Source organism: Aliivibrio sifiae, from assembly GCF_002954715.1.
Lineage (GTDB): Bacteria > Pseudomonadota > Gammaproteobacteria > Enterobacterales > Vibrionaceae > Aliivibrio > Aliivibrio sifiae.
This window is the reverse complement of sequence record NZ_MSCP01000001.1, coordinates 589,388-632,230: the sequence shown is the minus strand read 5'-3', so window position 1 is coordinate 632,230 and position 42,843 is coordinate 589,388. Positions and strand designations below refer to the sequence as shown.

The window sequence follows — 42,843 nt, the reverse complement described above, 5'->3', positions numbered from 1 at the left end:
CTTTTAGTTGATAGGTGTAGCATTCAAATCCCTATCCCTCCACCACATTCAAAGCCCTAGCAGAAATGCTGGGGCTTTTTTGTATCTGCTGATTACTTCTGCTTTGCAATCCATTGTTTCACAAAATCAATAACGTATTTTTGATTAGTCACCGCTGTCTCAGGGTCAAAATCTTGGTTATGCAAATCCGTGTTCGATAAAATTCGAATACCAATGAATGGAACTTTATATGCCTCAGCCACTAGAGCTGCTGATGAACTTTCCATTTCTTCTGCCGCCGTTTGATATGTTTTGTGCAACCAATTAATTCTAGCCACCTCTCGGTTCCACTCATCGGCAGTACCAATCACGCCTTTCACTACTTTTCCTTTCCCTGGATGTTTTACATTTTCATAGGCAAAATCAACAAGATCTGGTGCTGAATAAAACGCATCGTGCTCAATCAATTTATTATCTTCTCTTAAACGCATAGTTACTGTGAAGTTTTTCCATTTCTCAGGCTGAATGCCCTCTTCCTCTTTAGAAAACTCAGAGCGGTTCGCTCCCATATTGAAACTTTTCGTTGCTAATACGATATCACCACGATAAAGCTCAGGATCATGCCCTCCTGAAGTCCCTTGGTTAACTATCATTTCTGGAGAGAATTTTTCAATCGCTAGTGTTGTTGATGCGGACGCATTTGCGATGCCGACTTCTGTTCTAGATACAACCACTGGGTAATTATCTATCGTGCCTTTCCAAAACGTCCAAGAACCAAAAGTAACTGCTCGTGCATCTTTTAACTGCTCCACCATATAATTCACTTCAATATCCATCGCCCCTTGTAAGACAATTGGCTTTGCTGATGCTGATGCTGAAAATGAGAAAAGCACAAATAAACTCGTAAATAAATAGCGAAGGTATGACATGTATATATCCTAATTAGCATTTTTATGATTAAAAATTTTGGCGGATAATACAGGAATAACCCCTAAAAGCAAACGTTTGCTTTACCTATTTACTCTTTTGTAAAGGTTTTAAGCATCCACACGTCACACCCATTATGCTCTGTTCCTTCAATTGGTTTCGCTAATCGTTTAAATCCAAGCTCTTCATATAAATGTATTGCTGATTTCATACTTGAAAGCGTATCTAAATAACATTGATGAAAACCTATTTTATCGGCAAATGCTAAAATTTTTCCAGCGATAGTTTTACCAAAACCTCTGCCTCGAGCTTCAGGTAATAAAAATAGTTTACGTAATTCACATATTGTTTCACTACCATTAAATGGGGCTAAGCCACAGCCTCCCACAACTCTGCCATTAAGTAATAAAATGAGATATTTGCTTCTTTCCTCTGGATTATAATGACGGCTCATTTCTAATACTTCATCGTCAGCTGGGCCAAATCCCTCTCCAACAGCACCAAATTCAACACCAACATTTTTAATGATGTAGCAAATATCATTATCATGTTCACTAGTAATATCAACAATGCGATATTCCATATCTAAACCCTCCCTTTTTGAACTCACTTTATTATAGAAAAATAGTAATACCTGATTGAGCGTATCACCACAAAGTCACGATTAAGGTGTAATCTAGCTCACACTGACATAAAAAAAGCGAGTAACTTAGGTCACTCGCTTCTTATCAAACAAATTGAATAAGTTAAATCACGCCTAACTCACGCAGACGCTCCATTAGGTAACTGTCTGCGGTGTGGCGCTCAGACAGCACTACTTCTGGCTTTGGGTGTAAAAATAAAGGCAATGAGATACGAGATTTCGTTTTATCTGCACCTTCTGGATTAATTACTCGGTGTGTAGTTGATGGATAGTAACCACCTGATGCTTCTTGCAACATATCACCAATATTAATGATTAAATTACCAAAATCACATGGGACATCTAACCAATCACCTTTCTTACTCTTTACTTGTAGACCTGGTTCATTAGCAGCAGGAAGTACCGTTAATAAATTAATATCTTCATGTGCTCCAGCTCGAATCGCACCAAGCTCTTCATCGCCTTCTAATGGCGGGTAATGCAATACACGAAGCAATGTTTTATCACTGTTTTCAACCATGCTAGAAAGCGATTGAGAGTACAATGCTGAAACATCTTCCGGTGAGTATTTTTCAACCCAAGACAATAACTCAGCGGCAAGTACATTCGCGTTATCGTAATACTCTTGAATTTGAGTCTTCAATTGAGCAGGACATTGACCTGTTGGGTAATAATGGTAGTACTCTTTGATGTCTTTTTTAGTGTGTCCTTTCGCAACTTCTGATACAGAAGCAGGAAAAAAACCATCTTGAGTTTCTACATTAAACTGAAAGTTTTCTTTTTCATCACTATTAAAGAATTCATACCAATTATCATAGATGCTTTGTACAAGCTCTTGTTGAATTGGGTGATTTTTCAATACACCAAAGCCTGTCTCACGCAGTGATTTAACAAACAGCTCGGCTGCATTCTCAGCAGTGTAATCAATTGCTTCTAATTTCATAATTATTATCTTATTGTTGGCTGACTGGGTTTTATAATGTGTTTCTTATAATGAGCAGGTAAATTGTATTAAGATGGACACAGAGCCTCAAGCGTTAATGTCTAAAAATAGGCAACAACTCGTTTACAGATGGAAACACAACTATTCCGTGCAACAACACTAAAGATAACAAAAAGAAAATACATGGAGGGATATTACCCAGCTATCGATTGACAATAGCGGGTAATGTTTTAAATTTTGATGGTATGACGTTATCTTGGTAGCGGTTCTAAAATCCCATTTCTAACTAAACCACGACGAACGTTTTTACACAACTTTGCAAAACTTTCGATCTCTGAAAAATTAGGGGTTTCTCCACGCTGAACGTAAGACTCCCAATACAACAACTCACCTTCCACCAACTCAATCAACTTACGTGGACAGCCTACACACGTATCACCACATATTTGAGCTTCAGGCGCATCAAATGGAAAATCCGCTTTCACCAATTCAATGATGTTAAGCATCGCAGTTTTACGATCAGGTTTTTGTGTTTTTGCTTTGTTAGTCATCAGTTTCTGTGCGGGTGATTGGTGATATGGTCACACTGAGCACATACATTAAATTCAATATTTAACAATGGGTTAGTCCTCTATTATAAATTAAGTATCGCAACAGTGACTACATCTCAATAATTAGTGTTTTGGCATCATATAAGATGCCTCATTTGAGAATTATATACCAAGAACTTAAACGAAGCTAACTCGACAACTTGTCAACCGTTTCTAGGGCGCATCTAACACGGTCAGATTCTTTTTATCTCTTGTTAAACAATCTATATCAATACGTACAATTTGCTCCTTTCACATACTTAATTCAAATTATAAGTTTAAGCTAATAATAACGTAGAAACTAAAGGTTATGTTGATGTCAGCCTCATATGCATGATGTAGAAAAACCAACGTCGATGTTGTTTTTTTAAGCGTAAAAGATATCATTGATTACTCAAACTAAATTTTTCACAAAAGCGAATAAAAATCAGCCAATTTCTATGCGGGCCTACCGATTAATTGGGATTCTAGATTTCATGAAAAGATATAAATAACATATTTGTCTAAGCAAATGTAAAGTTTCAAAACAAAAATAATAATTCGTAGGGTAATAATGAAAATATATATTTTAACGACTGGTAACAAAGACCGAATGTCAATGATGGAAAGACAATTAAATAGTCTTAATTTAAAGTTTGAATTTATTTATTCTGAATCGATAGATAATTTAAAAATAGAAAATTTAACTTACGGCGACAGACAATTGTCTTTTAAATCGAGAAAGCTTTCTACTGGACAATTTGGGGCTTGGAAAGCTCATACATCAGCGTGGAGTCGAGTTGTTGACGATTTAGAACCTGCAATAATTATTGAAGATAATGCTCTCATACATCAAGGTATAATGTTAGATGCTATAAGATGTGAAACAATTAAACTCGGAATGGTTTCATTTTCTGAAACGGGTTGGCGTGAAAGTTCTACTGAATCATTCATAAAAACACATGGATTTTTTCCGCTATATATTTATGGAATAACGCCATATTTTGCGGATATGCTACTATCTAGAGCTAGTAAAACAGGCTATTCAATGCAAATAGATACTTGGATTACCAAACGTCTATTATCTGGAATTTCACCATTTTGTAGTAATACTGTTATTGGTTCTAGAATGCCGAGAAAATCCATTGTGACAATAGCGCAAAAAGATTTACCAAAAAAAACAAAAAGCATTAAATACAAAATAATAAGAATGTTAAATAAGAGAAAGTATAAGCTTTAATTTTTCATAAAAACGAGCTAAATTAAGTCCTTATAATCAAGGACTTTTTATTCTTAATTCCTTTGGATTTTATATTCATGCATAAATAAATGCTCTATTTAATAACAAAATGAAGTCATACCGATTAAGGTAAAAGATACCCATTTTAAATTACCATTATTGTTGCCAATACTTACACCTCAAGCGTGGCTTGTTCATCCCTCTTCAACCGCTTAGGACACGATAAATTTCATCACTTAATTGATATATACGATGTTTTTATTGTCTACTAATGTGCTATTAACCCATGAATAATAAGTAAATCTCTCCTTTGTATTAGCCTAGCTTAGTATCAACACCTTTACATTTTAAAGGTAGTAAAAGTCAGCCTTGCCACTGGTGGTCAATTTTTAGAAATAGCTAACCTAAAAGACTCACAGCTCAGTAAATACAAAATTACGCATACAAAGACGAAGAGAGGAAAACCGCACAGTACCGATTGATGAGGCGCTTTATGAAGATATTTATAAGAAAAATGCTGTAACTAACTACCCCCTATTCCACCTATAAAAATGTCGCCATTTTTAGTGGCGACAAAATGGCGACAGACATTCATAATATATAATATAAATTGAGGGTTATTCATTGAACAGGAAAACATAACCCTCTAAAAAGCCTTGATTTACTTAGTTTCTATGAGGGTGATTTGTAATATGATCTTCCCAATTTTTCACGTCAATTGCATAAACAACCTTATTTCTTACGCTTTCACCAGCCGCATGCATTGCTGATTTCGAGCCAGTAATCAATGGGTGCCACTCAGGAATGTTTTTACCTTCCGCCAATAGACGATATGCACAAGTGACAGGTAACCAGTTAAATTCTGCGATGTTTTCACGACTTAGTTTTAAGCAATTTTCACCAGAAGTAAAACGCTTAGGATAATCTTTACATGAACAAGTTCTGCTGTTTAGCCAGCTACACGCAACATTGGTGTAGTAAACTTCATCTGTATCTTCATCCATTAATTTGTGTAAACAGCACTTCCCACAGCCGTCACAAAGAGATTCCCACTCTTGTTCTGTCATTTCTTCTAATTTTTTTTGTTGCCAAAATTGCTCAGTCATTGCTTTACACTCGTTATGGGAAGAGGCGGTTTTATACCCATCTTGCGCTAAAAGTGCAAGCGGTTTACCTATCACCTAATAAGAATCAGGAGTTCTTTTGACCTGAAAGGGGAAGAGTGCTATTTTGCGCATCCTTTAATTGATGCAATGAGATGATGTATGGAATGTAGATTATATTGCGGTGCTTGCTGCATAGCCCCAAGTATTACTTCATTTATTCCGGGAATGCCTGATGGAAAACCTGCAGGTGTACGTTGTGTGCAATTAAATGATGAGAACTTGTGTAAACTGTTTGGTAAGGCAGAACGCCCAAAGGTATGCCATCAATTTAAAGCTTGCCCTGATGTATGTGGTTCAACACCTGAACAAGCTATTCAAACCATCACTGAACTAGAGTCAATGACGCTCTAACTTCTGTACGTAGAAGTTACGATAAAACGCGAACTACGTTTTGTACTTGCTCTGAAATTTCAGTACCGTGACTTGTTAAGTAGCCACCGTCCTCTTGTGTTACCAAACCTTTCTCGAAAAGACGCTTCATTGCTTTGATTGCTTCGGGTGCTGCGTCTGAATGAACTTTTAAACCCGCTTGAGTGCTTTCTAGTGGAAATTGCTTGAGAAGGTTCATTTCTTCAACGATGTCTTTATTAAATGGCATAATTTTATCTCTCTTATTTTGTTAACTGGATTCAGCATAGACTGTCTTTAACAGATTAAAACAGAGCTAGATCACACCTATAAAAAATCCCCATAGGATTACTCTCTATGAGGATATTTTTTAATCAAATTATCAATAATTTTAAGCGTTAAGCTTGAATACCAATAATCAACCATGGTGCATCTGGTTGTGTAAGATCACGCTCTAAGTGCCAGATATCGGTAATTGCTTCTTCAATACCTTCAACTGAATCACGGTAACGACCTGAGAATTGCAAGCTTAGTTGGGCACGACTTGCATCATGATCAGCACGAACCACTTCTGCATCAACAAACATTACGTCAGTATGTTGCTCACCTTCAAGGTTTGCGCGCTCTTGAACTAAATCATTGTAAAGGCTGATTGATACATATTCTTGAATCGTTTCAAGTTGGTTATGATTCCAAGCGCCTTGTAAAATACGGTAATGCTCACGAGAACCATTAATGAAACCTTGTAGATCAAAACCCGGCGGGTAATTATGCGGAACTTCATCAGCTTTAGGAACACCAAAGCCACCTGTCGCTTGTGGTTGCGCTTGTTCGCCTTGGAAGTACTGTTGGTTATCACGGAAGCTTGGTTGCTCATTGTTAGATGCTTGTGGACCAGCATACGCGGTCCCTTGCCTCTGATTGATGCTGCTCGCTTTTGATGCCATAAACATACGAAAAAGCTTAAACAGAACAAATGCAACACCCGCCATAATGATAATATCCATAAATTGGATACCTTCAAAGCCACCGCCACCAAAGATTGATGCTAAAAGACCACCAACAAGAAGACCGCCAAGTAATCCACCCATTAAGCCTTTTTTACTTGATGCACCTTTAGCTGTATCTTGTTTACCAATCGTATTTGTATTTTGTTGTTTTTGCTTTGGCGCAGGTGCTGTTTTAAAGCTCTTGCCAAATGATTTACCACCACCAAATTTCTTTGCTTCTGCGTGAGGAGCAGAAAGAACAAAAACAAACATTAGGGCAGCAATAGATAAAAGACGTTTCATTGTCTATTCCTTTACTATATTAAAATAATTTGACCTGATAATAGCCTGCCTCGCTTCATATTGGGAGCATTAAAATACACGAGTATGTTTCAGAGTGTTAAAAATCCTCTATTTTATTCTCAACATTGTGCTTTGTGCCCTAATTGATAAAACTCTTACTTGAAGAATTGACAGATACATTTAAAATTAAGAACATTGTTCATAATTATCTAATTAGGTTTATATGGCTCGCAGAAACGACCATACCCACCACGAAATACGCCACATGGCCTTAGAGAATGTAAAGGTATTTCTTGGTGAGCATAGTCATCACGAACTTAGCTTAAGAAAACTAGCAAAAAGCATTGGCTACGTACCGAGTACACTAGTTAATATTTTTGGTAGTTATAACTTATTGCTGCTGCGCGCTATTGCTCAAACTTTAGATGAGATTATGTTGCAGGTTAATCAAGGGTTAGAAAACAGTGCCACGCCAGAAGAAGCACTAAAAGCCATTGCCTATTGTTATTATGACTTTGCCCAGCAACACCCTAATCGTTGGCGTTTAGTGTTTCAACATAATATGAATGGTGAGGCCTTACCTGATTGGCAAGAAAATCGTATTAACCAAATGATGGGAGTGCTTGAAGAGATCATTAAGACCATTAATCCAACTAAGGCTCAAAGTAACATAGAGCAAAGCAGTCGTGTTATTTGGGCTAGTGTTCATGGAATTACGTTATTAAGTTTAGACGATCTGTTATTTTCATCAACACCTATCGATGGTCATCTGCTCATTGATAATCTACTATTGAACTATATTAACCAATGGAAGCAACACTAGCTTTGTAATTAAAGGGATTTTTCATGGCGAAGCAAGCCAAGCTCTTAACTCAACGTCGATTTCTACCTTACTTCTTGACCCAATCTTTAGGCGCATTTAACGACAACATCTATAAGAATACGCTGCTATTGTTTGTCGCTTTTGCCAGTGTAGATAGTTTACCCATCTCTTCTAATTTATTTATTAACCTTGCTGCTGGTTTATTTATTCTCCCTTTCTTTCTTTTTTCAGCACCTGCTGGGATCCTTGCTGATAAATATGAAAAATCAGCGTTTATTAGAAAAGTAAAGATCGCTGAAATCATCATTATGCTGTTTGGCGCACTTGCTTTTATTCTTAAAGATTACACTTTACTACTAATTCTATTATTTTTAATGGGTACCCAATCGGCTTTTTTTGGCCCTGTTAAATACGCCCTTCTTCCTCAACAATTAAAAGATGAAGAACTCGTTTCTGGTAATGCTTTAGTGGAGACTGGTACTTTTCTCGCTATTTTATTCGGTACTATTGCCGCAGGATTTATCGCCTCACAAGAGCATTCAGAATACATCGCAGCAGGTGCTGTTGTTCTATTTGCTATATTAGGGTATCTCGCTAGCCGTTCAATCCCTTATGCAGAAGCTGTTGCTCCAGATTTACGTTTTAAATGGCAACCGATTAAGCAAACAAAACAGACTTTTCGTATCGCAAAAAAAGACCCTGCAGTTTTTCTTTCTATTATGGGGATCAGTTGGTTTTGGTTTCTTGGTGCAAGTTACCTAACTCAATTCCCAAACTTTACACATATACATCTCAATGATAATGCCATTACGGTAACCATCTTATTGGCTCTATTTTCTATTGGTATTGCAATAGGGTCACTTGGGTGTGATGTATTATCAAAACACAGAGTCGAGCTTGGGATCATTCCTTTAGGTTGCTTAGGCATTACTATCTTTGGCTTAAACCTTGCGTTATATACACCAACATCACCAGTTGATGTTACTGACTTTACCACCATTCTATTGCACCCTGATTTATTACCTGTCTTTATTAATTTACTCTTTTTAGGGGTATCTGGTGGCTTGTTTATTGTTCCTTTATATACTCTGATTCAAAAACGCCCTGAAGCTAAGCACCGCTCACAAATCATTGCTGCTAATAATATTTATAATGCATTATTCATGGTTGCTAGCGCAATTTTAGGTATTGTGTGCTTATCTATTTTAAATCTTTCTATACCACAGTTTTTTATTTTGCTCGCCGTATTAAATGGTATTGTCGCTCTCTTCTTATTCTATAAAGTGCCTGTTTTTGTCATTCGCTTTTTATTATGGGTACTAACACATACTTTGTACCGCGTTAAACACCAAGGATTGCTGAATTTACCTGAAAAAGGTGGGGCTTTATTAGTCTGTAACCACATCACTTATATGGATGCCTTTATTTTAAGTGGCGCTTGTCCTCGCCCTATTCGATTTGTTATGGAAGAGGAATACGCTGAATTACCTTTGGTGAAATATTTTTTCCGTATCACTAAAGTCATTCCAATTAATGGTACTAAAAGCGGCTCAATTCGACGTGCTTTTTTGGGTATAGAAGAAGCTCTGACTAATGATGAAATAGTATTGATTTTCCCTGAAGGGGTATTAACTTCAGATGGTGAAGTGGGACCATTTTTACGAGGGATAGATATTATTTTAAAGCGCTCACCAGTACCGGTTATCCCAATGGCATTGCGTGGTCTGTGGGGTAGTTTATTTAGTCGATATGGTGGAAAAGCGATATTAAAACGACCACGTCGTTGTTGGTCAAAAATAGAAGTGGCAGTCGGAGAGCCCGTGCTGCCATATAATGCATCCTCAACACTGATGAGAGAAAAAGTATCTCAATTACGCGGTGAAAAACAGTAAGAGCTAGATTTAATTAAATACACCGCCAATAACATGAACCTACCAAAAACGTTGCCTATTCTTAAACATTGGTAGCGTTTTTTTCTTTAACGCGTATTGGGCTTGTATAAAGTTCTTGCCAATTAAAATCCGGATTTGACTGTAACTCTCGTAAGCTAACAACTTCCATTTTGGAGCATTCCAATAACGATTATAAATGTGTTTTGTGGCTGCGATAGCATCTGGCGAAGTTTGAGATATTTGGTGTGCTAATTGGATAGCGGCTTCTAATGGCAGAGCCTGTATTTCAGTAATTAATCCATAGTCTAATGCCGTTGATGCATCCAACTGAGTTGCGCACATACTTATTTTCATCGCTTTATCTTTCGACATTATTTCTCTAAGCGTTAGTGAGCCCGCCATATCTGAGGTTAAACCCATTTTCGATTCCATAATGGATAAATTCGCGCTAGGTGAGGCAATACGAAAATCAGCCCCAAGTACAATTTGTAATCCTGCTCCCCAGCAATACCCTTCAATAGCGGCAATAACAGGAACCGAAAGCGTACGCCAATTAGCACTCACTTGTTGTGCTTTATTCGCATTACCAGGCCAAAGTTTAAAAAGCAGCTTAATTGCATGAGATTTTTGTTTCACTATGGAATTAAAATCAAGCCCTGAACTAAAGTTATCACCACTTCCCGTTAGAATTACCGCCCTAATGGTTCTATCATTTTTTATACGATGGCTAATATGAATCAACTCATCAAACATAGGGTAATTTATTGCATTTAATTTTTCGGGGCGATGTAAACGAACAATCATTATAGTGCCTTTTTGTTCGATTTTAATGTGGTGGTAATTCATAGTAATCCTTTAACTCTATCTATCCCTGTAAGCAGTATAGTTAAAAAAGACTGGCTATATGAATTGAAAAGCAAAAAAAAGCAGTAACCGTAATTACTGCTTTTGATTAAAAATATATTACTTACTTAGAGGTAAGGAATGAACCCATTCTTTCACCTTTTGGCGCGAGATTTTAATACCAGTGCCAAGTAAATCTTCTGGCATATTTTCATAACGAGCAGGGTGTTCAAATGACGTTAGCTTACCTTGAAGAAAATCGGTTAACGTTGAACAATCAATGATATTAACGCTCTTAATTACCGCGACTGGACGCTGACCAAACTCTTCATCAGGCATATCAACCACAATAACCTGTTCAATATCGGCATGAACTAATAAGGCTTTTTCTATTTTCTCTGGATGGATATTTTCACCACCAGAAATAAACATGTTATCTGCACGACCTTGAATATGAAGCTCAGCCCCTTCAACATGGCCAAGATCATTACTTTGATACCAACCATCTTCATTAGTAATACTCATAATCCCAGCCGAACGATAATAACCTAATGCTAAGGCTTCACCTCGAACCAATACCTCCCCTTTTTCAATACGCAATTCACGATAAGGAAGTACATGACCAACACCAGAGAGGCCATCTGCCAACTTAGCCGTCACTGTGGAAGACATTTCTGTCATGCCATAACCTAACCAACACTCAATGCCATTTTCTTTAGCTTCATCCGTTAATTCGGTTGGAATAACTGAACCACCAAGTAAAATACGCTTTAGAGCCAGACGAGATGCATCACCATTAGCAAGAATGCGCTGCAATTGAGTTGGAACTAATGAGGCATGAGTTACCCCAGACAGATCATTCAGTAACCCTTCTTCTGTTGGCAATACTAATGTGGCACCTGAAAGTAACCAACGCCACACAATAGCTAAACCTGATATATGAAATAACGGCAGTGATAGAAGCCAAGAATCCGAAGTGTCAAACGGCATCCAACTTAATAATCCAGAGGCTGAATGTAAGTGATTACTCGCGCTGTGAGCAACCGCTTTTGGCAAACCAGTAGAACCTGACGTAAAGGTCAACGTGGCTAAACGAGTTGGTTGCCATGTCGTTGCAATAACACCATAATCCGCATTAATTAATTGCAGATGATGCCACGTCCCCGAAATGCTTTCCTGTCCTTCACCAAACCAAATATGCTTCGCTGAAATACTGGTTACAAGTTGATGCAATTGATTCATTGGCGTTTTCGGGTTGATCGCCGAAAAATGAGCACCAATACGAATCGACGCGAGCTGAAGCCAAATCAACTCAATGCTATTTTTACCGACGCCAACAACAACATCATCACGTTTAACGCCTTGTTGTAATAAACCATTAGCATAACGGTTAATCTGCGTTAGTACTTCAGACCATGTCCATACGTTAATCCCATCACGAAGTGCTATTTCCAGTCCACGCTCTTCACCCCATTTAATCCAAGGCCATGTAGTGAAGAGTGGTGAGATCAGTTTTCCCATACGACGTTAAGCTCTGATAAAGTAGTCATTGGCAATGAACAATTAGGCCATGCCGTATCCAATTGTGCCTTAAACAAATCAATCGTATCTAATCCCGGGATCGTATCTGGTGCTTTCCAAGCAGCAAGTCGTGCAAGCTGTGTTAATGCCAAGCTTGATTCTATACTCGAACTGATCACCGCTTGCATTCCCAATTGGTGAGCTTGCTCAATAAGTTCGATACATTTAGCAACAGAACCTACCATTGTCGGTTTGATCACAATGGCTTTTACGCCTTCTTGTGCCGTTACTTCAAAACCATCATCACGTACCGTTTCATCCCAAGCTATCGCAATGCCTGTCGCTTTAGCAAACTCAAGACTTTCTTCTGGTGTTTGGCAAGGCTCTTCTAAGAACTCAATACGAGAACGAAATTGCGGATTCACATAGTTAGCAAACTGTTCTGCTTTTTTCGGTGTCCAGCCACGATTCGCATCAAGGCGCAAAGAAAGGTCTGGGATCAATTCTAAGAACATATTAACGACCATACCATCGCGGATCGCTTCATATAATCCGACTTTAATTTTTGCTATTTTTCGGCCACTCATTTCATTCAGTTTAACAACCAAATCATCAGGGTCACCAGAACACAAAGGAGCAGCCTGATAGTTACCTTCTTGTGGCAAGCCACCTTCAAGCTCTAATAATGCCATACTAAAGCCGAATGCAACTGACGGACAATTCGCATCTAGATCTAATTCTTCACCATTTAGCCAAGCTTGAGTTACTGACTGTAAGTCTTCACGTGCTTGCTCTAAGGTTTCTTGATTAAATTCAGGCAGAGGGGATATTTCCCCTTTACCAAAACGTGTTCCATCACTTAGTTCAATAACCAATCCATCTCGTTGTTGAAGACGTTGTTCACGAAGGATAACTCCACTGTCCATAGGGAGTTGGTACTGATATATCTTGGCTGTTTTCATCTGTTACTCCAACCAATAAAAGAAAAAAGAGACTCAATCGAGCCTCTCAAACTTATGAAGATAAGTGATCGTATCGCTTATGGATTACGAGGAAATTTGTCGAAATCAGGACGACGTTTTTCATTAAACGCGTTGCGACCTTCTTGACCTTCTTCTGTCATGTAGAACATCATGGTTGCATTACCCGCCAACTCTTGAAGACCAGCTTGACCATCACAGTCTGCATTTAATGCAGCTTTTAGACAACGTAGCGCCATTGGGCTGTGTTGCAGTGTTTCACGACACCAACGAACCGTTTCTTTTTCTAAATCAGCAACAGGAACAACCGTGTTTACTAGACCCATATCCAATGCTTCTTGAGCATCGTAGAAACGACAAAGGAACCAGATTTCACGCGCTTTCTTTTGACCAACGATACGAGCCATGTAAGACGCGCCCCAACCACCATCAAAAGAACCAACTTTAGGGCCTGTTTGACCAAATTGCGCATTTTCAGCGGCAATAGTTAAGTCGCACATCATATGCAGAACGTGACCGCCACCAACAGCGTAACCTGCTACTGCTGCGATAACTGGTTTTGGACAAGTACGGATCTGACGTTGGAAATCCAACACGTTTAAGTGGTGTGTGCCACTATCATCACGATAACCGCCGTAATCGCCACGGATCTTCTGATCTCCACCTGAACAGAACGCGTCTTCACCTAAACCGGTAAGAATAATAACGCCAACTTTCTCGTCATAACGAGCATCAGCTAGTGCATCAATCATCTCTTTAACTGTACCGGGGCGGAAAGCGTTACGCACTTGCGGGCGTGCGATAGTGATTTTCGCAATGCCATCTGTTGATTTATGGTACTGAATGTCTTCGTATTGCGCTGTGCAATCTGTCCAATCTACTGGAGCGTAAAGTTCTTGTTCTGAAATGCCAACAGTTCTTGCCATGGGTTTTATTTCCATTGTTGTAAGAATGTATTAAGTACATGTGTAAAGCGTTCGGGCTGTTCCACATGAGCGTTATGACCCGCCTGAGCAATGATTTGATACGTTAATTGACTTTGCTCAGCCAAGTGTTGAAATTTGTTATCTGCTTCGCCGCAAATATAAAGCATAGGAATGGTGCTACGATGTAAAGCATCAAGCAAATACGGTTGCTTAGCCAGTGACGTAGATCTCAACATCATTCCAATTGAGTGACCAAGGTTATCACTTCTTTTAGTGACTAAAACTTGTCTTTGCTCAGGGTTTAGTGAAGAAAATACCTTTTGTTGATACCAAGTGTCTAAAACATCAGCAATGGGTTGTTGCTCAAATCGTTCAGCCCATTGAATGTCATTGTTAAGTCGAGTTTGTTTATCTTGTTCTGAGCGCAACCCAAAATTACCACCTTCAATACATAAACCACAAAGAGAGATTGATGATGGTAATTCAAAGTGCGAGCTCAAATACATAGCCACTCGGCCACCCAAAGAGTAGCCAACAAAAACAAACGATTGATACGGGGTTTGCAGTAGTGATTCAACAATAAGCTGGCACGTTTGCTCAAACCCTAAAAACTCATCAAGTACTGTCGATTGACTTCGCCCATGCCCGGGTAGATCAATCAATAACACGGGATGAGATTGAGCAATAACAGGTGCAATTTGATCCCAATCTTGAGTTGACCCTAATAATCCATGTAAAAATACGACACAAGATTGCGTCGTATTTTCTTTAGGTATATTTAATTTAGAATAAAGTGGCATGTTGAATCGTTTGAAATAAACGAGTTAACTCTTCGCCGGCTTGACCCGATGGCGTATTAATTTCAACTAAATGAAGCCCTTCTTTAAGACCGTCGTTTATCATAGACATCGCACAAGTTAACGTTTCTGGTTTATGATAATTTAAGCCAAACATCGCAGCAGCGTGGCTAAACTCTAATTGATGTGGCATGCGATAAAAGTCATCTTTTTTCTTTTCATCGACAGGCAATAAATCAAAAATACCACCACCGTCATTATTCATTACAATAAGTACAACAGGTGCGGTTGCTTGTTTTAGTAAGGCCAATGAATTTAAATCATAAAGCAGTGAGGTATCACCAACTAACGCTAATAAAGGCTGCTGATTTGCTAACTGAACACCGACGGCTGTGGCAACAAGTCCATCAATACCAGATGCTCCACGATTAGTATAAATATGCTGTTTGTTTAACTCTCCAACCATATCTAACAGGCGAACAATTAGACTGTTACCAATAAACCAATCACATGATTCCGCTTTTTGGCCTATGGTAAGCGCAAAGCTTAATTCTGATAATGTTTCACTATGACAGGCCATTGAACGCGCTAACGTTAATGCATTTTGTGAGGCAACTTTAAGTGACTCACTCCACGCTAATGATGGCGCATGATCAAAGAAGCAATCACGTTCCTCTAAACTTTGAGTATGTACTTGGCACCATGTCGTGATATCTGTACGGTAGCGTACGTGAGAATGATACGTTGCATCGAGTAATTCAGCGTGTGGGTCAATCAAATAATAATCTTGCTGGTATCTTTCTAGCCACCCAGCCAAACGTTTAGAAACAATACGAGCGCCAAATTGCAATACGCATTCAATATCAACAAGGAGCTCAGCACACGCTGGATTTTGCAGCCATAAATCGTAATGTGCCCACGATGAGTAATAACCTGACTGTGGATCTGCTAATACTGGCCAACCTAACTCTTTCGCTAATGCCGCCGCCGCTTGTGCTTCCTCTAACGTCACTTTACCAACAATAACCGCCCCTTTCTTTTGTGCCACTTTCATCCATTGAGGTGATACGGTCACATTTGAAGAGTAGGTAGGTTGCTCAATATACGGAGAAAATGCCGCTTTCCACGCTTGAATTGGTGCTAGATAATCCAGCAAAAGCATTTCATCTTTTTTACCATAAAACGGTTCAGGAAAAGGGCAATTAATATGGATAGTCCCACCCTGTTGTTGTGTAAAACACGCTTGATCAAGTCGACTTAATAGCCATTGCGCAGGAACATTAATGCTTGGTGAAGGCAATTGCAAAGAATGGCAAACATGAGAAGTAAATAGATTTTGCTGATTAATCGCTTGGTTTGCACCACAATTAATTAACTCAACAGGTCTGTCGGCAGTAAGCAGTACTAATTTTTCTTTTGTTAGACCTGACTCGGCAACAGAAGGCAATAAATTAGCAACGGCCGTGCCTGAAGTAACAATAACAGCAACCGCTTCATTTGAAGCTTTGGCAATACCAAGCGCTAAGAAACCTAATCCTCGCTCATCAAAATGAGTATGAATGGATAAATGAGCGTGCTCAGAGGCAGCAAGAGTTAACGGGGTTGAGCGAGATCCCGGAGCGATACAAATATGCTTCACTCCATTTCGAACTAACTCTTCAATAATCAACTCAGCCCAAACTTGGTTTAGCATTATTTGCTGCTCTGGTTGCATCATGCGACTTGCGACTCCGTGATATCTGAATTCATAGAAATATCAGATTCTAATAAGGTACATAAGGTGGATGTTTTTCTATCTAACTCTTCCCATTCGCTGCTTGGCTCAGAACCAGGAACAATCCCAGCGCCAGCAAACAAATGCAGTTTATTTCCCATCACTAATGCGCTTCTAATCGCAACACAAAACTCACTGCGTTGTTGACTTAAAAAACCAACAGCACCGCTGTACCAACCACGGGCAAAAGGTTCGTTATCAATAATAAAATCCAATGCTGACATTCGAGGTAATCCTGCGATAGCCGCTGTGGGTTGCAAATTATCAAGCAATTGTGAATCACTGCAATCACTGTTGATCTCAGCCGAGATTGGGCGTTTTAAATGTTGAACTTTACGTAGTTTCACTAGTTCAGAGGTTTCTGCCACATTCATAGACAAACTGAACTTAGATAATCGATTAACAATGTCATCCACCACTAAGCGGTTTTCATATTGGTTTTTCTTATCTGAAATTAACCATGATGCTAATTGATTATCTTCTTCTTCGTCATGTCCACGACCGATGGTTCCTGCTAATGCTTCAGTTTTTAACGCATAACCATTACGTACGTATAGGCGTTCAGGTGTGGAGCCAATAAAACAATGCTCACTGTCCAGAGCCATCATAAAATGGAAGCTGTGGCTGTTTGCTTTACGGCTGGCTTTCAGAAACTGTGCAGAAGATAAGTTTTGATCTAACGTGAGTGTCGTCTTCCGAGCTAACACCACCTTCTCAAACTGCTGATTTGAAATAGCCGTCAACGCTTTATTAACCATATTGGTCCAATCTGCTTTTTCTGGCGTATTAATACGCTGCGTTACTCGACAATGTAATTCAGACAATGACGTAAAATTTTCAACCAATTTATTCAACGTCGATAATAAACGAGAATTGTCTTCTGATAGATTCACCATGAACTGCCATGATGATGCTAAACGAGAGATCTCAACTTGCGGTAAAAAGAAGAATGATGACATGCAACGGCGATTACGCTCTGTGCGACCATCAAACGAACGTCCACCCCAAATACGTTGCTGAGGGGCTAATACTTTCTGAGCCGCACTTGGATCTGTAAATGTTTTTACTTGGCCTAATACAGCAACTTCCTCTTGGCCATCACGAGACTGCCAATAAAATTTAGGGTAAATAGGTTGAGCTTCAAGCCAATCAATCAGTTGATCACCAACCGACCAATCTAACTCAAGACAAATCGTATGAGATGACGTTGCCTGCGCTATTTGATGACGAATCGATTCAATGGCATTTTGAAAAGTGGACAAATTAACCTCTCTTGATCGTTTTCAGCCATCATGGCAACCGTATTGCACAAGCGGTATTGCTTGTTATTTCCTTGTATGAACTAGTGATTCTAGCAAAAGGTGACAAAATAAAAAATAATTCACATCAATTGTATGTGTAAAAAATAAAACTCTTATCAAATTTTTCTTTTTTGTGAAAATCTAAAACAAAGTAAATTTTCCTTTATCATGCTTATTATCACTAATAATTTCTGAGGTTGTTATAAATGAAAGACAAACTCATCATTATTTAGTAGGAAATATTGTAGAGTCTTTTTTTACATGATTATTTTCTAAAAATTATTTCTCAGTCTCCTAAAAATAGTGTAATTTGGGGGTATAACGTTTTTCATTTTATCAGGGTTTCACCATGCAAAATATTGGAATGTCATCAAAACTTAGCAGTGTATGCTACGACATCCGCGGTCCAGTTCTTAAACATGCTAAAAGAATGGAAGAAGAAGGACAGAAAATTCTTAAACTAAACATCGGTAATCCCGCCCCGTTTGGTTTTGATGCCCCTGATGAAATTCTTGTTGATGTGATTAAAAATCTACCGACATCACAAGGCTACTGTGATTCAAAAGGTATTTATTCCGCTCGTAAAGCAGTTGTTCAACATTATCAGCGTCGCGGTTTGTTAGATTTAGACGTTGAAGATGTGTACATCGGTAACGGTGCGTCTGAACTTATCGTAATGGCAATGCAAGCACTATTAAATAATGGCGATGAAATGCTAGTTCCTGCACCTGATTACCCATTATGGACCGCGTCTGTTGCCCTTTCTGGCGGTAAACCAGTTCATTACATGTGTGATGAAAGTGCTGACTGGTATCCAGATCTTGATGACATCAAAAAGAAAATCACACCAAATACCAAAGGTATCGTCTTAATCAACCCGAACAACCCAACGGGTGCGGTATATAGCCGTGACTTCTTATTACAAGTTGTTGAGATTGCTCGCCAAAATAACCTGATTATCTTTGCCGATGAAATTTACGATAAAGTACTTTATGACGGTGCTGTTCATACAACGCTAGCAACGCTAGCCCCTGACCTATTAACCGTGACTTTTAACGGCCTATCAAAAGCGTACCGTGTATGTGGTTTCCGTGGCGGTTGGATGTTCTTGAATGGTCCAAAAGATCACGCTCAAGGTTACATTGCGGGCTTAGACATGTTGGCTTCTATGCGCTTGTGTGCAAACGTCCCAATGCAGCACGCTATTCAGACTGCATTAGGTGGCTATCAAAGCATCAATGAGCTTCTGCTACCGGGTGGACGTTTACTAGAGCAACGTGACAAAGCATATGATTTAATTACACAAATTCCAGGCGTAAGTTGTGTTAAGCCAAAAGGCGCAATGTACTTATTCCCGAAACTTGATCCTAAAATGTATAAGATCAAAGATGACCAAAAATTTGTCTTAGATTTCTTAATTAAAGAAAAAGTATTATTAGTTCAAGGGACGGGCTTTAACTGGCCAAAACCAGATCATTTCCGCATTGTAACATTGCCTCGTGTTGATGACTTGGAAACCGCAATTGGTCGCTTAGAGCGCTTCTTGCATACCTACAAGCAATAATTCAACTAAAAACCAAATTGAATAGAAAAAGCCTGCTTCATTTGCAGGCTTTTTTGTATTCAAAAAACAATGACTATTATTAACGCTGACGCACGAAATGGTTCTGAACAATGGCGTCTAGGAAAGTTTTCGTCTTCATGCAGGTAAAATCTAATGGTGACTCAACATTACCAAACAGCGGCGATCCTCCTCCTAAAAGTACTGGAATAGTAGTAATAACCATCTCATCAATCAAATCTTCTTTTAGGAAATTCTGAATGGTGACACCACCATCAATGTACAAATTCGTAAACCCTTTCGCATGAATTCTCTCTAGCACCTCTTTTAATGGGCCTTTGACTAGGAACACCTTATCTTCGTAACCTTCAGGCACAGCAGTCATGGTATTACTTAATACAAACACAGGTTTTGAATAGGGCCAATCAATACCAAAACTAAGCACCATATCCAGTGTATTACGTCCCATCACCAGCGCATCGATACTATCTATATGCTCAGCATAACCCATGTCGTTACCCTCTGGATTAGGAATCGCATGTAGCCAATCAACCGCACCATTTTTATCCGCGATATATCCATCTAGGCTTGTTGCTATAAATACACTGTTTAACATTGTTGACTCCAAGATAAATTACTATTTTTTGTATAAAAGGCTTATGCCACGCTGCCCTTTGGTGTCATATTAAAATGGCGTTTAAATTCTCGACTAAATTGAGAAGTACTAGTGTAACCCACAGAGTGTGCGGCTTCATTCACTCTTCTACCGTCCAATTGAATTAGCTCTTTTGCTTTATTTAAGCGTACTTTCTTTAAATATTGCAAAGGAGATTCTAAAGTGACTTTACGAAACGCGGAATGAAACGCGGATACACTCATATTCGCTTCTTCTGCTAAGTTTTGCACCGTTAAACCATCAGCATACGACTGATGCATTTTATTCATGGCTTTGGCTACTCGCGCATATTGACCATCATGGTGCGCCAAATTAAACAACACATGACCTTCAGTCCCAGTAAGTACTCGATAGACAATTTCATTTAATAATGATTCACCTAATAACTTCGTATCAAGATCACTATGTAGTGCCAGCATCAAGCGCTTACAGCTCTCCAACATATCATCAGCCATTTTTACTGATGTAAGGCCAAAACCATCTTGATTTGATTTTGCTGGCGCTTGAAAATTAGCCGCCTCAAGCTCATTAACTAAGCGATGAAGTAAGGTTGAATCAACATTAATTGTTAAACCAAGTAATGGGCTGTCATCTTCAGGAAAGGCTTCACATTCTAATGGCATTGGCACACCGACAACCAGATAATCGTCAGGCCCATAGTGCACAGGTTGATTGCCAATATGAATATGCTTGTGCCCTTTCCCCATGACAATAATGCCTGATTGATAAACAAATGGCTGACGCTGATTTCCTTTACTACTGCGATAAAACCATACGCCAGGAATCGCGGTTTCTTTGATCCCTTCAAGATCATTAAACTTATATTGGTCGGCATAACTTTGCATTAATTCACCAAGAGATTTCATCACCGCTCCTTTATCTTATCAAGATCACATCTATCAATTTCTTTTCCCAAAATACCCAAAATTGTAGAAATAGGCAATAAAAATGCAGAAATTCACCTTTCTAATACCACCATTGAATACTAATATGCACTCATTGAAATAATAAGCTCTAGAAAATAGAGCATCACCTTTTGGAAGAAATGAGGTACAGCAATGAAATTCTCTTACGTTAACCCAACACAAATTCATTTTGGCCAAGGTCAAATCGCTGCGATTGCTACATCTATCCCACAAGATCAAAAAGTATTAGTAATTTATGGTGGTGGATCAATTAAAACAAACGGTGTTTACGACCAAGTTGTTGCGGCACTGTCTGAACATTCTTGGATTGAGTTTTCTGGTGTTGAGCCAAATCCAACAGTAGAAACATTAGATAAAGCAGTCGCTATCGCAAAAGCTGAGAAGATTGATTACATTCTTGCTGTTGGTGGTGGTTCAGTAATTGATGGCTCTAAATACGTTGCTGCAGCGGCAAAATACGTAGGTAATGGTTGGGATATCCTAATAGGAAAGCACGCTGTAACTGAAGCAATTGCGTTAGGTGCAATTTTAACACTGCCAGCGACAGGATCTGAATCTAATGCTGGTGCTGTAATTACACAAAAAGCGACACAAACTAAACTGCCTTTCCACTCAGCAGCAGTACAACCTAAATTTGCGGTCCTTGATCCTGATTCAATGAAGACGTTACCAGAACGTCAATTAATCAACGGTTTGGTTGATGCATGGGTTCATACTTGTGAGCAATACCTAACAATGCCAACAGGCGCAATGGTTCAAGATGGTTACGCAGAAACTCTACTTCGTAACCTGTTAACGTTAGCCTCTCAGTACGATAACCGTGACAATAATGAATGGCGCTCAAACCTAATGTGGACAGCAAACCAAGCATTGAATGGTTTAATCGGTACAGGAGTGCCTCACGACTGGGCTACTCATATGATTGGTCATGAACTAACTGCTCTTTACCATGTAGATCACGCTCGTTCTTTATCTATCATTCAACCGTCTTTACTTCGTAATCAAATCGAAGCAAAACGTGCGAAACTAGAGCAACTAGGCAAAAATGTATTTGGCTTAGAAGCATCTGATGATTTAGCAGAACGTACTATCGTTGAGATAGAGACTTTCTACCACAACCTAAACTCACCAACAGAATTAACAGAGCACGGTGATGATAAACTTTCAGCTATTGATTCTATCATCAAACAACTTGAAGCTCATGGCATGGTAGCTCTAGGTGAAAACCAAGCGATCACTCTTGAAGTATCTCGTCAAATTCTTGAAGATGCAGTGAAATAATAAATTAAAGCTGACTCAGAGTAACGTTATCTGAGTCAGCTTATTTAAACTATAATAGACAAATTACTGTAATTTAAAGAAATCAAATCCAGATAGCTTTTCTGCTACTTCTGGCTCAGTTAAGACTTTATCCTGCTCAACATCATATTTAATAAATCTAATGCCTTCTGATTTATCGTCATCGTATTGTGCTCCATTAGGTCTTAACAGTACGAGAATTTTCCCATTTTCAAAGTAATTTGAGGCGGCTGTAATATCCTTAGCATAAAATTCTAACCCCTTATTCCCTGTATCTTCCAAAGAATCAGCAATTAAAATATGCCCTTCTTCTGTCACTAACATCCCAATAGAATCATCACTTGGGTGATGGAATGCAGCCACAAATTTTTGATCTATATTTCTAAACGTGACGTCTGAAGAGTACGGCGTGACTGTTATTTCTTTATCTTGTTTTAAATTGTAGGTAAAGAAATGCATTTTATTTTGTGACTCTGAGTAATAACCCGCTGAAACAAAATTTGCATAGTCACCAAGCTCAGGATAGTAATCTGTAATATGTCTAGGGCCACTTAATAATCCATTCTCATCCGCAGTGATAAAAGTATCTCCGGTGAGTTTTCCGTAACCACTGCCTTCATTATTATGCCAACCAGCACTATTAATCGTTCTAGAAATACTCTCCGCAATATAGCCAGGATCAGGCAAATCTTGATATTTACTCAACGGATACCATTTAGGAATAACCGTTCCCCAATCAAAAGCTTGTGCAAAATTAACATGCTCATTTTTAGGGACAATATCATTAAATAAATTACCCGCAAACCACGCACAATTTCCATATAGTGTGTATTTCCCCCCATTCCAATCTTTTCCAATACCTAAAAACAACTTTGCAATCTCTTTGCTTTCTACGTATAGAGCCTCTTCTTTTAATTCAATATCTTGCTTTATTTGCTCATGATTTTTATCTTCAATATGAACACATTTTTGAAAACTAAATTCACGACTGGCTTGATTTCCATCACTACCGAAGCCATATCCATCAAACTGGACCTTTCCTTCATCATCTTTATAAAAAAGATCAACCCAAGTATGACCAACAATGCCAGAATCAGCCCACTGAACCATTCTTTCTAATAATTGCGCCATATTATCGTCAGGATAATCGTGTTGGAACTGTTGATATGTTTCAAGAAGGGGAATTCGATTAGCTTGTCTATTGATACGGATACAAACTTGTGGATAGTCTAGATTTTGGTTTCCTTCTAATCCAACTCGATGCCCATTTCGATATGCATCTGCATTTGCAGCGCCTGAAAAAAAAGCCAAGGTAAATAAAGTTGATGCGGTAAAAACTGCTCGATTCATAATTACTCCTTAATATTATTATGTAACCTCATCAGCCTATTCAATTATTTTTCTAAGACCATACCTCCATAATTCAAAGTGCTGACAATTCAGCACTTATGCCAATTGCTCTTACTTTAAATAAAAAAAACCGAGAGTATTAAATACCCTCGGCTTATTTTGTTTTTTATCAATAACTTATTAGCTACTTCTTCTTACGTTCCCATTGCGTAATAAAAGCAACTGAAGCAATAATAATCGCAGCACCTAACCATAAACGTCCTGGTGGTGCCCAACCAAATACCATCCAACCCGCTAATACGTTCAATGGTAATTTAGCATGATCAAACGGTTGTACAAATGACGCATCAGCAACCGCATATGCTTTTACAATCGCCCATTGCGCTAACGCCGTCATCACACCAGCGCCGAAAAGTAACAGCCATACGTTCATGCCTGTTGGTGTATGCCAATCAGGCAGCGCGAGCAAAATGTTAAAGGGAGTAATAAGAACCAGAAGATAAACCACCATGGTTGATGGTGAATCATTTGCCGACATTTTCTTAACCATTAACGAATAACATGCCCAAAAGAAAGCTGCACCTACAGGCAGTAATGTTGCCCATGTGAAAGTATCTGACCATGGCTCAAGAATGATCATTGCACCAGCGAAACCGGCTAACGTGGCACACCAACGAGCTGCACCCACCTTCTCTTTTAAGAATAAGCCAGAGCCAATAGTCGCAAATAAAGGAGAGGTCATTAATAATGCAATCCCTTGCCAAATAGGTACAGGATAAGCAAGAGCCCACAACCAGAGTTGAATACCTATTACTGACAAAAATACACGCAACGCATGCATTCCAAAATGTTGAGTTCGAAGTGAATTACGAAGCCCTAGTGTTCGTAGATAAGGTAAGATGACGATCAACGCTATCCCATATTGAACCAAAGCCACCATAGTTGATGGAAGGCCAAAGTTCATACTCACATATTGAGCAATGCTGTTAACTATCGCAAAGGCAAGGCCTGCGGTTAACATCCAAGATGCACCTTGGACTGGTTGATGCTGAGACATAAAAAAGGTCATCATTCACATTAAAAAAGGGAAACAGATCATACGACTGTTCCCCTCATTTGCCAACTGTTAAGCCATACCAATAGCGTCTAAATTAGAACTATTACTTCATAAACTGTCGACTTAGTAATTTCAGCATCAATTTCTTATGTTTTAATAATAATCTAGCCCTTGGCAACCACTTAGGTGTAGTCAGCATTGTTTTTACATGGGAGAAGGTTTTAAAGCCTTCAATACCATGATAGCTCCCCATTCCGGAATCTCCAATACCACCAAAAGGTGCATCATCTGCGGCAACGTGCATTGTCGTATCATTGATAGCTACTCCACCACTGTGTGTATTTTGACAAATATGTTGAATCATCTCTTTATCTAACGACATGATATAAAGCGCTAGAGGACGTGGACGTCCTTGGATGTAGCTGATGGCTTCTCCAATATGTTGGTAACCGATAATAGGTAAGATAGGACCGAATATCTCTTCCTTCATTAGCAACATATCATCATTCACGTTAGTCACAATATGAGGTAAAAATGACCGTCCTTGAGTTTTTTCTGGCTCACCAATTAAAGTAATTTTTGCTCCCTTACCTTCCGCATCTTCTAAGTAGTGAGATAAGCGATCATATTGAGCTTGATTGATAATGTGACTGTATTCTCGATGTCCCTTTTTCTCGGGAAAAACTTGTAAAAAACGGTGAGAATAAAGTGAAATAAATTTATCAACTTTATCTTTTGGAACAAACACATAATCGGGCGCGACACATATTTGCCCTGCATTCATTGATTTCCCTAACATAATAGCATCAACCGCAGAAATTAGATCTGCATCTTCAGCAATGATGACTGGGGATTTTCCTCCTAATTCAAGCGTTACTGGCGTAAGATTTTTGGCTGCAGCACTAGCCACTAATTTTCCAACCTGAGTAGAACCCGTAAATAAAAGATGATTAAAAGGAAGTTGAGAGAACTCTGCCGCCACTTCGCTGCCACCTTCAACAACACAAATATACTCAGAAATTGAAGCAAACACACGACGAAGTACTTGATTGGTCTCTGGAGTGTATTCACTTAGCTTTACCATCACACGATTACCTGCCGCAATAGCAGTGACTATCGGCGCAACACTCAGGTAGATTGGAAAATTCCACGGCACAATGACACCTACAACTCCAAGAGGCTGATATTGAATGTGTAATTTTGAGGGTGAAAGCAATAAACCCGCATGACGCTTTTGAGGTTTAAGCCATTTAGATAAGCGTTTAATGGTGTAGTTAATATGTTGTATTGAAGGCATTAAATCACAAATCGTTGAATCAAACTGACTACGATAGCCATAGTCTTTTTCTAATGCTTCAACCGTGTTGGTCTTTTCTGATAATAACGACACTTTTAGCTCATTAAGTAAAGAGAGTCGCTCTTCTTTTGAAGGATATGGTGTCGCTTGATATGCCTGTTGAAGCTGTTCAAATTCATACGATAGATTAACGACGCTGCTCATGATCTTATTCCATTAAACAAAGTGAATCTAATTATAGCAACCCACTTTAATGAACTGAATAATGATAATTTCACAATGTGTTCTGGCTCTATTTTTCAAATAAGTCGTTGATCTTTTTGTGACAAGCCTGTAATGATAGAGGTGTAGCAATAACTTCGAGAACAATAATAATGAATAAAACAATCGATATTACTCTATCCCCACATTGGGAAGATCGCATTAGTAACGAACAAAAGTTACGTCGTAATGATCAGCGCAGCGTTTTTCAACGAGATCGTGCTCGTATTCTCCACTCTGCTGCTTTTCGTCGTCTACAAGCAAAGACTCAAGTTCATGGACCTGGTAGCGTAAATGACTTTTACCGCACTCGCTTAACGCACTCTTTAGAAGTATCACAAATCGGTACTGGTCTCGTCGCACAACTAAAACTAAGACAACCTGAGTTCCGTGAGCTCCTAACGTCAACCAGTCTAATGGAAAGTATTTGTTTAGCTCATGATATCGGTCACCCTCCTTTTGGTCATGGCGGTGAAATTGCGCTTAACTATATGATGCGTAACCATGGTGGCTTTGAAGGTAACGGACAGACTTTACGTATATTAAGTAAATTAGAACCTTACACTGAACATTTTGGAATGAACCTAGCCAGAAGAACCTTATTGGGTGTACTAAAATACCCTGCATTTCTTGACCAAGTACATTCTAAGCACCGCCCTGAAGATGTCACAAATCTGCGTCATCTAAAATCGATTGAATGGCACCCACCTAAAGGGATCTATCGTGATGACGCACAAATTCTTAATTGGGTTTTAGCGCCATTATCCGGTCACGATAAAATACTTCTATCGACACTTCGATTCCAAAAAGAAGATGACGATAGTCATAGAAAAACACGCTTTAAATCTATCGATTGCTCTATTATGGAACTGGCTGACGATATAGCTTATGGCGTTCATGATTTAGAAGATGCAATTGTGATGGGAATTGTCACAAGAAATCAATGGCAAGAATCCGTAGCAAGTAGGCTTGCTGAGTGTGGAGATGAATGGTTTGAAGCTAATATTGAAACCATTAGTGATAAGTTATTTTCAGGCCTTCAATATAAACGCAAAGATGGTATTGGCAGCATAGTAAATGCGCTATTAACGTCTATTACAATTAAACCAACGACTTTTGAAGAAGAGCCAGCATTTGAATCTGAATTACTTCGTTGGAATGCGTATTTAAGTCCTTCAATGACCTATGCTCTAGAGGTTCTTAAAAAGTTTGTAGGACAATACGTCATTCATAACTCTGAAATGCAGCGAATTGAATACAAAGGTCAACAAATTGTAATGGAAATATTTGATGCTCTGAATTCGGACCCTGAACGTTTATTACCTGAAAATGATAAACGAGAATGGCAAGAGGCAATTGCTTCTGGTGGGAATGCTCACCGTGTCATTGCTGATTATATTGCCGGCATGACCGATGGTTATGCTCAACGTTTATATAATCAGCTATTTGTTCCTATTTAACAACGATAAACCATACCCTGATATAAATAACCAAAGAACTACTCTGAGCGGTAGTTCTTTTGGTATACCCCTTCAGGCATTTGACTGATATGAAATTCAATCATGTTATCGAACGCCGTTAATATCGAATCAAATTTCTCCGTATCATTACCTTTACTTACGTCACTATCCAGTTGGTTCAGCACGTGATAACCCGCTTCTGCTGTTGATAACGCATTATCTTTAGGTGCTTTACGAACTCGATAATTACCAGATAATTCAGTATCAAGATGTACTTTTGGTAAAGCATGAAAATTGGTTGAAAGTTGCCACATTTTATACGCTTTTTTCCATGTACCATCTAATAAAATTACACGCTGCTTTTTCTCAACATGATTCAACGACGATGAAATTGCTTGGCTAGTTCCATCCAAGAATAGGACTTGGTGGTGGTAACTATCATCAGCTAATAATTGGTTTAGCTCCGTATGATCGGTAAAGTTTTCACCAATAAAAGTACGGCAATTAGTTAAACTTAACGATAAAATTTTAGCCGTCCCTAATGGTCGCTTAGCTTCTGTTGGATGCTGTAGTATGATGAGTTCAATCTCTGTTGAGATTGGCTTTATCCACTCACAGATACAGGCTTTTTTTGTTTTTAGGCATTGAAGACAAAATCGAATCACAAGGAACCTTTGTTTTGTTGAAATTACTCTTTCCCATTTTAGTTATGCTTGGTCTTGCACAGCTAACTCTGGTATCTGATTTTTTTGTTTGGGATAGAAGCTTAATTTTACAAGGCGAGATATGGCGATTAATCACAGGTAATTTCACCCATACTAACCTCCCTCACTTAATAATGAACTCTGCCGCTCTAACCGTATTTTGTTTTATCTTTAAGGATATATTAAATCCAAAAAAACTATGGGGTCTATTGTTTTTTATAAGCTTAATGACCGGGGTACTTTTATTGCTGTCCCCAATCCAATCTTATGTTGGATTATCAGGAGTGTTACATGGTTTATTTATTTGGGCTGCAATTGAAGACATAAAACAAAAACGCAACACTGGGTGGTTATTGTTAATTGGTATTATCACTAAGATTTGCTGGGAGCAATACTTTGGAGCAAGTGCTTCAACCATTTCTCTTATCAATGCAAAAGTCGCAACAGAAGCTCATCTTATTGGAGCATTCAGTGGTGGAACACTCCAATTAGCTACGCGCTTAATTACTCTTAGTAAAGTTTCTGACGACCCAAAATAGAATGAGATAACGTTGTGCCATCAACTAACTCTAACTCTCCCCCCATAGGGACACCATGCGCGATTCGGCTCGCACTTACTTGGTGTTCTTGGCATAACTCTGCAATATAATGAGCAGTTGCTTCACCTTCAACCGTCGGGTTCGTTGCCAGAATGACTTCCTTGATATCACCACGGCCTAAGCGATGATCGAATAAATCTAATCCAATATCACTAGGACCAATACCATCAAGAGGGGATAAGTGCCCCATAAGTACAAAATAACGTCCAGAAAACTGCCCTGTTGCTTCTACTGCTACAATATCTGCAGGACTTTCAACAATACACAGCTCACCACTAACTTGACGCTTTGGATTCAAACAAATAGAACAAGTATCTTCTTCTGTAAATGTTCGACATTCAGAACAATGACCGATTTCAGACATAGCACGAGAGAGAGAATCAGCTAATTGCATTCCGCCTTGGCGATTACGCTGCAAAAGATGAAATGCCATTCGTTGAGCTGATTTTGGACCAACCCCCGGAAGACATCGTAACGATTCCATTAATTGTTCTAATAAACCACTTGTACGCATAGTTTTTTTATATTCCAGAAAAGAAAAAGGCAGCCACTTAGCCGCCTAATTTTACCAAGATAAATACGAATAATCTGTCTTGATTTTTATCATTTAAGATAAATTAAAATGGCATTTTAAAGCCCGGTGGCATTTGCATTCCACCAGTAACACCAGCCATTTTTTCTTTTTGTGTTTCTTCGATACGACGAGATGCATCATTGAACGCTGCTGCGATCAAATCTTCTAGCATTTCTTTTTCGTCTTCTTCCATTAAACTTGGATCAATCTCAACACGGCGAACACTGTGAGAACCAGTGATCGTTACTTTAACAAGACCTGCGCCTGATTCACCAGTCACTTCTGTATTTGCGATTTCTTCTTGTACTTTCTGCATGCGATCTTGCATTTGCTGGGCTTGCTTCATTAAGTTGCCCATGCCGCCTTTTCCACCGAACATAATAATTCTCTCTTAAGTTTACTTCTTTAATATTAAGAAAATGGGGGTAAAAAATACCAATTTCAACCCACATTGAATATTTTTACTTTAGATAATGCATACCACTATTTTATATTGGTCTAACACTTTCTTGATCTATTTCTGCACCAAACCTCTGCATAAAGAAATTCACGTGCGGATCTTGTTGCAAACTCTGATATGCCGCCTGCAACTTAGCTTGATACATTTGTTCACGTAACTCTAAAGGACTTACCCCTGCAGAACTAATATCAATCGATACAGTAACGTCTTTATTTAATGCTTTGCTTAATTCTTGAGTGATCTGTTCGTTAGCTTTATCTCTGTCCAAGTGAGCTTGTTCTGCTCTCAAATGCAATGACACTTGATTACCCTGTTCAACAAAAGCCGAATTTAACACTAACTGTTGGACCAGTTTTGGTAATGTTAAAGACATCGCTAACGCTGACCATGCATCTTTTTGAGATGACTCATCAACCAACTGCTGTACCATTTCTGGTGACTTTTCATGCTCTAATGCTTGCTTAAGCTTAGTTGGTGTAATGTCACTAACAACTCTTTTGGCTTCTGGTTTCGTCGATTTCCAACGATACGGTTCTTCTGGTTTTTTCTCTTGTGTTGCTGGATTTCCAATTTGCGACACCTGAGTACGAGGTGCTAAATGCTGCTTTTCAGCAATACGTTCTAGCACTGAACTCGTTTTTTTATTATCGGATGCCGCACTAACCTTTTTTGAGCCAGTACCATTGGTTGTATTCGTTAAATTATTTTTAGCACTACGCAATTGATTACGCACACCTAACAAACCACTTTTAGGAGTTGCTACAGGCTCTTGTTGTACTGAAGATACAGAAGGTGATGGTTGTTGCATCGTTTGATGCGATTCGCCCATCGGTGGTGCATCATACCTTGGTGGTTGCTCTGAATGCATTGGTGGTATATTTTGCACCGACGCATAATTCTGTTGTTGATTTTGTTGAACTGGTGGCACGCTAGGACGTGACATCGGTTCTTGCCCCCTTGCTGCTGGCTGTCTATTAGTTAGAACGCTTTGAGAAGATGCAGCTTGAATTTGAGAGCTTTGAGGCGCAACTTGTGGCTCTACCGCAGGAACAGCAATGGGTTGTGTCTCTAATACTTGAGCATGAACGGGACGAAATGCCACCATTCTTAATAACATCATTTCAACGCCCGTTTTTTCACTTGGCGCTAACGGCAAATCTTTACGACTTTGTAATGCAATTTGATAAAATAGCTGAACTTCTTGAGGAGACAATTGATTGCTCAATAGCTCAATACGTTCTGCATCTGGTTGAGATTTATCAAGTGTTGCAGGCAATGCTTGATACATAGCGAGTTTATGAAGTTGATTTGCAATCTCTTTTGCTAAACCATCCCATTCAATTCCCATATCAGCCAAATCATTTACGCAGCTCATTAATGTCTGCATATTCTTGGTACTAATGGCTTCTAGAATACGAACCGCTTGATCGGTATCTAACGTTCCTAACATTGCTGACACGATATCAGTGGTTACCGAGCCATTTCCAAGAGCAATAGCTTGGTCTGTTAAACTCAGTGCATCACGCATACTGCCATCAGCCGCATGAGCGATTAACCCTAACGCTCTCGCATCTTTAGTGACTTCTTCTTTGTCTAAAACAAAATCAAGTTGCTCGTGAATTTGATCAACACTGATGTGCTTTAGATGAAACTGTAAGCAACGAGACAAAATCGTCACAGGTAGTTTCTGTGGATCGGTCGTTGCTAATAAAAATTTGACGTATTCTGGCGGCTCTTCCAATGTTTTTAATAAAGCATTGAAACTGTGGCGCGACAGCATATGAACTTCATCGATCAGATAAACCTTAAAACGACCACGCGCAGGCTTATATTGAACATTATCAAGTAGTTCACGAGTATCTTCTACCTTGGTTCTAGAAGCCGCATCGATTTCAAGTAAATCAACAAAACGTCCTTCGTCAATTTCTTTACAAGTAGAACACACACCACAAGGTGTTGACGTGATCCCCTCTTCACAGTTTAAGCCTTTAGCAAATAAACGTGCAATGGTAGTTTTACCTACACCACGAGTTCCACTAAACAGATAAGCGTGGTGAAGTCGATTATGGTCAAGCGCGTTTTCTAACGCAGTAAGCACATGAGGTTGGCCAACAACATCTTTAAAATGATGTGGACGCCACTTACGCGCCAGAACTTGATAGCTCATAGAATACAGCCCAAAATAAAATAGATCTAAATCGTAGCACAGCAAAAAAATGAGATCTCCCTTGATAAAGAAATCTCACTCAATTTATTGTGTATATGAAGAATTAGTGACCAGCAAACTCACAGATGCTGTATACGTTTAGCCCTAGGCCCTCTAAACGTGTTTGACCACCAATTTCTGGTAGGTTGATAACAAAAGCGGCTTGCTCTACTTCACCACCAAGTTGGCGGATAAGTTTTACTGTTGCTTCAATGGTTCCACCAGTCGCTAATAGGTCGTCAACAACAAGTACTTTATCACCTTCAACAATCGCATCTGTGTGGATTTCTAACGTATCTGTACCGTATTCAAGATCATACGTTTGAGCAATAGTTGGACGAGGCAATTTACCAGGCTTACGAACTGGAATAAAACCAACACCTAATTCTAATGCCAATGGCGCACCAAATAAGAAACCACGTGCTTCTGTACCAACAATCTTAGTAAAACCACCTTGCTTGTACTTTTCTACAAGTAATTGAATTGTCGCTTGGTATGCTTTTGGGTCTTCCATTAAGCTTGTTACATCACGGAACATGATGCCTACTTTTGGGTAATCAGGGATTGATTTAATGCTATTTCTAATCAGTTCTACTGTTTTTGTCGACATGGTTATATGACCTACTTTGCCTAAATTTGGCATTAAAATAAATTAACCGACTTATGTTATTCACTTTCTTTGCTATGAGCAAGTCATACCAGCCGAGATGAGTCGTTGATCAAGCAATGCCAAAGAATAAAAATCACGATGTTGGGATGGTAGAAAACCAATAAAGAAGCGCAATAGCAAACATTACAAGCATCACTTTTACCCACAAAATGGGCGCGAGCGTTATCGATAATAAGAAACTTAAAATTATCATAATAATGGCTTTCTTTTTTATCGATGCTTTAATTGTTTTGTGCTTTTGCCACTCAACAATAGAAGGGCCTAATTTAGGATGAGAAATAAGCCAAGTATGAATACGCGGAGAGACACGCATAAAGCAGACACTCGCTAGTAATAAAAAAGGTGTTGTTGGTAGTAAAGGTAAAAATAGCCCAACAAAACCAAGAATAAGCGCGGTGGCCCCAAGAACAAACCAAAGCACTCTGCGAGTAAAATGCAAATCAACATCTCTATTTAGATAAGGGGCTTTATTATGATCCTTTCTTAGTCAAAGAATCAATCTAGAATGCATTCAGTTCTAATTTAAAACTGCTACACCCTAAGTTATTTAATAACAGACTATTATGATCAGAGATAGGAAAGCGATGAACCTGGTTTTTAGCTGCATTCAATGTTAATTGACCATCAGCACGAAGAACATGACGCTCAGTGTTATTTTCCCACACAGCATCAAGACCAGCAGAAAGCATAAATAACGCTTGCTCTGCAAAATCAATGTAGCCAAAAATAGCAGACATTGGCTGGGAATGGTCCATGGTTTCCATGCCTTTTTCTATCGACATAACCATCTGAGAAATGGCATTAAGTGAGATATTTTGGTCTCGAATAAAATCATTAAAAAAAGCACGTACCAATAGGCAAGAGATCACTCCGTTATCACCACCAGATTCTGAATCAACCAGATAGAAGAACAAACGCCCATCAAGCAACCATTCATAATCAAAAACCAAAGGCATTCCATCTGTTGATTGTAAAAGTCGATACCCTAACTTCCACTTCCCATGCTGAGCATCACTTTCTGGTAGTAACTCAAACAATAGCTCTCTACCTATATTCGGTTCATTCTGTAAATGGTCTAAATGCCAATGTAATTCATCATTACAGCTTTTATCTAATTCAGAAGTTCTAAACCACTGGCTTGAAAAATCCTGCATTCGAAGAGTGCTTTCTTCGCTTAATTTAAGTGCAGATGCCAACGATTTAATCAAAATAGACACATCACTAATCGGCTTTACTAAAAAATCTTTCGCACCTAATCGCAACACTTTAGCTACGTCTTGCATATCACCAGTACCAGATATGACAATAATAGGCAGCATTGGATATTCCTGCACTGCCTCTTCAACAAATTCGATTCCATTTAAGATTGGCATTGATAAATCACACAGCAATACATCTGGCAATGAATGCTGCAGCATTTGCAATCCTTCTAGTCCATTACTTGCTTCTTTTACATTGCAAGAGTAACTCTCTAAAACCGCTTTTATCATAGAGCGAAAAATAGGATCGTCATCGACTATTAAAATATCTTTATTTAACAGTAAATCTTCTACTGGCGCTTTATTTACATCCACATTTTTTTGACATTGCTCTACCGACATACGACTACCCTCTGCACGTTCCTTCAGCAAATAATGAAAATTCCTTTCATATTTCTAATTATCACTCTAAATAAAGTTAGTTCGATATTGGCTTGAGCACAAATATTTTTAGATAAGATTGTTAATAACTGTTACGTTAAGGGGAAATTCGGTCTTTTATTTATAGATTTTCACTTTAGTTGACTTATAACAACACCTACATTAGGGTTTTAGTTACAATTCATCGTTCGAAAAAAACAGAGAGTATCTTAATATAATGAAGTTAGATGATTTAAATCTGTTTCGACAGGTAGTTGATAATGGCAGCTATACTGCCGCCTCAAGAAAGACACTTATACCTGTTGCGACAATAACTCGTCGTATTCAAGCCTTAGAAGATTCTTTAGATATTCGCTTACTCAATCGTCACGCTCGCAAGCTATCGCTAACCGAAGCTGGACAAAAGTTTTATGATGAATGTGCCCCTATTCTAGCTACCTTGGTAAATACAAGTGAATGCTTAGGGGAAGAGTGTCGTGGTGCTGCTGGAAAACTAAAAATTTCAGCGCCTTCTAACCTAACCAAGCGCATGATCCAACCTATTTTAAATAAATTCATGTTGCTCTACCCTAATATCAGCATCAATTTAACCATGAGCAACCAGCCTGAACAACTTGACCCGACTGATTGGGATATTATTTTCAGAGTTGGTAAGCAACGTGATTCATCTCTTATTGCTCGCCAAATTGGTTCTTTAGAAGATATTTTAGTAGCAAGCCCGACTTATTTAGAAGCAAACTCAGAGCCAACACACGCACAAGAATTGCATGAACACAGTTTATTAAAAGGTCATCCTTTAATGCGCTGGCGTTTAACCAATTGTGAAGGTGAATCAGTGACAATTACTGATGCTGGTCGCTTTGAAGCAAGTGAATTAAATGTAATTCGAATGGCTTGTTCTGATGGCTTGGGGATAACACTCATGCCAGATATTATGATTAGCCAATATATTGAAGATGGTTCATTGGTTCGCGTGCTTAAAAACTGGTCAGCAAACCCTAGAGACATCTATATGGTTTATAATTATAAGAATCATCAACCTGAGAAAGTACGTTTATTTATTGATTTTGTGAGTAATCACATTACTGATTAATATGCCTGATAAATAAAAACAAAAAAGCCTGTGGTTTTCCACAGGCTTTTTAATTGGTAACAAGTTAAGACCTATACACCTTCGTTATAAATATCTAAGCTTGCGATATCTTGGGCTTCACTTTCTTTTTTAGCATCATCACCACGTAACCCTTCTAAATATTCAAGGTAGTTTTGATCAACATCACCTGTAACATAATGAGCATTAAATACTGATGTTTCAAAACGTTCAATTTCACGGTTACCACACCCTACCGCATCAACTAAATCTGGTAAGTCTTGGAAAATAAGAGCATCTGCACCAATTGCCTTACAAATCTCGTCAACTTCACGACCATGCGCAATTAATTCGTTCGCACTTGGCATATCAATACCATATACGTTAGGGAAACGAATTTCAGGCGCTGCTGATACCATATAAACGTTTTTAGCACCTGAGTCACGTGCCATCTCAATGATCTGTTCTGATGTCGTACCACGAACAATTGAGTCATCAACTAACAGTACATTTTTATCTTTAAATTCAGAACGAATTGCGTTCAATTTGCGACGTACTGATTTTTTACGCTCTTGTTGTCCAGGCATAATAAAGGTACGTCCAACATAACGGTTTTTCACAAAACCTTGACGATACGGCTTATTAATTATCTGAGCAATTTCAAGTGCGATATCGCATGAAGTTTCAGGTATAGGTAGTACCACATCAATGTCTAAATGCTCCCATTCACGCTTGATCTTTTCACCAAGGCGTTTACCCATTTCTACACGTGCGCTATACACGGAGATTTTATCAATGAATGAATCAGGGCGAGCAAAGTAAACAAATTCAAAAATACATGGGTTTAGTTTTGGATCATGGGCACATTGCTGCGTATATAAACCACCTTCAAATGGAGCATAAATCGCTTCACCAGGTGCAACATCACGAACAAAATCAAAACCAACCGCATCAAGAGCTACCGATTCAGACGCAACCATATACTCAGTACGCCCCTCGACTTCGCGCTTACCTAAGCATAAAGGACGAATGCCATTTGGATCACGGAAGGCAACCATACCATGCCCAATGATCATCGCTGTAACTGCATATGCACCACGAATTTGGTCATGTACATTAACAACAGTTTTAAAAATATCATCAGGAGTTAATGGGTAGTTTTTTGTCTCATCAAGATGGTGAGCAAAGATGTTGAGTAGAACTTCAGAATCTGAAGTTGTATTAACATGGCGACGTTCTTGTTCAAATAAGGTCTCACGGATTTCATTCGCATTGGTTAGATTACCATTATGCGCAAGTGTGATCCCGAAAGGTGAATTTACATAGAAAGGTTGAGCCTCTGAAGCGCTAGAACTACCCGCTGTTGGGTAACGAACATGGCCAATACCTACGTTACCTTGTAGGCGTTGCATATGTTTTGCTTCAAATACATCTTTAACCAAGCCGTTCGCCTTTCTCAGACGGAAACGATTGCTTTCTATGGTAATAATACCAGCAGCGTCTTGGCCACGATGTTGTAACACTGTCAAAGCGTCATAGATTGACTGGTTTACAGGTGTTGCGCCTACGATTCCAACAATACCGCACATGTCCTAGAGTCCTCAATTTGCTAAAAAACTGGCGCTATTTAGCGCCAGGAAGAAAACTTGATGTATCCTTTAAGTAATCGAAGAACCATTCAATCACTACCGAAAATTGCGGTATTAATTGAGATTGCTTCCACCACTCCGAATCCGATAATGAGGTAAAGGCATCTATAAAGAAAAGAACTGCCGCTATAATAAGCACGCCTCTCAATCCCCCAAAGACAATACCCAATACCCGATCTGTCCCTGATAACCCCGTTTTTTGTACTAATTGTGCAACGACATAGTTCACAACCGCACCAACCACAAGAGTTGCCACAAACAAAGCAGCAATCGCACTGCCATTTCTTATCATTTCATCATGTATATTTGTGAAATAAACGGCCAGTTTGGGATAGAAGTTACTAGCGACAAAAAAGGCGCCAAACCAAATCACTAACGACAACGCTTCTTTAACAAAACCTCTAATCAAACTGATTAAAGCTGATAGGCTAATAACACCTAAAATGACAAAATCGATCCAAATCATAATTTATCTTTTCTCTGTTGCTGCGCATTTTAACAGAAAAATCCGCGACGCAAACGTTTTCTTATGGGTTTAGTGGTGTAAATTTAAGCAATTGACCATTTAAGCCAGTTATTTCTTTTAATTTCGGTAACTGCTTTTCAAGATCCGGTTTAGAAACATCTGGGCCAACAGCAACTCTAACTAAATCACCTTTTTTAGGTTCTTTAGGGAAAGTATGCGCTTGGAAACCTTGCTTACGTAGTTTAAGTGCTAAATTTGTCGCATTGTCTGCATTTCTGAACACGCCAAGTTGGATAATCCAAGCACTCTTTGCGTAATCTATTTTTTCTACTTTCTCAGGTTGTTTTTTCTCAACAATTGAGAGTATTTCTTTTTCTGGTTCTGTTTTTGATGACTCAATAGTCACCTCAACTGGCTCGCCAGGAAGCTCTGCATCAAAATCAATTGGCTCTTGAATCTCAAACTGTTCAACATCTTTTGATAACTCAGGTTTAATTGGAATACTTGCAAACTCTTCTTGGTAATGTTTTTTCTTACCATCAAATAAATCAGGTAAAACAATCACCCCAATGGCAACCAATATGATTGTTCCGACTAAACGTCGTTGAAATGGACTAGACACTCATGTACCTCATGCTTCTTCTTTCCAGTAATCCCATACTTCACCAACCGTATGAAAAGAACCGAAGACTAAAATTAAATCGTCATTATTTGCCTGTGTCAGTGCGACTTTAAACGCCTCTACAGGTGATGAATACTCTATTGCTTCTACTTCTATTACTGCTGTTAACTCACAAGCGTTTGCAGCTCTTGGGCCTGATAGTGATGCAGGATACCAAACATCCACACTTCCCGTGAACTCAGCTAAAGTAGATTTGATATCTTTGTCATGCAACATACCAACTACTGCATGAATTTTCTTATTTGGGAAACGCTGTCTTACTTGTTGTACGAGATAATGCGCTGAATGTGGATTATGTGCCACATCAAGAATAATTGTTGCGTCATTCTCTGTACCGTCACGAGTTAAACGCTGCATTCGCCCTGGTAAACTTGCTGACCTTAACCCCTCAACAATATTAACATCAGTTAACTCTAACCCTGATGTACCTAAAGCCATTATCGCCGTTGCTGCATTTGCTAATGGTAAGTTTGGTAATGGCAAGTTATCTAAGTCAAAAGCCCCACTTTTCCAAGACCATGTTTGGTTTTCAGCATTTACTTGATAATCAAACTGATAACCGACTTGGTATAAATCAGCCTTAATATCATCAGCATGAGCGGCAACACTTGATGGTGGATTAGGTTGGCCACAAATCGCTGGTTTTTCAGAACGGTAAATCCCTGCTTTCTCAAAACCAATCACTTCGATATCGTCACCTAGCCAATCAACATGATCAACCGCGAGGCTCGTAATTATAGAAACATCATGATCGACTACATTTGTTGCATCTAAACGTCCACCAAGGCCAACTTCTAAAAGAACAACATCAACTTGATGTGCTTTAAATGCCCATAAAGCAGAGAGAGTTCCAAATTCGAAAAGGCTCAACGACGTTTCTTTGCGCCATGCTTCAATTGCAGCAAAAGATTGAGTGATAAGAGAATCAGATAAATCATTACCGTTGATACGGATGCGTTCGTTGTAACGAATAAGATGAGGGGAGCTATAAACACCAACACGATAGCCAGCATTAATTAAAATGGATTCCATTAACGCACAGGTTGAACCCTTGCCGTTAGTTCCTGCAACTGTTATTACTGTTGGGGCTGGTTTAGTTAATTTAGCTCGTTGTGCAACACGCTGAACACGCTCAAGGCCTAAATCTATTGCACTTGTATGAATGCTTTCTAAATAACGAAGCCACACCGATAAATCAGATGTGGCTTTCGGAGAATCAAATGGTGTCATAATTCAACTACTTCACTGACGGAATATAGTGACAGTATATATGACTTAGGTTGCTGTTTTAAAGTAAGAACTCGCAACCTTGCCCGCATTTAATTTGATTTTTACTTTGAACCATCAACAGGAACAACTAATGGAGATGACTGATTTGTCATTTTCGCCATTAAACCACCAATACGTTGACGCATTTCACGACGATCAACGATCATGTCGATAGCACCATGTTCAAGCAAGAACTCACTACGTTGGAAACCTTCAGGTAAATCTTCACGTACTGTTTGCTCAATAACACGGCGACCAGCAAAACCGATCAGTGCTTTTGGTTCACCGATATTAATATCGCCTAGCATTGCTAAACTTGCAGATACACCACCCATCGTTGGATCCGTCAATACTGAGAAGAATGGCAAACCTTTACGAGATAAACGCGCTAATGCTGCACTTGTTTTTGCCATTTGCATTAGAGACATTAACGCCTCCTGCATACGAGCACCACCACTTGCAGAGAAGCACACAAGAGGACAGTTGTTTTCAATTGCTGCATCAACCGCTTTAACAAAACGAGCACCAACAACAGAACCCATCGAACCACCCATAAATGAGAATTCAAACGCACAAGCAACAACTGGTAATTCTAATAATGTGCCTTTCATTACGATAAGAGCATCAGTTTCATTACTTGATTTTTGTGCTGCTGAAATACGATCTTTATAACGTTTTGAATCTTTAAATTTTAAAAGATCTTTTGGTTCTAGTTCTTGACCAATTTCTACACGGCCTTCTGCATCTAAAAATGTCTCAAGACGCTTACGTGCTTTCATTCGCATATGATGGTCACATTTAGGACACACTTCTAGATTACGTTCTAGCTCTGCAGAATAAAGCACTTGTTCACATGACGTACATTTCGTCCAAACCCCTTCAGGGATCGATGCTTTACGTGAACTAACAATATTGCTTGTATTAAAAATCTTTTCAAGCCAACTCATGGACGACCTTTCTATTAGTGATCTCTCGCACCATCGCAAGAGAAATAAAATCAATTAAATAGATTAAACCATAAATAATAGCCAGTGTAGATAAAAAACTGGTTGTACCTATTTTCAAGATTGAATCTACCTCTATTTTTTGCATATTAAATACGCATATTTAATCTAAATGAAATATCAATTATCAGCTAAAAATAATGGTCCTAGCGGTACTCGAGGTAATTCCCATTCTTGTGGGTAATCTACATCGATTAAATATAACCCTTCTGCCTTTGCAGTGGCTCCAGCTAACTTACGATCTTTCGCTTCAAGTAACCATTCAATCCATTCTGGTTTTTGCTTACCCTTACCAACCTGAATTAAGCTGCCTGTAATATTACGAACCATGTGATGAACAAAAGCATTCGCTTTAATATCAATCACGATAAAGTCGCCATGACGAGTTACTTTTAAGTGCATCAAATTACGCCACGGGCTGCGAGATTGACAATGGATTGCTCTGAAAGAAGTAAAATCATTCTCACCCAATAAGTATTGACCAGCTTGATGCATTAAATCTGCATCTAAAGGTTCATGATAATGGCTAACACCATGACCTAATATTGCAGGACGTAAACGATTGTTATAGATGATATAGCGATAACGTCGAGCTGTAGCAGTAAAACGAGCATGGAAATCTTCAGTGACTTCTTTTGCCCAACGTACTGCTATATTCTTAGGAAGGTTCGCATTAGCCCCCATCATCCATGCTGCTAGCTTACGAGAACTTGTCGTATCAAAATGAACAACCTGACCTGTACCGTGAACACCTGCATCGGTTCGACCTGCACACATCACTTCAATCGGTTCATTGGCAACAACCGTTAATGCTTTCTCTAGTTCAGCTTGGACACTATTTACGTCCTTTTGACGCTGCCAACCATAATAGTCAGCACCATCATATTCAATACATAAAGCTATTCGCATGATATTTAATTCTTTTAATTCAGTTATACATCATTATAAAAAAAGGCGGGGCACACTGCCACCGCCTTTTTGAGATAGTTCAAAAGAACTAATCAATTTGTTTCATTAATTTTTCAGCTTCAACCTTAAGACCAGGATCATCACAACGTAAAACTTCTTCTAGCAATTCTAAAGCACCTTTGTCATCTGACATTTCAATATACGCTTTAGCTAAATCAAGTTTACTTTGAGCATCGCTATTTACATCAACATCGTGTGCTTCTCGATTATTTAGCATGTCTGGAAATTCATCTAAACCAACATCTAAATTTAACTCTTCTTCTTCAAATTCTGACTTATCACCATTTTCACTTTCAGCAATCAGAGCTTCAATACTTAAAAATCGATCAGCACCATGAGGATCATTTTCAACACTTGGTTGCTCTGACCAATCTTCATCTTCTAACTCTGAATCAGTGTTTGATGTGTTATCTAAATTAAACCCACTCCAATCACTCGCACCATCATCCAACATACTATCAAGATCTAAACCTGAACTATCAAGATGGGTTAATGCTTCTTTTTCTTCATCAGATACACGTGATTGAAAGTCAAAAGCTGCTGATTTATCTTCAGTATCTGATGCTTCATTTTCACTTGTTGGTTCATCAGAAACTACAGATTCAGAATTAATGTTTTCAACATCTTTATCGTCTTCTAAAGACGCTAAAGCATCTTCAATCGATAACCCTTCAAAGCTGCTATCGTCATTTTCAACATCATCAGATTGAGGCAAAATGTCGTCGTTTTCTTTTGAAAAATCAACCGCACTATTTTCTAAGAAGTCATCTAAAGAGAAGTCATTTTCTTCCTCTTCATCTCTATCGATATTAAGCGCTTCAGTTTTACTTTCTTCTTGCTCAGCTTCTGGTTCTAGAAGCTCATCAAGTTCGAACGATGCTTCATCGTCTTCAGTTAGAAGTTCATCATTCTCAACGTCCAACTCTTCTGTTTCACCAAACAAGCCATCAAATTCATCATCAGTTTCTGTAACTAATTCTGATTCCTGTACTTGCTCTGTCGCTTCTAAA

Annotated in this window: 42 protein-coding genes; 9 read left to right on the top strand and 33 right to left on the bottom strand. The window is 38.8% G+C overall.

From position 1 onward, the window contains the following. Positions 1-92: 92 nt before the first annotated feature. The 4 genes from BTO23_RS02865 to BTO23_RS02850 all read right to left on the bottom strand — a co-directional run bounded on the left by BTO23_RS02865 (position 93) and on the right by BTO23_RS02850 (position 3,043). Positions 93-908, bottom strand: coding sequence for a 5'-methylthioadenosine/S-adenosylhomocysteine nucleosidase (locus BTO23_RS02865; RefSeq protein ID WP_105062898.1), 816 nt, complete (start codon positions 906-908; stop codon positions 93-95). Between the two features lie 89 nt (positions 909-997). Continuing rightward, a complete protein-coding gene (locus BTO23_RS02860) occupies positions 998-1,489 on the bottom strand; it encodes a GNAT family N-acetyltransferase (RefSeq protein ID WP_060991373.1) in 492 nt (163 codons plus the stop codon). 163 nt (positions 1,490-1,652) lie between these two features. Beyond that, positions 1,653-2,492, bottom strand: a complete 840-nt coding sequence (locus tag BTO23_RS02855) for a 2OG-Fe(II) oxygenase family protein (protein WP_060991374.1) — start codon at positions 2,490-2,492, stop codon at positions 1,653-1,655. A 251-nt stretch (positions 2,493-2,743) separates the two neighbouring features. Then, positions 2,744-3,043: a hypothetical protein gene (locus tag BTO23_RS02850; protein WP_060991375.1), complete on the bottom strand. Its 300-nt coding sequence runs from the start codon at positions 3,041-3,043 to the stop codon at positions 2,744-2,746. A 592-nt stretch (positions 3,044-3,635) separates the two neighbouring features. Between BTO23_RS02850 and BTO23_RS02845 the strand changes: the two genes are divergently transcribed. Further along, on the top strand, positions 3,636-4,301 hold the full coding sequence (locus BTO23_RS02845; RefSeq protein WP_060991376.1) for a glycosyltransferase family 25 protein: 666 nt from the start codon (positions 3,636-3,638) through the stop codon (positions 4,299-4,301). Positions 4,302-4,966: 665 nt separating this feature from the next. Here BTO23_RS02845 and BTO23_RS02835 read toward each other — a convergent pair. Next, on the bottom strand, positions 4,967-5,407 hold the full coding sequence (locus tag BTO23_RS02835) for a YcgN family cysteine cluster protein (protein ID WP_060991835.1): 441 nt from the start codon (positions 5,405-5,407) through the stop codon (positions 4,967-4,969). Between the two features lie 159 nt (positions 5,408-5,566). On the opposite strand from BTO23_RS02835, the gene BTO23_RS02830 reads away from it, so the two are divergent. Beyond that, complete coding sequence (locus tag BTO23_RS02830) at positions 5,567-5,818, top strand: YkgJ family cysteine cluster protein (protein WP_045102448.1); 252 nt, start codon at positions 5,567-5,569, stop codon at positions 5,816-5,818. 16 nt (positions 5,819-5,834) lie between these two features. On the opposite strand, the gene BTO23_RS02825 is transcribed toward BTO23_RS02830, so the two are convergent. Further along, positions 5,835-6,065: a TIGR02647 family protein gene (locus BTO23_RS02825; RefSeq protein ID WP_060991377.1), complete on the bottom strand. Its 231-nt coding sequence runs from the start codon at positions 6,063-6,065 to the stop codon at positions 5,835-5,837. Between the two features lie 148 nt (positions 6,066-6,213). Further along, positions 6,214-7,107, bottom strand: a complete 894-nt coding sequence (locus BTO23_RS02820; RefSeq protein WP_061002840.1) for a Tim44 domain-containing protein — start codon at positions 7,105-7,107, stop codon at positions 6,214-6,216. Positions 7,108-7,330: 223 nt separating this feature from the next. On the opposite strand from BTO23_RS02820, the gene BTO23_RS02815 reads away from it, so the two are divergent. Together BTO23_RS02815 and BTO23_RS02810 are read left to right on the top strand one after the other, a co-directional pair. Next, positions 7,331-7,930 carry a TetR/AcrR family transcriptional regulator gene (locus tag BTO23_RS02815; protein ID WP_060991379.1) on the top strand — a complete coding sequence of 200 codons (600 nt, stop codon included), beginning with the start codon at positions 7,331-7,333 and terminating at the stop codon, positions 7,928-7,930. Between the two features lie 23 nt (positions 7,931-7,953). After that, positions 7,954-9,822 (top strand): MFS transporter, encoded by a 1,869-nt coding sequence (locus tag BTO23_RS02810; protein ID WP_105062897.1) that lies wholly within the window; start codon positions 7,954-7,956, stop codon positions 9,820-9,822. A gap of 39 nt (positions 9,823-9,861) precedes the next feature. Here BTO23_RS02810 and BTO23_RS02805 read toward each other — a convergent pair whose 3' ends face one another. The 7 genes from BTO23_RS02805 to BTO23_RS02775 form a co-directional block, all read right to left on the bottom strand. Further along, a complete protein-coding gene (locus BTO23_RS02805; protein ID WP_105062896.1) occupies positions 9,862-10,668 on the bottom strand; it encodes a crotonase/enoyl-CoA hydratase family protein in 807 nt (268 codons plus the stop codon). 117 nt (positions 10,669-10,785) lie between these two features. Beyond that, a complete protein-coding gene (menE, locus tag BTO23_RS02800) occupies positions 10,786-12,186 on the bottom strand; it encodes an o-succinylbenzoate--CoA ligase (RefSeq protein WP_061030122.1) in 1,401 nt (466 codons plus the stop codon). Further along, positions 12,174-13,148 carry an o-succinylbenzoate synthase gene (menC, locus tag BTO23_RS02795; RefSeq protein WP_105062895.1) on the bottom strand — a complete coding sequence of 325 codons (975 nt, stop codon included), beginning with the start codon at positions 13,146-13,148 and terminating at the stop codon, positions 12,174-12,176. Before menC ends, menE begins: the two co-directional genes overlap by 13 nt. Before the next feature lie 77 nt (positions 13,149-13,225). Continuing rightward, a complete protein-coding gene (gene menB, locus BTO23_RS02790) occupies positions 13,226-14,092 on the bottom strand; it encodes a 1,4-dihydroxy-2-naphthoyl-CoA synthase (protein ID WP_060991384.1) in 867 nt (288 codons plus the stop codon). A gap of 5 nt (positions 14,093-14,097) precedes the next feature. Further along, the gene (menH, locus tag BTO23_RS02785) at positions 14,098-14,892 is read right to left on the bottom strand and encodes a 2-succinyl-6-hydroxy-2,4-cyclohexadiene-1-carboxylate synthase (protein ID WP_060991385.1); all 795 of its coding nucleotides are present in this window, start codon (positions 14,890-14,892) and stop codon (positions 14,098-14,100) included. Further along, positions 14,876-16,606, bottom strand: a complete 1,731-nt coding sequence (menD, locus tag BTO23_RS02780; RefSeq protein WP_105062894.1) for a 2-succinyl-5-enolpyruvyl-6-hydroxy-3-cyclohexene-1-carboxylic-acid synthase — start codon at positions 16,604-16,606, stop codon at positions 14,876-14,878. The genes menH and menD overlap by 17 nt, the downstream gene beginning before the upstream one ends. Next, positions 16,603-17,925, bottom strand: coding sequence for an isochorismate synthase (locus tag BTO23_RS02775; protein ID WP_060991387.1), 1,323 nt, complete (start codon positions 17,923-17,925; stop codon positions 16,603-16,605). Before BTO23_RS02775 ends, menD begins: the two co-directional genes overlap by 4 nt. 388 nt (positions 17,926-18,313) lie before the next feature. Between BTO23_RS02775 and BTO23_RS02770 the strand changes: the two genes are divergently transcribed. Then, positions 18,314-19,528 carry a pyridoxal phosphate-dependent aminotransferase gene (locus BTO23_RS02770; protein ID WP_060991388.1) on the top strand — a complete coding sequence of 405 codons (1,215 nt, stop codon included), beginning with the start codon at positions 18,314-18,316 and terminating at the stop codon, positions 19,526-19,528. 79 nt (positions 19,529-19,607) lie between these two features. Here BTO23_RS02770 and BTO23_RS02765 read toward each other — a convergent pair whose 3' ends face one another. Continuing rightward, complete coding sequence (locus tag BTO23_RS02765) at positions 19,608-20,141, bottom strand: dihydrofolate reductase family protein (protein ID WP_105062893.1); 534 nt, start codon at positions 20,139-20,141, stop codon at positions 19,608-19,610. Between the two features lie 41 nt (positions 20,142-20,182). After that, complete coding sequence (locus BTO23_RS02760; RefSeq protein ID WP_105062892.1) at positions 20,183-21,067, bottom strand: AraC family transcriptional regulator; 885 nt, start codon at positions 21,065-21,067, stop codon at positions 20,183-20,185. A 192-nt stretch (positions 21,068-21,259) separates the two neighbouring features. On the opposite strand from BTO23_RS02760, the gene BTO23_RS02755 reads away from it, so the two are divergent. Continuing rightward, positions 21,260-22,408: an iron-containing alcohol dehydrogenase gene (locus BTO23_RS02755; protein ID WP_060991393.1), complete on the top strand. Its 1,149-nt coding sequence runs from the start codon at positions 21,260-21,262 to the stop codon at positions 22,406-22,408. A 63-nt stretch (positions 22,409-22,471) separates the two neighbouring features. Here BTO23_RS02755 and BTO23_RS02750 read toward each other — a convergent pair whose 3' ends face one another. From BTO23_RS02750 to BTO23_RS02740, 3 genes are all read right to left on the bottom strand, one after another. Continuing rightward, positions 22,472-23,776 (bottom strand): hypothetical protein, encoded by a 1,305-nt coding sequence (locus BTO23_RS02750; RefSeq protein WP_105062891.1) that lies wholly within the window; start codon positions 23,774-23,776, stop codon positions 22,472-22,474. A gap of 184 nt (positions 23,777-23,960) precedes the next feature. Further along, entirely contained in the window at positions 23,961-24,833 is an 873-nt protein-coding gene (locus tag BTO23_RS02745; protein ID WP_060991837.1) for a DMT family transporter, read from the bottom strand. A gap of 103 nt (positions 24,834-24,936) precedes the next feature. Then, positions 24,937-26,334, bottom strand: coding sequence for a coniferyl aldehyde dehydrogenase (locus BTO23_RS02740; protein WP_105062890.1), 1,398 nt, complete (start codon positions 26,332-26,334; stop codon positions 24,937-24,939). Positions 26,335-26,504: 170 nt separating this feature from the next. Here BTO23_RS02740 and BTO23_RS02735 point away from each other — a divergent pair, with 170 nt between their 5' ends. Next, positions 26,505-27,851, top strand: coding sequence for an anti-phage deoxyguanosine triphosphatase (locus tag BTO23_RS02735; RefSeq protein WP_060991396.1), 1,347 nt, complete (start codon positions 26,505-26,507; stop codon positions 27,849-27,851). A 38-nt stretch (positions 27,852-27,889) separates the two neighbouring features. On the opposite strand, the gene BTO23_RS02730 is transcribed toward BTO23_RS02735, so the two are convergent. Then, positions 27,890-28,516, bottom strand: a complete 627-nt coding sequence (locus BTO23_RS02730; RefSeq protein WP_060991397.1) for a tRNA-uridine aminocarboxypropyltransferase — start codon at positions 28,514-28,516, stop codon at positions 27,890-27,892. Between the two features lie 14 nt (positions 28,517-28,530). Here BTO23_RS02730 and rrtA point away from each other — a divergent pair, with 14 nt between their 5' ends. Continuing rightward, positions 28,531-29,094: a rhombosortase gene (gene rrtA / locus BTO23_RS02725; protein WP_060991838.1), complete on the top strand. Its 564-nt coding sequence runs from the start codon at positions 28,531-28,533 to the stop codon at positions 29,092-29,094. Here rrtA and recR read toward each other — a convergent pair. The 6 genes from recR to BTO23_RS02695 all read right to left on the bottom strand — a co-directional run bounded on the left by recR (position 29,066) and on the right by BTO23_RS02695 (position 34,695). Beyond that, the gene (gene recR, locus BTO23_RS02720) at positions 29,066-29,668 is read right to left on the bottom strand and encodes a recombination mediator RecR (RefSeq protein ID WP_060991398.1); all 603 of its coding nucleotides are present in this window, start codon (positions 29,666-29,668) and stop codon (positions 29,066-29,068) included. The two genes, rrtA and recR, sit on opposite strands and share 29 nt — an antisense overlap. Positions 29,669-29,771: 103 nt before the next feature. Further along, positions 29,772-30,107 (bottom strand): YbaB/EbfC family nucleoid-associated protein, encoded by a 336-nt coding sequence (locus BTO23_RS02715; RefSeq protein WP_060991399.1) that lies wholly within the window; start codon positions 30,105-30,107, stop codon positions 29,772-29,774. 109 nt (positions 30,108-30,216) lie between these two features. Next, positions 30,217-32,355: a DNA polymerase III subunit gamma/tau gene (dnaX, locus tag BTO23_RS02710; protein ID WP_105062889.1), complete on the bottom strand. Its 2,139-nt coding sequence runs from the start codon at positions 32,353-32,355 to the stop codon at positions 30,217-30,219. Between the two features lie 103 nt (positions 32,356-32,458). Continuing rightward, entirely contained in the window at positions 32,459-33,004 is a 546-nt protein-coding gene (apt, locus tag BTO23_RS02705) for an adenine phosphoribosyltransferase (RefSeq protein ID WP_061014245.1), read from the bottom strand. 133 nt (positions 33,005-33,137) lie between these two features. Further along, positions 33,138-33,503, bottom strand: coding sequence for a YbaN family protein (locus BTO23_RS02700; RefSeq protein ID WP_105055083.1), 366 nt, complete (start codon positions 33,501-33,503; stop codon positions 33,138-33,140). 61 nt (positions 33,504-33,564) lie between these two features. Further along, positions 33,565-34,695 carry a response regulator gene (locus tag BTO23_RS02695; protein WP_245922069.1) on the bottom strand — a complete coding sequence of 377 codons (1,131 nt, stop codon included), beginning with the start codon at positions 34,693-34,695 and terminating at the stop codon, positions 33,565-33,567. A 226-nt stretch (positions 34,696-34,921) separates the two neighbouring features. Here BTO23_RS02695 and BTO23_RS02690 point away from each other — a divergent pair, with 226 nt between their 5' ends. Next, positions 34,922-35,797, top strand: a complete 876-nt coding sequence (locus tag BTO23_RS02690) for a LysR family transcriptional regulator (RefSeq protein WP_060991403.1) — start codon at positions 34,922-34,924, stop codon at positions 35,795-35,797. A 71-nt stretch (positions 35,798-35,868) separates the two neighbouring features. On the opposite strand, the gene purF is transcribed toward BTO23_RS02690, so the two are convergent. The 7 genes from purF to BTO23_RS02650 form a co-directional block, all read right to left on the bottom strand. Beyond that, entirely contained in the window at positions 35,869-37,383 is a 1,515-nt protein-coding gene (purF, locus tag BTO23_RS02685) for an amidophosphoribosyltransferase (protein WP_060991404.1), read from the bottom strand. Between the two features lie 34 nt (positions 37,384-37,417). Then, positions 37,418-37,909, bottom strand: coding sequence for a colicin V production protein (gene cvpA, locus BTO23_RS02680; RefSeq protein ID WP_060991405.1), 492 nt, complete (start codon positions 37,907-37,909; stop codon positions 37,418-37,420). Positions 37,910-37,970: 61 nt separating this feature from the next. Beyond that, complete coding sequence (locus tag BTO23_RS02675) at positions 37,971-38,531, bottom strand: SPOR domain-containing protein (RefSeq protein ID WP_061002857.1); 561 nt, start codon at positions 38,529-38,531, stop codon at positions 37,971-37,973. 9 nt (positions 38,532-38,540) lie between these two features. After that, positions 38,541-39,821 (bottom strand): bifunctional tetrahydrofolate synthase/dihydrofolate synthase, encoded by a 1,281-nt coding sequence (gene folC / locus BTO23_RS02670; RefSeq protein WP_061002859.1) that lies wholly within the window; start codon positions 39,819-39,821, stop codon positions 38,541-38,543. A 101-nt stretch (positions 39,822-39,922) separates the two neighbouring features. Further along, entirely contained in the window at positions 39,923-40,807 is an 885-nt protein-coding gene (gene accD, locus BTO23_RS02665) for an acetyl-CoA carboxylase, carboxyltransferase subunit beta (RefSeq protein ID WP_061014237.1), read from the bottom strand. A 177-nt stretch (positions 40,808-40,984) separates the two neighbouring features. Next, positions 40,985-41,773: a tRNA pseudouridine(38-40) synthase TruA gene (truA, locus tag BTO23_RS02655; RefSeq protein WP_061002864.1), complete on the bottom strand. Its 789-nt coding sequence runs from the start codon at positions 41,771-41,773 to the stop codon at positions 40,985-40,987. 88 nt (positions 41,774-41,861) lie between these two features. Beyond that, positions 41,862-42,843, bottom strand: a 982-nt coding sequence (locus BTO23_RS02650) for a FimV/HubP family polar landmark protein (RefSeq protein WP_281260237.1), incomplete at its 5' end; no start/stop codon positions are given.

Coding starts and splice junctions, on each gene's coding strand:
- BTO23_RS02865 (WP_105062898.1), bottom strand. CDS start 908: ATGTCATACCTTCGCTATTTATTTACGAGTTTATTTGTGCTTTTCTCA.
- BTO23_RS02860 (WP_060991373.1), bottom strand. CDS start 1,489: ATGGAATATCGCATTGTTGATATTACTAGTGAACATGATAATGATATT.
- BTO23_RS02855 (WP_060991374.1), bottom strand. CDS start 2,492: ATGAAATTAGAAGCAATTGATTACACTGCTGAGAATGCAGCCGAGCTG.
- BTO23_RS02850 (WP_060991375.1), bottom strand. CDS start 3,043: ATGACTAACAAAGCAAAAACACAAAAACCTGATCGTAAAACTGCGATG.
- BTO23_RS02845 (WP_060991376.1), top strand. CDS start 3,636: ATGAAAATATATATTTTAACGACTGGTAACAAAGACCGAATGTCAATG.
- BTO23_RS02835 (WP_060991835.1), bottom strand. CDS start 5,407: ATGACTGAGCAATTTTGGCAACAAAAAAAATTAGAAGAAATGACAGAA.
- BTO23_RS02830 (WP_045102448.1), top strand. CDS start 5,567: ATGGAATGTAGATTATATTGCGGTGCTTGCTGCATAGCCCCAAGTATT.
- BTO23_RS02825 (WP_060991377.1), bottom strand. CDS start 6,065: ATGCCATTTAATAAAGACATCGTTGAAGAAATGAACCTTCTCAAGCAA.
- BTO23_RS02820 (WP_061002840.1), bottom strand. CDS start 7,107: ATGAAACGTCTTTTATCTATTGCTGCCCTAATGTTTGTTTTTGTTCTT.
- BTO23_RS02815 (WP_060991379.1), top strand. CDS start 7,331: ATGGCTCGCAGAAACGACCATACCCACCACGAAATACGCCACATGGCC.
- BTO23_RS02810 (WP_105062897.1), top strand. CDS start 7,954: ATGGCGAAGCAAGCCAAGCTCTTAACTCAACGTCGATTTCTACCTTAC.
- BTO23_RS02805 (WP_105062896.1), bottom strand. CDS start 10,668: ATGAATTACCACCACATTAAAATCGAACAAAAAGGCACTATAATGATT.
- menE (WP_061030122.1), bottom strand. CDS start 12,186: ATGGGAAAACTGATCTCACCACTCTTCACTACATGGCCTTGGATTAAA.
- menC (WP_105062895.1), bottom strand. CDS start 13,148: ATGAAAACAGCCAAGATATATCAGTACCAACTCCCTATGGACAGTGGA.
- menB (WP_060991384.1), bottom strand. CDS start 14,092: ATGGCAAGAACTGTTGGCATTTCAGAACAAGAACTTTACGCTCCAGTA.
- menH (WP_060991385.1), bottom strand. CDS start 14,892: ATGCCACTTTATTCTAAATTAAATATACCTAAAGAAAATACGACGCAA.
- menD (WP_105062894.1), bottom strand. CDS start 16,606: ATGATGCAACCAGAGCAGCAAATAATGCTAAACCAAGTTTGGGCTGAG.
- BTO23_RS02770 (WP_060991388.1), top strand. CDS start 18,314: ATGCAAAATATTGGAATGTCATCAAAACTTAGCAGTGTATGCTACGAC.
- BTO23_RS02765 (WP_105062893.1), bottom strand. CDS start 20,141: ATGTTAAACAGTGTATTTATAGCAACAAGCCTAGATGGATATATCGCG.
- BTO23_RS02760 (WP_105062892.1), bottom strand. CDS start 21,067: ATGAAATCTCTTGGTGAATTAATGCAAAGTTATGCCGACCAATATAAG.
- BTO23_RS02755 (WP_060991393.1), top strand. CDS start 21,260: ATGAAATTCTCTTACGTTAACCCAACACAAATTCATTTTGGCCAAGGT.
- BTO23_RS02750 (WP_105062891.1), bottom strand. CDS start 23,776: ATGAATCGAGCAGTTTTTACCGCATCAACTTTATTTACCTTGGCTTTT.
- BTO23_RS02745 (WP_060991837.1), bottom strand. CDS start 24,833: ATGTCTCAGCATCAACCAGTCCAAGGTGCATCTTGGATGTTAACCGCA.
- BTO23_RS02740 (WP_105062890.1), bottom strand. CDS start 26,334: ATGAGCAGCGTCGTTAATCTATCGTATGAATTTGAACAGCTTCAACAG.
- BTO23_RS02735 (WP_060991396.1), top strand. CDS start 26,505: ATGAATAAAACAATCGATATTACTCTATCCCCACATTGGGAAGATCGC.
- recR (WP_060991398.1), bottom strand. CDS start 29,668: ATGCGTACAAGTGGTTTATTAGAACAATTAATGGAATCGTTACGATGT.
- BTO23_RS02715 (WP_060991399.1), bottom strand. CDS start 30,107: ATGTTCGGTGGAAAAGGCGGCATGGGCAACTTAATGAAGCAAGCCCAG.
- dnaX (WP_105062889.1), bottom strand. CDS start 32,355: ATGAGCTATCAAGTTCTGGCGCGTAAGTGGCGTCCACATCATTTTAAA.
- apt (WP_061014245.1), bottom strand. CDS start 33,004: ATGTCGACAAAAACAGTAGAACTGATTAGAAATAGCATTAAATCAATC.
- BTO23_RS02690 (WP_060991403.1), top strand. CDS start 34,922: ATGAAGTTAGATGATTTAAATCTGTTTCGACAGGTAGTTGATAATGGC.
- purF (WP_060991404.1), bottom strand. CDS start 37,383: ATGTGCGGTATTGTTGGAATCGTAGGCGCAACACCTGTAAACCAGTCA.
- cvpA (WP_060991405.1), bottom strand. CDS start 37,909: ATGATTTGGATCGATTTTGTCATTTTAGGTGTTATTAGCCTATCAGCT.
- folC (WP_061002859.1), bottom strand. CDS start 39,821: ATGACACCATTTGATTCTCCGAAAGCCACATCTGATTTATCGGTGTGG.
- accD (WP_061014237.1), bottom strand. CDS start 40,807: ATGAGTTGGCTTGAAAAGATTTTTAATACAAGCAATATTGTTAGTTCA.
- truA (WP_061002864.1), bottom strand. CDS start 41,773: ATGCGAATAGCTTTATGTATTGAATATGATGGTGCTGACTATTATGGT.